The sequence below is a fragment of the uncultured Stenotrophomonas sp. genome, from assembly GCF_945952405.1.
GTDB lineage: Bacteria > Pseudomonadota > Gammaproteobacteria > Xanthomonadales > Xanthomonadaceae > Stenotrophomonas.
The window spans coordinates 1-53,540 of the sequence record NZ_CAMFIA010000016.1 but is presented as its reverse complement, the minus strand read 5'-3'; the positions used below and the strand labels follow the sequence as shown (position 1 = coordinate 53,540).

The following is a 53,540-nucleotide window of genomic DNA, read 5'->3' as shown; positions in this document are numbered from 1 at the left end:
CACACGGCTGACATGGCTCACGTTCTTGTTCTGGGTGTCGCCGAAGTACAGCAGGGTCAGCGGTTGGCCTGCGCCGGCCAGCGTCCGCAGCTGGTTCCAGGCACTCCAGCTGCCATTGCCCTGCACGCGGTAGACGTACTGGGTATCCGGCTGCAGGCCGTCGATGTCGGCACGATGATGGTGCGACAGCCCGTTCTCGGTCTGCAGCGCCCGCGTCGTCGCCCGTACCTGGCGCACGCCCTCGATGGCCGGCGAATCAGCGGCCAGGGCGATCTCCAGCAACGGCGCCTGCACGCTGCCATCGGTACGCCAGGCCACGGCGAAGCCGTGGCTGGGGTCGATGGCGGGCGAGGCGACGATGCGATCCGGCACCGTCGTCGCTGCGTAGTGGTGGCTGCCCGCCGGCACCTGGGTATTCGGCTCGGCCGCGGCGATCGACAGCGCCGGCAGTGCCAGCAGCAGGCCCAACGCCAGCGTGCGCATCATGCATCGCCCGCTCATGCGCCGCACTCCAGCGGCAGTGCCAGCTGCCTGGCGATGCTCTCCCAGTCGAACGCCACCACGCCCTGGTCATCATGCACCGCGTACAACGCGCCATGCGGGAAGCGCGCACTCGGCTGCTGCATCATCCAGATGCCATCGGTGTTGGCCACGGTGTTGCCCTGGAAGGCACCGACCGGCTTCAGCGTATGCCGGTCGAACAGGTGGAACACGCTGCGCTGCTTGCCCTGCTCGGTGGTGATCCACCAGCCGTCGTTGCCACAGGTCCGCAGGGTCACGCCCTCGGCCTGCGCCTTGAACACGTCGCGGCCGAAGGTGGTGCCGGTGAAACGGCCGGCCAGGGTGTAGACCTTGAACTCACTGGCGTAGCTCTCGTCCTCTTCGGCGATCAGCAGGTGGTCGTTGTCCGGGTCGCCCCAGATCGACTCGACCACGCGCAGTGCCCCCGCCTCGGTGGTGTCGCCGATGTTGGCCACCCGCGTTGCCTCGACCCTGGCCCCGTCGCGGGTCACGTGGTACTGGCGCACGCGCTTGTCCAGCTCGGCCAGCGGCGGCAGGATGTCACGCCCCTGCGCATCCTCGCCGTTGTCCCAGGAGTCGGTGACGTAGACGCTGTAGCCATCGGCACGGCGGTCGACCCACAGCCCGTACGGTTTGCGCAGGTCGTCCGCAGCGAAGGTCGCCAGCGGCGTGAAGTCCGGCAGTCCCAGCACCTGTACGCGGTGATTGTCGCGCTCCACGATCCAGAGCAGATCGTCGGTCACCGCGATGCCGTTTGGGCGGTCGAACTGCCCCGGCGCGGTGCCACTGCTGCCGACATCGCGCAGGTGCTGGCCGGTGCTGCCGTCATAGACCACCAGCTTGTCGGTGGCCTTGGCGGTTGCGATCAGCCATACGGCGCCGTCCGGCGCACGCCAGGCGGCCGGCGAGTCGATGTTGTCGGCCGGCGTCATCGGCGAAAGGAAGGCCTCGGCAATGGTCGCCACCGCACGCTCGGCGGGGGGCTTCGCTGCCGCCGGTGCCGCGGCCGGATCGTTGCCGGTGGCCGGCGTGCAGCCGGCTGCCAGGGTGGCCGTCAATGCGGCGGCCAGCAGGATGATGCGGCGCCCCATCACAGGGCCACCTTCAGGCCCAGCGCGTAGGTACGCCCATATTCTTCCATCTGCAGGGTGCGTGAACGCGTGCCCTGGTACAGCTCCAGCGGCTTGTCGAGCAGGTTCTGCGCTTCGAAGTACATGCTCACGCGCGGCGTGAACTTGTAGTCCAGCGAGAAGTCGAGCTGGGTGTTGGGCGCAACGAAGATATCGAATGCGCGGCCGGCACCGAGGGTGTCGAGATACTCGCTGCGGTGCACGGCAGCCACGCGCGTGCTCAGGCCGTACTTTTCGTAGCCGATGTGGGCGCTGTACACGTTCTTCGACGCACGCGGCAGGGTGAAATCCTCACCGGCACGCTTGGCCAGGCCAGGGTCGAAATCGGTGTCCAGCCAGGTGCCGCTGGCGCCGACCAGCAGGCCATCCCAGCCCGCCGGCAGGAACGACAGCTGCTGCTGCCAGTTGAACTCGGCGCCGCGCACCTTGGCCTTGTTGCCATTGATCGAGGTCACCACCGGCAGGTTGTCATAGATGCCGGCCGTACCCGCCTGGCGGACCTGCACGATGTAGCCGTCGATCGACTTGTGGAACACGCCCAGCGAAAGGATGCCGCTGTCGCCGATGTACTTCTCCACCGACAGGTCGATGTTGGTGGACTCGTACGGGTCCAGGTCCGGGTTGCCGAGGCGCACTTCATTGTCGTTGCGGGCCAGGCCGATGCGCGGCGAGGCATCGCCGAAGCCCGGGCGCGCCACCGTCTTGTTGGCGGCGAAGCGGAACACCCAGTCGTTGCTGGCGTCGTAGCGCAGGTGCAGGCCCGGCAGCACGTTGTTGTAGCTCTTGCTGGCGCTCACCCGGGTTGCGCTGTACGAGCGGCCGTCCTTGGCCACGTCCACGCGGTTGCCGGTGGCACTGAAGCGGGTGTTCTCCACGCGCACGCCGCCGATCACGCGCAGCGCGCCGATGTCCCAGGTACCCATCGCATAGCTGGAGAAGACGTCCTCGCTCGCGGTGTAGTCGCCTTCCAGCGAGGTCGCGGCGTTGCCACCGGCATCCTGCGGGCGCGCGCTGAACTCGCCGCTGTGCTGCGACCAGTAGCTGCGCATCGCCGACGAATCCATGCCCTGCCCCATCGGGCCGTGGCGATGTTCCGGCGACGCAGTGGTCCAGTCGCTGAGCTTGATCGCCGGGCCCACCCGCAGCGAAGCCTCATCGACATTCACATCGCGGTCGCGCCAACGGCCGAGCAGGCCGAACTTGTAGCTGCTGTTGTCACCGTCGAAACGGATGTTGACCTGTGCACTGCGCTCTTCGTCATCCACCTTCTTCGGCTTGGCCACCACGCGGTCGAACTTGTAGTTGCCGTTGTCCAGCCACTGGTTGTTGTCGAAGGTGTAGGTCGGCAGCCGGCTGCGCTGGTCCAGGGTGCCGTTGAACGCCTTGCCATTGAGCTTGAAGCGCGACTCGATCTCATCGTCCACGCGCTCCTCGGTACGGGTGTAGCCGATCTTGTAATCCAGCACCGCATCGGTCAGCTTGTTCTCGCCGCCGAGGCTGGCGGCAAAGGTGTTCTCTTCCTTGGTGCGGTAGCGCATGCGCTTGTCGATCGAGTCCTTCGGCATGCCGGCCAGGCGGTACTGGTCGGTGCCCGTTGCGATCATGTCGGCGCTGTTGAAGTTGAAGATCACGCGCTGGCGGGTTTCAGCGTCGTCGAACTGGCTGTACAGCGTGCGCAGGTAGTAGCGGCTGTCTTCGTTCGGGCGCCAGTCGAGGTTGAGGTTGGCGCCAATGCGCTTGCGCTCGATCTCGTACTTGCGGTTCTGCAGGTTCAGCGCCGTGATCTCGCCCGGACGGGTGGTGGTCAGGTCCTTGTTGCCACTGACATCGCCGTACTCGACTTCGCTGTTGTCCGATTCGAACGTACGCTTCTGGTAGTTGACGCCGGCGGCGATGCCGAAGGTGTTGTTGAACACCTCGCTGTAGTTGAACGCCGCCTTCGGGCTGGTCTCGCCGGACAGCTGCTGGTGGCTGCCCTCGATCTTGGCGCGCAGGCTGCGGCCGTCACGATCGAATGCCGAAGCGGTCTCGACCAGGATCGCGCCGCCGATGGCGTCGCCCGGCATGTCCGGGGTCGGCGACTTGACCACGCGCAGGCGCTCGGTCGAGTCGGACGGAATCACGTCCATCGGCGCAGCGCGGCTGGAGTTGTCCGGGGTGCCGATGGCGATGCCATCGACGCTGACGCTGTTGAGGTTGGCATCCAGGCCACGCACGACCACGTAGCGGCCTTCGCCCTGGTCGCGGGTCACGCTGATGCCCGGCAGCCGCTGCAGCGACTCGGCCACGTTCTTGTCCGGGTACTGGCCGAGGGCGTCGGAGGACACCGCGTCTTCGATGGCGTTGCTGCTGCGCTTGAGGTCGACCGCGCGGATCTGCGCTTCGAGCTGGGCACGCACTTCGATGCGGTCCAGGTCGACCGCATCGGCGGCCACGGCGCCGGTGGCGGCGATCGCCTGCTGCCCGGCTGCCTGCAGCGGTGCTGCGGCCCCCATCGCCAGGGTCAGGGTGATGGCAACGGCCAACGGAGTCTTGATATGCACTGGGAATCCCCATTCCTGTTAAGAATGGGTCTGCACGGTATGTCCGCAAGGTTGCATGGCCATGACATGCATCTGCACATTTCGGGTAACGCCGCCGTGGCCCGGTTTGGGGTTCGGCCCGCCGATCCGGCAAAATGGCCGCCTCTCTCCTTTTTCCCCTTCCCGACCATGAAGATCGTCGAAGTGCGCCACCCGCTGGTGCAGCACAAGATCGGCCTGATGCGCAACGCTGCGCTCAGCACCAAGGATTTCCGCGAACTGGCCAACGAGCTGGGCACGCTGCTGGCCTACGAGGCCACCGCCGACCTGGACACCGAGCCGCATACCCTGCCCGGCTGGGCCGGCCCGGTCACCGTGCAGCGCATTGCCGGCGCCAAGATCACCGTGGTGCCGATCCTGCGTGCCGGCCTGGGCATGCTCAGCGGCGTGCTGTCGCTGATCCCGGCCGCCCGCGTCAGCGTGGTCGGCCTGCAGCGTGATGAAGAAACCCTGCAGCCGGTGCCTTACTTCGAGCGCCTGACCGGCCGCCTGGAAGAGCGTGATGCGCTGATCCTGGACCCGATGCTGGCCACCGGCGGCACCCTCATCGCCACCATTGACATGCTCAAGCGCGCTGGCGCCCGCCGCATCAAGGGCATCTTCCTGGTCGCCGCGCCGGAAGGCATCGAAGCGGTCAAGGCGGTGCACCCGGATGTGGAGATCTACACCGCGGCCATCGACGCCCAGCTCAACGACAAGGGCTACATCCTGCCTGGCCTGGGCGATGCCGGTGACCGCATCTTCGGTACCCGCGTCGGCTGATCGCCCTCGGGGTCAGAACCCTTTCCTGCAGAAAGGGATCTGACCCCAGCCGCCTAGAGACCGGCTGCGAAGGCCTCCAGCTGGTTGATGACGGTGTTCCAGCCATCGAAGAAGCCCAGCTGCTCATGCTGGTCTCGAAGGGCCTTGTCCGGGTGCATCACCCGTGCGGTGTAGCGGCAGCCCTGCCCCTCGTCCTCCATCGTGATGATGGCGGTGAAGCCCAGCCACGGTGACTGCGGCCGCCAGCCCGGGCCCAGCATCGAGGTGAACACCAGTCGCTGCTGCGGCACGATCTCCAGGAAACTGCCCGGATTGTCACTGCTGCCGCCGTCGGGGCCCTGCATGACGGTATGGAAGGCCCCGCCCGCGCGCAGCTCAAAGGCGCGCACTTCGGTCGTCCACGGTTTCGGGCACCACCACTGGCGCAGCAGCTCGGGGGCGGTCCAGGCCCGCCACAACGCAGCGCGCGGTGCGTTCAGCACGCGGCTGATGACCAGGTCGGTGTCAGGGATGTTGCCTGCGTCTTCGGCCATGGGCCTGCTCCTGTTGGTGAAGGGTTTCGACGAAATCGACCATGCGGTCGGCGCGTGCTTCCCATGCCGCGCGCTGCCCGGCCAGCCACCGTTCGGCCTGGCCCAGCCGCGCCGGTACCAGTTCACAGGTGCGCACGCGGCCCTGCTTGCGGCTGCGCACCACGCCGCTGCGCTCCAGTACGGCCAGATGCTTCATCAGCGAGGGCAAGGCCATTTCGAAGGGTTCAGCCAGCGTCGATACCGTGCGCGGCCCTTGCCCCAGCGCGGCCACGATCGCGCAGCGGGTGGGGTCGGCCAAGGCCTGGAAGACCGCGTTGATGGACGGATCATACTTACCCATATGGCTAAGTATTTCGCCGATCTGAATGCTGCTGCAAGCGGGCTGGGCCGGGAAGCCGATTCTTCACGTGGCCTTGCTGCCCGCAAGCGAATGCTCCGCGCACCCGCCACCCCTTGGAGCTCCCGATGAAAGCCTCTTTCCTGCTGGTCGCCGCCCTGCTGGTCGGCCTGCCCCTGGCCGCCAACGCCACCACCCCGCAGCAGCAGCGCATGGCCGAGTGCTCGGCCAAGAACAAGGGGCTGAAGGGTGACGCCTACAAGACCGCGCAGAGCTCCTGCCTCAGCGGCCACGCCGCCGACACCAAGGCGGTCAATCCGCAGCAGGAACGCATGCGCAAATGCAATGCCGACGCCGGCGCCAAGAAACTGGCCGGTGATGCGCGCAAGACCTTCATGAGCAGCTGCCTGAAGGCCTCGTAAGGCCTGCCTTCTGCGGTAGCGCCGAGCGTCGGCCCGGCGCTGCCTTCACCCGAGGGCGCGTGCCTTCAGCTCACCCTGCTCGTGCAGGGTCACGAAACGGCCCTTGTCATCGCGCCCCAGCTGCGCCAGCGCGACCTGCGGATCGTGGGTGAAGAACAGGCGCACGTTGCGCGCCAGCTTGTCTTCGAGGAACTGCCGTTTTTCGTCGATCAGCAGTTCGGCGTTGCGGTCGTACCCCATGGTGATCGGCACGTGGACCCAGGAGCGCCCCGGGATCAGGTCGGCGCAGAACACCACGCCACCGTGCGTGCCCTCGCCCGCCTGTGCCTGGCCGACGATCTCGGCCAGCATCAGGCCCGGCGTATGGCCGTCGCTGTAGCTGAAACGCACGCTGCGCCCCAGCGCTTTCGAGTACTCGCCGTCCACCACTTCCAGGCGGCCACTGGCCTGCAGCAGGCCTGGCAGTTCTGGAATGAAGCTGGCCCGATCACGCGGGTGCGGCTGCTGCGCGCGCTGCCAATGCTGCGCACCCACCACATAGGTTGCATTGGGGAACAGCAGCTCGGGCTCACGCCCTTCGCTCCACGCCGCCAGCAATCCACCGGCGTGATCGAAGTGCAGGTGGCTGAGCACCACCACGTCGATGTCCTCGTGCTCGAAGCCGGCTTCGCGCAGTGAATCGATCAGTACGTGCTGGCTCTCCTGCACGCCGTAACGCTCGCGCATGCGCGGTTCGAAGAAGGCGCCGATACCGGTTTCGAACAGCACCGTCTTGCCTTCCAGCGGACTGGCCAGCAGCGCACGGCAGGCCAGTTCGATGCGATTGAGCTCGTCCGGAGCCGCCCATTTTTCCCACAACGCGCGCGGCGCGTTGCCGAACATCGCACCACCATCGAGGCGCTGCGAGTTTCCACGAATAGACCAGAGTTTCATGTGCCGATTATCGGCGCCGGCTCGTTAAATAATCGCTAGAAAGGAAACAGAAAACCCCGCCGTTGGCGGCGGGGTTTCGCTGGGCTTGCGATTTGCGCCGGCCAGCGGCGGGCAGCGCCGGCTCAACGTGCCGGCACGACCTGGGCGCTGCCAACCGGATTGCGCGGGTCACTGCCGCCGAACAGCGTGTTCGTCCTGCGGTCCCATTCCACGGTCTGCAGGTTGCCCCATACGTGGCTGGAGCCCCGGCCACCGACGGCGACCTCGCCCGGCAGGTCGATCTTGTGCCCCATCGCCTGCAGCTGCTTCACGGTGTCAGCGTCGAACGCATCGTCCTCGGCTTCGATCAGGTCCGGCAGCCATTGGTGGTGGTAGCGCGGCAGTGCCGCGACCTGCTGCGCGTCCAGCCCGGCGTCGTAGCCGAGGATGCCCAGCAGCACCATGGTGATGATGCGGCTGCCACCCGGCGTGCCCAGCACCACCACCTTGTCGGCGTTCTCCATGAAGGTCGGGGTCATCGAGCTGAGCATGCGCTTGCCGGCCTTCGGCGCATTGGCCTCGTAGCCCATCACGCCGAACGCATTGGGCGTACCCGGCTTCAACGCGAAGTCATCCATCTCGTTGTTCAGCAGCACGCCGGTGCCCTTCGGAATCAGGCCCGAGCCATACAGCAGGTTGACGGTCTGGGTCGCACCCACGCGATTGCCATCCCGGTCGATGATCGAGAAGTGGGTGGTTTCGTCGTCCTCCAGCGGGGTCGGGTTGCCCGACAGCAGGTCGCTGGGCGTGGCCTTCTCCGGATGGATGGTGGCACGCAGGCCCTGCGCGTAATCCTTGCTGGTCAGCACCTTCTGCGGGATCTGCACGAAGTCCGGATCGCCGAGGAAGAAGGTGCGGTCACGGTAGGCACGGCGCATCGATTCCACCACCAGGTGGGTGCGGTGCGCCGGATCCAGCGTCTTGATGTCCCAGCCTTCCAGGATCTGCAGCATGCTGGCCAGGGCGATGCCACCGGACGACGGCGGCGGCGCGGTGGTGATCTTCCAGCCGTTGTAGTTGAAGACGATCGGCTCGCGCTGCTTCACGCGATAGCCGGCCAGCTCCGCGGCGGTCCACTTGCCGCCGGCCTGCTTGACCCCGGCCAGCAGCAGCGCGCCGGTCTGGCCCTTGTAGAAGCCATCGAAGCCGCCGGCCGCCAGGCGCTCCAGCGTCTGCGCCAGTTCCGGCTGCTTGAACAGGTCGCCGCTGGCGATCGGCCTGCCGTTACGCAGATAGACCTCGCGGGTACCGGGGTAGCGCTCCATCACTTCACGACGCGAGGCATAGCCCTTGGCCATGCGGTCGTACACCGGGAAGCCCTCGCGCGCGATGCGGATCGCCGGCTGCAGCGATGCCGACAACGGCAGCTTGCCGTGCTTTGCGGACAGCTCGACCAGCGCTGCGGGCAGGCCCGGAATGCCGGCCGACCACGCACCATTGACCGAGCGGTCACGGTCCAGGTTGCCCTGCTTGTCGAGGAAGGCCTGCGGGGTGGCAGCGGCCGGAGCGGTCTCGCGTGCGTCCAGCATCACGTCCTTGCCGGTAGCCGCGTCATGCAGCAGGAAGAAGCCGCCACCGCCCAGGCCGGAGCTGATCGGTTCCACCACCGCCAGCGTGGACGACACCGCCACGGCGGCATCGAAGGCATTACCGCCCTGCGCCAGGATATCGATGCCGGCCTGGGTGGCCAGCGCGTGGCCGCTGGCAATGGCCGCCCCATCAGGACGTTGGGCACGGGCCGGGCTGTCGGCCCAGGCGATCGGGCTCAGCAGCAGGCCGAGCAGCAGCAGGGGACGGACGATCAGCGTCTTCATTCGGATGAGGGCTCCGCATAGAGTTCGGGGTGATCGTGCTGCAGCTGGCGCAGCTTGGCCAGCAGCTGGTCTTCCGTTTCCACGATCTCCGGGTCCGGGTCGATGCACTCGACCGGGCAGACGACCACACACTGCGGTTCGTCGAAATGGCCCACGCATTCGGTGCAGCGGGCAGGGTCGATCACGTAGATGGTTTCACCCATCGAAATGGCCTGGTTCGGGCAGGCCGGCTCGCAGACGTCGCAGTTGACGCAGAGCTCGTTGATTTTCAGCGACATGGCGATACTCCTCGCCCGCGCCTTGGGACAAGGACCGGCCCGCGCGGGCGCGCGGGCCGGTCAGGTCATCAGCGGCACCCGTCGCGGGGTGCCGCCCGGGCCATGCCGGAGCATGGCCGCCATGGCTCGGTATTACTTGGCTTCGACGAAAATGTACTCGGCACCGGTCGGCTGCACGGCAGCCTGGACACGGGCGTTGTCAGCCGACTGGCCGATGAAGACGACGCGCACGCCCTTCATCGAATCCGGCGACACGTCCTTGAAGACGGCCTGGATCATGTCAGCCATCTTGCCCGAGGCCGACGAACCGAAGGCCAGCATGTTGCCCGGCTGCACGCCACGGGCCACGGCCTGGGTCGCGCTTTCGGTCTGGCGCTCGTACTTGGACTGGAAGTCCGGGTCCGATTCCGGGGAGAGGTAGTACAGGAACGGGCTGTTGTTGATGTTGCCCATGTTCTGGATCGCCACTTCCTGCAGGTACTTCTTCCAGCCTGCATCGTCATCCTTGGCCGGAGCGACCAGGGCCTGCTTGGCCTCGTCGACCGGAGCGGCCTCTTCCTTCTTGCAGGCGGTGAAGGCCAGGGCCAACGAAGCGATCAGCATCGCGCGCATGGTGGTGTTCATGGGTTTCCTCCCGGAATGGTGCGTGGTGTTGTACGTAATGGGGTGCAGGTACAGCAGGACTTACGACTGTGCCGCCTTCGCTTCGCGGACCTTGCGCAGGGCTTCAAGCACCGCGGCCGGCACGAAGCCGGACACGTCGCCACCCAGGCGTGCGATCTCGCGGACCAGCGAGGACGAAATGAAGCTGTGCTGCTCGGCCGGGGTCAGGAACAGGGTCTCGACCTCCGGGATCAGGTGGCGGTTCATGCTCGCCATCTGGAACTCGTACTCGAAGTCGGACACCGCGCGCAGGCCGCGCAGCAGCACGCCGCCCTGGACCGAGCGGACGAAATGGGCCAGCAGGGTATCGAAGCCGATGACTTCGACATTGCCATGGTGGCCCAGCGCGCCACGCGCCAGCTGCACACGCTGCTCCAGCGGCAGCGCGGGGCCCTTGGACGGGCTCTGCGCCACGCCGACCACGACCTTTTCGAACAGCGGTGCTGCCCGGCTCACCAGGTCGATATGACCATTGGTGATCGGGTCGAACGTGCCGGGGTAGACGGCAATGCGGCGGTTGGCCACGGTCATGGGCGGTTGCAAATGTTCAGACGAGGTCAAAGTGTAGCAGTGGCGCGGCGGTACAGGGCAAAGCGCACCTCGCGGGTGCCGCCCTCGCGGTGCAGCAGCCATTCCGGCGGCAGCACCGGTATGTGGCCGGCCGGAGACTCCAGGTACAGCCAGGCATCGGCGGCCAGGTGCCGCGGCAGCTGGGCCAGCACGTCCTGCCACAGGCCATCGGCGAACGGCGGGTCGATGAAGACCAGGTCGGCCTGCTGTGCCGGCGCCCCCTGCAGCCAGCGCAGCGCATCGGCCTGCACCACCGCGACCTGGCCGGCGGCCTGCAGCTTGGCGACCACGGCGGTCAGGTTGCGCCCCAGCTGCGCATCACGCTCGACCAGGGTGGCGTGCGCGGCGCCGCGCGAGACCGCCTCCAGCCCCAGCGCGCCGCTGCCGGCGAACAGGTCCAGTACCCGGGCACCGCCTACTTTGGGCATCAGCCAGTTGAACAGGGTCTCGCGCACGCGGTCGCTGCTGGGCCGCAGGCCCGGCAGGGTCGGCACCGGCAGGCGGGTGTTGCGCCAGCGGCCACCGATGATGCGGACCTGGCCGTCATTGCCAGCACGGCCGTTCACCAGCGCCCCCGGCGGGGTTCATTCGAGAAATTCAGCATGGGCGGGATTGTAGTTCGGGCGGGCATTGCCCGGCACCCGCAGAAGCCACAGCAACGGCCGAAGCAACGTCAAAAGCGGGTTTCCTGAGGGACGCCGGAACGACTCTTGGGGTCAGATCCGTTTTCCTGCGGAAAAAGGGATCTGACCCCGGTTTCATTTCGATACCTGTCAGAGGCGGGGCGGTGTGGGTTGGCAGGACCGTTGGCGCCATGGATGGCGCCATCGAGCCCCCATGGGTGAGGGCGCTTTGCTTGCGAAGCACTGCTTCGCAAGCGCCCGAACGCACAGCCGCCAGCGGCTGGGCCGGACCCCGGAGGGGGGTTCACGGCGTCCCCGCAAACCCACAGTGCCCCGCCCTCCCACGGAATGCCCGCCGTTGCTGTCGCGGTCGCCTCTGCGGGTGCCGGGCGCAGCCCGGCCGACCAACCCCTTGATTTCGGGACAATCAGCCATACCCCTTGGCAGGGCCGCACGCGCCGGCGCGGCATTGCACACGGAGCCTTATCGATGACCGAGACCCACCAGACCGAAACCCTTGGCTTCCAGACCGAAGTCAAGCAGCTGCTGCAGCTGATGATCCACTCGCTGTACTCCAACAAGGAGATCTTCCTTCGCGAGCTGGTCTCCAATGCCGCCGACGCCGCCGACAAGCTGCGCTTCGAAGCCCTGACCCAGCCAGCCCTGCTGGAAGGCGACAACGAGCTGCGCGTGCGCGTCAGCTTCGACGCCAGCGCACACACCATCACCATCGAAGACAACGGCATCGGCATGAGCCGCGCCGAAGCCATCGCCCACCTCGGCACCATCGCCAAGTCCGGCACCGGCGATTTCCTGCGCCAGCTGTCCGGCGACCAGAAGAAGGACTCGCAGCTGATCGGCCAGTTCGGCGTCGGCTTCTACAGCGCCTTCATCGTCGCCGACGAAGTCGAAGTGACCTCGCGCCGCGCCGGCCTGGCCGCGGGCGAAGGCGTGCGCTGGACCTCGCGCGGCGAAGGCGACTTCGAAGTCGCCACGATCGACAAGGCCGAGCGCGGCACCCGCATCGTGCTTCACCTGAAGGACGGCGAGCATGACTTCGCCGACGGCTGGCGCCTGCGCAGCATCCTCAAGAAGTACTCGGACCATATCGGCCTGCCGATCCAGATGCCCAAGGAAGGCGGCGAAGAAGGCGCTGCGCTCGAATGGGAGACCGTCAACCGCGCCAGCGCGCTGTGGACGCGCCCGCGCACCGAGATCAGCGACGCCGAGTACACCGAGTTCTACAAGCACGTGGCGCACGACCACAGCGACCCGCTGGCGTGGAGCCACAACAAGGTCGAAGGCAAGCTCGAGTACACCTCGCTGCTGTACGTGCCCGGCCGTGCACCGTTCGACCTCTACCACCGCGATGCGCCCAAGGGCCTGAAGCTGTACGTGCAGCGCGTGTTCGTGATGGACCAGGCCGAGCAGTTCCTGCCGCTGTACCTGCGCTTCATCAAGGGCGTGGTCGACTCCAACGACCTGTCGCTGAACGTCTCGCGCGAGATCCTGCAGTCCGGCCCGGTCATCGACTCGATGAAGGCGGCGCTGACCAAGCGTTCGCTGGACATGCTGGAAAAGCTGGCCGCCGACAAGCCGGAGCAGTACGCCACGTTCTGGAAGGAATTCGGCCAGGTATTGAAGGAAGGCCCGGCGGAGGACTACAACAACCGCGAGAAGGTGGCCGGGCTGCTGCGCTTCGCCTCCACCCGCGGCGATGGCGATGCGCAGAACGTGTCGCTGGCCGATTACCTCGGCCGCATGACCGAAGGCCAGGACAAGATCTATTACCTGACCGGCGAGAGCTACAGCCAGGTCCGCAACAGTCCGCACCTGGAAGTGTTCCGCAAGAAGGGCGTGGAAGTGCTGCTGCTGACCGACCGCATCGATGAGTGGCTGATGGGCTACCTGACCGATTTCGACGGCAAGGGCTTTGTCGACATCGCGCGTGGCGACCTCGACCTGGGCGCGCTGGAAACCGAAGCGGACAAGCAGGAACAGGAAGCCGCGGCCAAGGACAAGCAGGGCCTGGTCGAGCGCCTGAAGACGGTACTGGGTGACGACGTGGCCGAGGTGCGGGTCTCGCACCGCCTGACCGATTCGCCGGCGGTACTGGCCATCGGCGAACAGGACCTGGGGCTGCAGATGCGCCAGATCCTCGAGGCCAGCGGACAGAAGGTGCCGGACAGCAAGCCGGTGCTGGAGATCAACCCGGGCCACCCGCTGATCGCCAAGCTCGATGCCGAAGCGGACGGCACGCGTTTCGACGACCTCGGCCGGGTGCTGTTCGACCAGGCCGCGCTGGCCGCCGGCGACAGCCTGAAGGACCCGGGCGCGTACGTGGCACGCCTGAACAAGCTGCTGCTGGAGCTGTCGGCCTGATCGGCAGAGTGGTCGCCGGGCATGGCCCGGCGATGCTCGGGTAGAGGCCAACCCTGGTTGGCGCCCAGGACGCGTGCCAACCAAGGTGGGCACCGACCCGGGCGGGTCGAGCGGCCCAACCACGGTTGGCACCTGCCGAGGGGGCTCAGGCTTCCCGGTCCAACAGCGAACCCAGCATCTGGTCCTGGCGGCGGATCACCGTGGCATTGGCAGCGAAGGCCAGCACCTCGGCTTTCGCCGCCAGCAGGTCACCCAGCGGCGCGCCGGGATCGGCCGCCGTCGTGGTCACTTCGGCCTGCACCCCGCCCGGCTCTACGCTGCTGCGCTGCAGCTGCAGGCGCTGGGCATCGGGCGTCGCCAGGTTGGCCACGTTGTGCGCGGCCACCTGCACACCCTGCTGGGCCGCGCGCATCCCGCCGAGAGCGATTCCCATCACGTTGTTCATCGCGGTCTCCGGGCCGCCCTGCGCAGCCCTCCGAACCGGTTAACGGCCGATCGGCCGCGACCTTGAGTCCACATCGGCCAGACAGGCCCGAGTGGTAGCATATCCCCCTGATTTCAGCGCCTTTTGCCAATGCTCAGTTTTTTCCGCCGCAAGAAGCCCCAGGATGCCCCCGCAACGGAGGCCGCCAAGACCCAGCACTACTCGGCTGAAGAGCTGGCGGCGGCGTTCCCGTCGGCCGCGCCCGTCGAGGACAAGCAGCCCGCGCCGGTAACTGCGCCCACTACGCCTGCGCCGGCCACGCCGGCAGCAATCGAGCCGCCCCCGGCGGTGCCCGCGCCGGTCGCCGCCGAACCTGCTGCGGTCGAGCCCGCTCCGGTCGCCGCGGTGGCCAGCGCGGCGGTTGCGGCGGCACAGATCGACGTCGCCGCCCCAGCCATCGAAGCCGCACCCGCGCTGCCGCCCTCGCCGGCTCCGGTAGCGGTAGCGGCCAGCGACGATCTGCCGGCAACCGCGTCGGTCGACGCCGTGCCGGCGCCCGCCGGCAAGCCCGGCTGGCGCGAGCGCCTGCGCAACAGCGTCATCGCGCGCAGCTTCGGCGGCCTGTTCTCGCGCAACCCCAAGCTCGACGATGACCTGCTGGACGAGCTGGAAACCGCACTGATCACCGCCGACGTCGGCGTGGGTGCCACCACCGACCTGGTTGAAGGCCTGCGCAAGCGCATGAAGTCGCGCGAGTTCGCCGACGCCAACGCGCTGCTGGCCGCGCTGCGCGCCGAACTGATCGCGATCCTGCAGCCGGTGGCCAAGCCGCTGGTGATCGATCGCACTGCCAAGCCCTTCGTGGTGCTGACCGTCGGCGTCAACGGCGTCGGCAAGACCACCACCATCGGCAAGCTGGCCAAGCGCTTCAAGGACGATGGCCACAGCCTGATGCTGGCCGCCGGCGATACCTTCCGTGCCGCCGCTGTGGCCCAGCTGCAGGCCTGGGGCGAGCGCAACGGCGTGGCCGTGGTCGCGCAGGGGCAGAACGCGGATGCGGCGTCGGTGGCATTCGACGCACTGCAGGCCGGCAAGGCACGTGGCACCTCGGTGCTGATCGCCGACACCGCCGGCCGCCTGCACACCCAGTCCGGGCTGATGAACGAGCTGGGCAAGATCCGCCGCGTACTCGGCAAGATCGACCCCAGCGCGCCGCATGAAGTGCTGATGGTGATCGACGGCACCACCGGCCAGAATGCGTTGTCGCAGCTGCGCCAGTTCAACGCTGCAGTGAACGTGACCGGCCTGGTGGTGACCAAGCTGGACGGCACCGCCAAGGGCGGCGTGGTGTTCGCGCTGGCCCGCGAGTTCGGCATTCCGATCCGCTTCGCCGGCATCGGCGAGCGCCCGGAAGACCTGCGCGTGTTCGATCCGGAAGCCTTCGTCGACGCCCTGCTGCCCGAAGCGCTGGGCGCCTGATACGCCGTGCAGCCACGCCTGGCGTGGCTCTACTGCGCTCCGGGCCGCGCGGGATTCATCGCGGCGGCACCCACCACAGTAGAGCCACCCCATGGGTGGCTGCCCACCTCCGGAACAGCGATGCCCCGCCAGCCGCACGCCAGCGCCGCGCCAGCCCACGCAGACAGCTTCGTCACCCGACTGCTGCACTGGTTCGACGACCACGGCCGCCACGACCTGCCCTGGCAGCACCCGCGCAGTCCCTACCGGGTCTGGCTGTCGGAGATCATGCTGCAGCAGACCCAGGTGGCCACGGTGATCCCGTACTTCCAGCGCTTCCTGCAGCACTTTCCGACCCTGCCCGAGCTTGCCGCCGCCAGCAACGACGCGGTGATGGCGCAGTGGGCCGGGCTCGGCTACTACGCCCGTGCGCGCAACCTGCACGCGGCCGCCAAGCAGTGCGTGCAGCTGCACGATGGCGACCTGCCGCGTGATTTCGATGCCCTGCACGCCCTGCCCGGCATCGGCCGCAGTACCGCCGGCGCGATCCTCAGCCAGGCCTGGAACGATCCCTTCGCGATCCTCGACGGCAACGTCAAGCGCGTGCTCAGCCGCTATCACGGCATCGAAGGTTTCCCGGGGCTGCCGGCCATCGAGAAGCAGCTGTGGGTGATCGCCGAGACCCACGTGGCGCAGGTGCCGACCGGACGCCTGGCCGACTACACCCAGGCACAGATGGACCTGGGCGCGACGGTCTGCAGCCGCGCCAGGCCGGCCTGCGTGATCTGCCCGCTGCAGCACGACTGCGTGGCACGCCGCGAAGGCCGCACTGCCGAGCTGCCCACCCCGAAACCGGGCAAGACCCTGCCCGAACGCGAAGCGGTTGCCCTGCTGCTGCGCGACGCCCAGCAGCGCGTGCTGCTGCAGAAGCGGCCCGACACCGGCATCTGGGCCCAGCTGTGGACATTGCCGCAGGCCGAGGCCGGCAGCATGCTGCAGGACTGGTTCGACGCGCACGTCGACGGCTCGCTGGAAGATGCCGAGGAACTGCCGGTACTGCAGCACACCTTCAGCCACTACAAGCTGCACCTGCAGGTGCTGTCGCGGCAGGTACACGGCCTGCGCGTGGAAGAACCCACGCTGCGCTGGGTCGCCCGCGACGAGCTGCCCACGCTCGGCCTGCCGGCCCCGATCCGCAAGCTGCTTGAGGGCGCCACGACCAAGGCGCCGAAGCGAACCTCCAAGAAACCCCGCAACCACGAGTGAGTGCCATGTCCCGAACCGTCTTCTGCCAGTACCAGCAACGCGATGCCGAGGGCCTGGACTTCGTGCCCTATCCCGGCGAGCTGGGCCAGCGCATCTTCAACCACATCGGCAAGCAGGCCTGGGCCGCGTGGCTGGCGCACCAGACCATGCTGATCAACGAGAACCGCCTGTCGCCGCGCGACCCCAAGCACCGCGCGTTCCTGGAAGGCGAACTGGTCAAGTTCCTGTTCGAGAAGGACGCCGAAAAGCCGGCCGGTTTCGTACCGGAAGCCTGACAACAAAAAAGGGGACGGAGGGGATTAAGTCGTTTGTGCCACAAACGACTTAATCCCCTCCGTCCCCTTTTTGATCATTTGGCCGGGGCGGTTTCCGCCTCGCGCTCCTGTACCTGCGCCTGGCGCAGTTCCTGCTCGGAAGCGCGCAGCGCCTTCACGTCCAGCTTGCGGATGCTGTTGATGAAGCACGGCATGCGCGGGCCACCGGTAGGGTCGCGTACCAGCACCTTGTCGAACCGCGCCGAAACCCGGTTCATCTGGCTGGTCAGGCCGATCGCGGTGGCATACGGCAGGTCCTGGCAGGCACCGTTCAATTCCAGCAGATAGGCCTCGCTGGGACGGGTCCACACCGCCAGCGCGCTGTCTCCCAGTTCGGTCCAGCCATTGAGGCTGCCGAAGAACTGCATGTCGTTCTGCGGCGGCCCGGCATGGGCGCGGTACAGCTCCAGCTTGTCGGCACTGCTGAGCCGGCCGGTGGTGGCGCAGGCGGCCAGGGCCAGGCAGAGGCTGGCCATCAGGATCGGGGTCTTCATGGCGATCTCCTCGGGGAACCGACTGCGATCATGCGCCCGCCCGCGTGCCGCCGGCGCAACGGCCGGCATGCCCGTTCAGGTACCGGGAGGCGGCCGTTGCCGGCCGCTCAGACGTCGGCGTGGGCCAACGCGTGCAGGCGCCCTTCGCGCAGTTCCAGCACGCGGTCGAGGCGGCGCGCCAGGCTGCGGTCATGGGTCACCAGCACCAGGCTGGTGTGACGCGCGCGGTTGAGTTCCAGCATCAGCTCGAACACGGTACCGGCGGTACGGTCGTCCAGGTTGCCGGTCGGCTCGTCGCCGAGCACGCAGGCCGGATGGTTGACCAGGGCACGCGCCACGGCGGCGCGCTGGCGCTCGCCGCCGGACAGTTCGCCCGGCTTGTGGTCGAGCCGATGGCCGAGCCCGACCGCTTCCAGCAGCGCCGTGGCACGGCTGGAGGCCTCGGCCACGGCAGTGCCGGCCAGCAGCACCGGCATCATCACGTTTTCCAGCGCGGTGAATTCCGGCAGCAGGTGGTGGAACTGGTAGACGAAGCCCAGCGCCTGGTTGCGCAGCAGGCCGCGCGCGGTGTCCGACAGTGCCGACATCCGCTGGCCGGTGACGTAGACCTCGCCGGCGGTGGGGATGTCCAGCCCCCCCAGCAAGTGCAGCAGGGTGCTCTTGCCGGCGCCGGAGGCACCGATGATCGCCACCGTTTCGCCGGCGGTCACGGTCAGGTCCAGGCCGTCGAACACCGGGGTCTGCATGCGCCCTTCGGCGTAGGTCTTGCCCAGTGCTTCGGCACGGATCACTTCATCGCCGCGGTTGAAGACCTTATTCATAGCGCAGGGCCTCCGCCGGCTGGGTGCGTGCTGCCCGCCAGGCGGGATACAGGGTGGCCAGGAAGCTCATCAGCAGCGCCACCACGGTGATCGCGATCACGTCGCCGGTCTGCATGTCGGTCGGCAGCCCAGTGATGTAATAGACGTCCTCCGGCAGCAGCTTGACGTTGAACACGCTCTCGATGGCACCGAGGATGCGCTCCAGGTTGAGGGTCAGGGTGATGCCGCCGATCAGGCCGGCCAGCGTGCCGAAGATGCCGATCAGCGAGCCCTGCACCATGAACACCTGCATCACCCCGCCCGGGGTCAGGCCCAGCGTGCGCAGGATGGCGATGTCGGCCTGCTTGTCGGTGACCAGCATCACCTGCGACGAGACCAGGTTGAACGCGCCCATGGCGATGATCAGCGACAGCAGGATGCCCATCACCACCTTTTCCATGCGCAGTGAGTGGTACAGGTTGGCGTTCTGCTGGGTCCAGTCACTCACCCGATAGGCACCGCCCAGGCTCTGCGCCAGGTCCACGCCCACTTCCAGCGAGCGATCCATGTCGTGCAGTTTCAGGCGTACGCCGGTGGCGCCATCACTGCGCAGCACGCGCTCCAGGTCCTGCATGTTGGCAAAGCCGACGCCGCGGTCGACCTCGTTGTAACCCGCCTCGAAGATGCCACTGACGGTGAAGCGTTTCATCCGTGGCACCGCGCCGGCAGGCGTGCCCTGCACTTCGGCGAAGGTCACCAGCACCTGGTCGCCGACGTCCACGCCCAGCCAGATCGCCAGCTCCTTGCCCAGCAGCAGATTGAAGCTGCCCGGCTTGAGGCTGTCATAGCTGCCCTTGGTGACCTTCCTGTCGATCACTGACACCTTCGGCTCCAGCGCCGGATCGATGCCCTGGATGATCGCGCCCTGCACGCGCGGGCCGCTGATCATCGACTGGATCTCGATGTACGGCGCGGCACCGGCCACGCGCGGATCCTTGCGGGCCACGTCGACCACGCGCATCCAGTCCGGCATCGGCTCGCCGTCGCGGCTGATGGTGGTGTGCGCGGTCATCTGCAGCAGGCGGCTGCGGATCTCCTTCTGGAAACCGCTCATCACGGCCAGCGTGGTGATCAGCACCGTGACGCCGAGCGCGATGCCCAGGATCGATGCCATCGAGATGAAGGAGATGAAGCCGTTGCGGCGCTTGGCGCGCAGATAGCGCAGGCCAATGGCCACGGGAATGGGTTTGAACATGCAGGCACGCCGGTCAATTCAGCTTATGGTGCCATCGACCGGGGCCGACGGGAAACGCTACGTGCGGCCACAGCCAGTCGCAGTTCACGTCGCTGCCCGGAATCCAGCACATCGGGCCAGAACAACAGGCGCCGCTGGCGCCGGCCCTGACGCCAGCACAACAGCAGCCAGCGGCCGCGCACCACCAGTTGCGGCCGCTCGATGTCCTGCCCGGCCACCTGCAGCGGCTCGGGAAGCGGGGGCAGAAGCACCTGCACGCGCGGCCGGCGCTGGCGCCAGGCCAGTTCGGCCAGCCCGATGCCCCAGGCCAGCACCACCGCAGGCATCAGCAGCCGTGGCGGCAGATCCGATGCGCGCAGCAGCCAGGGGGCGGCCGCAAGCACCGCCAACTGGGCGCCAGCCTGCAGCCGCGAGGGGCACCACTCAAGGCTTGAGGGCGAGGATCTTCTGCATGAGGGGGATCGCGTGCGCATGCGGGCAGGCCTCGTAGCCCATGAACCAGCGCCACAACTTATCGTCCTCGCAATCGAGCAGGAACAGGAAAACCTCGCGCTCTTCGGTCGGCGCGGTGCTCCACTCGTGGTCCAGGTAACGGCCGAACAGCTGGTCCAGCTCACGCATGCCGCGGCGGCAGCGCCAGCGCAGCTTCTTCAGCAGAACGTCTTCTTCCATCGTGTTTCTCCAGATACAGCAAAGCCACGCATGGCGTGGCTTTGCTGGGGTGGCACAGCCACGCAGGGCGTGGCTCTACCCGGTACGGCCAGGCCCGATCAGGCGCGGCGTTCCATCATCAGCTTCTTGATCTCGGCGATCGCCAGCGCCGGATTCAGGCCCTTCGGGCAGGTCCGGGCGCAGTTCATGATGGTGTGGCAGCGGTACAGCTTGAACGGATCTTCCAGATCGTCCAGGCGCGCACCGGTGTCCTCATCGCGCGAGTCGATGATCCAGCGGTAGGCCTGCAGCAGGATTGCCGGGCCCAGGTAACGCTCGCCGTTCCACCAGTAGCTCGGGCAGCTGGTCGAGCAGCAGGCGCACAGGATGCACTCGTACAGGCCGTCCAGCTTCTTGCGGTCTTCCGGCGACTGCAGGCGCTCACGGTCCGGCGGTGCCGGCGTCTGGGTGCGGATCCACGGCTTGATCGAGGCGTACTGCGCGTAGAAGTGGGTCAGGTCCGGAACCAGATCCTTGACCACGTTCATGTGCGGCAGCGGGTAGATCGGCACTTCCTTCTTGCCGCAGTCCGAGATGGCTCGGGTGCAGGCCAGGGTGTTGGTGCCGTCGATGTTCATCGCGCACGAACCACAGATACCCTCGCGGCAGGAGCGACGGAAGGTCAGGGTCGGGTCGATCTCGTTCTTGATCTTGATCAGGGCGTCCAGGACCATCGGGCCGCAGGCGTCCAGATCGACTTCATAGGTGTCGGTACGCGGGTTGCTGTCGTCGTCCGGACTCCAGCGGTAGATCTTGAAGGTGCGCACGTTCTTGCCACCGTTCTTGACGGGGAAGTGCTTGCCCTTCGTGATCTTGGAATTCTTGGGGAGTGAAAACTCGGCCATGGCTGCTCTCGTTGGCTCAGGCGGCCCGCGCCCTTGGGCGCGGATTGCATGGTAGGCGGGGTCGGATCAGTACACGCGCGGCTTCGGCGGCACCACGGACACGTCGTCGGTCAACGTGTACATGTGCACCGGACGGTAGTCGAAGCTGCACTTGCCCTTCTCGTCGACGCTGACCAGGGTGTGCTTCTGCCAGTTGTCGTCGTCGCGGTTCGGATAGTCCTCGTGCGCATGCGCGCCGCGGCTTTCCTTGCGCTGTTCGGCCGAGTTGATCGTCGCCACCGCATTGAGCAGCAGGTTGTTCAGCTCGTAGGTCTCGATCAGGTCCGAGTTCCACACCAGCGAACGGTCGGAGACCTTCACGTCCTGGAACGAGTCGAAGATCTTGTCCATCTTCTCGCAGCCTTCCTTCAGCGTCTGGCTGGTGCGGAAGACCGCCGCGTCGGCCTGCATGGTGCGCTGCATGCGATCGCGGATGACCGAGGTCGGGGTATCGCCGTTGGCGTGGCGCAGCTTGTCCAGCAGGCCCAGCGCCTTGTCGCAGGCATCGGCGGCCAGCGACTTGTGCGATGCGCCCGGCTTGATGGTCTCGGCGCAGCGGTTGGCCACGGCACGACCAAACACCACCAGGTCCAGCAGCGAGTTCGAGCCCAGGCGGTTGGCGCCGTGCACGGACACGCAGGCCGCTTCGCCGATGGCGTACAGGCCCGGCACCACGGCATCCGGATTGTCACCGACCTTGCGCACGACTTCGCCGTGGTAGTTGGTCGGGATGCCGCCCATGTTGTAGTGCACGGTCGGGATGACCGGGATCGGCTGCTTGTGCACGTCGACGCCGGCGAAGATGCGGGCGCTCTCGGCGATGCCCGGCAGCTTCTCGTCGATCACGCCCGGGCCCAGGTGGGTCAGGTCGAGCAGGATGTGATCCTTGTGCTCGCCGACGCCGCGGCCTTCGCGGATCTCGATGGTCATCGAACGGCTGACCACGTCGCGCGAGGCCAGGTCCTTGTAGTGCGGTGCATAGCGCTCCATGAAGCGCTCGCCGCTGCTGTTGCGCAGGATGCCACCTTCACCGCGGACGCCCTCGGTGATCAGGCAGCCAGCACCATAGATGCCGGTCGGGTGGAACTGCACGAACTCCATGTCCTGCATGGCGATGCCGGCGCGCATGGCCAGGCCGCCACCGTCGCCGGTGCAGGTATGCGCCGAGGTGGCGCTGAAATAGGCACGGCCGTAGCCACCGGTGGCCAGCACCACGCCCTGGGCGCGGAACAGGTGCAGGGTGCCGTCGGACATGTCCAGGGCCAGCACACCGCGGCAGGCGCCTTCCTCATCGAAGATCAGGTCGAGCGCGAAGTACTCGATCATGAAGCGCGCATCGTGCTTCAGCGACTGCTGGTACAGGGTATGCAGCATCGCGTGGCCGGTACGGTCGGCCGCCGCGCAGGTACGCTGCGCTGCCGGGCCTTCGCCGTACTTGGTGGTCATGCCACCGAACGGACGCTGGTAGATCTTGCCTTCGGCGGTGCGCGAGAACGGCACGCCGTAGTGCTCGAGCTCGATGATGGCCGGAATGGCCTCACGGCACATGTATTCGATGGCGTCCTGGTCGCCCAGCCAGTCCGAACCCTTGATGGTGTCGAAGAAGTGGTAGCGCCAGTCGTCCTCGCCCATGTTGGCGAGCGCGGCCGAGATACCGCCCTGGGCGGCAACGGTGTGCGAACGGGTCGGGAAGACCTTGGTCAGGCACACGGTCTGCAGGCCCTTGGCGGCCAGGCCGAACGTGGCGCGCAGGCCGGCGCCGCCGGCGCCCACCACGACCATGTCGTACTTGTGTTCGGTGATCTTGTAAGCGGACATCTAATCTGGATTCCTGTGTTGGTGCCTGGGCTCAGGCAACGCCGAGGGCGATGCGGCCCACCGCAAACACACTGACGATCATGCCGAGCACGGCGACGAACTTCACCGCGGTCTGCAGCACCAGGGCCAGCAGCGATTCGTGGATGTAGTCTTCCAGCACGACCTGCATGCCGAGCTGTGCGTGCCAGAACATGGCGATCAGCAGGCCGATCAGCGGCACCGCATTCCACGGCTTGGCCACGGCGGCGGCAGCGGTCGCGTAGTCCGAGCCGAGCAGGCTCAGCACGAAGACCAGGAACCAGATGCCCAGCACCACCAGGGCGGCGGCGGTCAGGCGCTGGTGCACGAAGTGCTCGGTGCCGGTCTTGGCCGAGCCAAGGCCGCGCACGCTCTTCAACGGGGTACGGAACTTGCTCACGCGGCACCTCCGAACATCACGTAGGCCCACACCAGCAGGGTGATCACCAGGCTGCCGGTGACCGACAGCCAGCTGCTGCGGATGAAGGCGGGGATGCTGAAGCCGATGGCGAAGTCCTGCACCACATGGCGGATGCCATTGCACAGGTGATAGGCGAACGACCATGTCCACGCGAACAGGAACACGCGGCCATACCAGGCCCCGGCATGGCCGGTGAAGCAGTTCCAGGACTCGGGCCCCATCATCAGGGCCAGCAGGCCGGCGGCGATGATGAGGGCACCAACAGACAGAAAGACGCCAGTGGCTCGATGCAGGATCGAGGTGGCCATCTGAATCTGCCAGCGATACACCTGAAGGTGCGGGGAAAGTGGGCGTTGTCTGGTCGCCATTCGCTGGGCTCGTTGTCTCGGCTGGGCGGCACACGGCCGCGTTGGCTCAATGCTGATCAGAAATCGATGCAGCGTCCGTTTTTCTCCCAATCGCCATACCGCACCGGATCAAGTCCGCCGCGGCCGCCGAATTCCTCCACCTTTTCCTGTTCCACGGGCACGGGTGCCGCGGGGACCAGCGGGGCTTCAGTTTCGTCGTCGGGAGTGGGGGTTGTTTGGCCTATCATGTTCGGTCTCGCAACGCACAAATTTTAGACCTCGTTCACGTGCCTGACAACCTGCCCCCTGCTTTCGTCGGATATCCGCGCCTGCCCGGCCACCAGCTGCTGAGCCTGCAGGGTGCCGACGCGGCCGTTTTCGCCCATGCCCAGTTCAGCAGCGACGTCACTGCCCTGCCCCTGCTGCACTGGCAGTGGAGCGCCTGGCTGAGCGCCAAGGGCCGCACCCTGGCGGTGTTCCAGCTGCTGCGGCTGGCGGAAGACCATGTATTGCTGGTGCTGGCCGACGGCGATGCCGATGCGATTGCGTCGCAACTGCAGCGCTTCGTGTTCCGGCGCAAGGTGAAGGTGCTGCTGCGCAGCGACCTGGCGGTGGCCGGCGCCTTCACTGCCCCCGAGGCCGCCAGCGGTGGCGCCATCGCGCGCAGCGCGGGCGACGGCTGGGAGCTGGACCTGGGCAGCGATGCACTGCCGCGTACCCTGCGTATCGGTGCCGCCGATGCGTTCGCGCCGGCCAGCGAGGCCGATGAGGCCGCCTTCGCCCTGGCCTGGCGCCAGGCCGACCTGCGCTTTGGGCTGCCGCGGCTGGAACAGAGCCAGCGCGAAGTGTGGACGCCGCAGCAGCTGGGCCTGGACCGCCTGAACGGCTACAGCGTGAAGAAGGGCTGCTATCCCGGCCAGGAGATCGTTGCCCGCACCCACTTCCTCGGCAAGGCCAAGCGCGCGGTGCAGCTGCTGCATACCGCGGCACCGGCCCAGGCCGGCGATGGCGTGCAGCAGGACGGCGCGGCGCTCGGCACCATCGCCAGCGTGGCCGGCGACCTGGCACTGGCGGTCCTGCCGCTCGAAGCCAGCGATGCCGACCTGCAGGTGGGCGCTGCCATCGCACAGCGCCTGCCGCTGCTGGACGGATTGGCGCGCTGAATCGGAAGGGCTCTCATCCACGCAGGGCGTGGATCTACTGCTCATCCACGCATGGCGTGGATCTACTGCTCATCCGCGCATGGCGTGGATCTACTGCTCATCCACGCAGGGCGTGGATCTACTGACCGGCCCGGTGGGTGCGGCCCCTTGCCGGTGGGTGCGGACCGTTGGTCCGCACGCCCCCAGGTAGTGCCGGCCGCTTACAGGCGCTCGCCGCTCTCTGCATTGAAGAAGTGCAGGCCCTGCGGATGGATCGCCACCCGGATCTCTTCGCCCACCGCCGGCAGCGACTGCGGCGCCACGCGCATGGTCAGCGCGTGCTGACCACTGCTCAGGTTGACGAAAATCTCGTTGCCAACCGGTTCGATGCCTTCGATGCGCGCACTGAACGCATGCGCGTCATCGGCGCCGGCCGGCTGCAGGTGCTCCGGGCGCACGCCGACCGCGATCGGCTTCTGCAGCCACGCCGGATCGATCGTGGCCTGGCCCAGCGGCGCACGCCATTGGCCATCCACCACGGTCACGCCACTGGCATCGCCCTGCAGCGTGCCGCGCAGCACGTTCATCGCCGGGCTGCCGAGGAAACCGGCCACGAACAGGTTGGCCGGGCGGTCGTACAGCGCCATCGGTGTGTCGATCTGCTGGATGATGCCGTCCTTCAGCACCACGATGCGCTGGCCCAGGGTCATTGCTTCGACCTGGTCGTGGGTCACGTAGATCATGGTGGTGCCGAGCTTGCGGTGCAGCTGCGCAATCTCGGTGCGCACGCTGTGGCGCAGCTTCGCATCCAGGTTGGACAGCGGCTCGTCAAGCAGGAACACCGCCGGCTCGCGCACCAGCGCACGGCCCAGCGCCACGCGCTGGCGCTGGCCGCCGGACATCGCCTTGGGCAGCTTGTCCATCATCTCGGTCAGGCCCAGCGTCTGTGCCGCCTCGGCGATGCGCTTGTCGATGGTCGCCTTGTCGTGGCCGCGCAGCTTCAGGCCGAAGGCCAGGTTCTCGGCCACGGTCATATGCGGGTACAGCGCGTAGCTCTGGAACACCATCGCGATGTCGCGATCCTTCGGCGCCACGTCGTTGACCACGCGATCGCCAATGGTCAGCGTGCCACCACTGATCTCTTCCAGGCCGGCCACCATCCGCAGCAGGGTCGACTTGCCACAGCCGGACGGGCCGACCAGCACCATCAGCTCGCCGTCGGCGACCTCGAAGCTGGCGTCCTTCACCGCGACCTGGCCGTTGTCATAGACCTTGCGCACACCCTGCAACTGCACTTTTGCCATATCACCTATCCGGTCCGCCCGAAGCCGGGCTGTCTTTTGGGACTGCCTCGGCCCTCCCGATGGCAGTGATGATTGCGCGCCTGCCGCATGACGGCGAGCACTGCAATCGAATACAGTTGCCCATTCTGCCATGTAAACGTTTTCACGTGGCACTATCCGATGATCGGTGCGCACCGATCTGCAGCGGCGGTTGAACGAAGCTTCCGCCGAGGCAGTGGTTTCGAATGGAACGGTCTTCCGCTACTCCGGAGACCGCCCCCGACGAACCTCGGACAGGCAGTTGCGCGGATGTCCCCCGAACCCAGCCATGAAGCGATTGACAACGATGTCACCCGGATCTGAAACTCGAGCGATGCACGACACCCTCTTCCTGTTCGGTGCCACAGGTGATCTGGCCCAGCGCTACCTGTTCCCTTCGCTGCTTCGCCTGCTTGGCGACGGCCTGCTGCCGGAGGACTTCCGCATCCGCGCACTGGCCCTGTCCGGGCATGACACCGAAGCCTTCCATGACATCCTGCGGCCGCGCCTGCAGCAGGCCATGCCGCTGGCCACGCAGGAAGACATCGGCGCCCTGCTGCGCCGCATCGACTACCGTTCGGTGGACCTGCGCGATGTCGACTCGGTCGCCGCCGCGGTCGCCGACCTGGTGCACCGCAAGTGCGTCAGCTACCTGGCCATCCCGCCGGGCCTGTACATCTCCACCTGCGAAGGCCTGGCCAAGGGCGGCGCCCTCGCCGCGCCGGCACGCCTGATGCTGGAGAAGCCGATCGGCAGCGACAGCGAAAGCGCCGAGGAGATCATCAGCACCATCGGCCAGTGGATCGACGAGGACCGCGTGTTCCGCCTCGACCACTACCTGGGCAAGGCCGCGGTGCAGAACCTGATCGCGCTGCGCTTCGGCAACACGCTGCTGGAAGCGGTGTGGAACCGCAACTACATCGAATCGGTGCACATCCTGGTCGCCGAAAGCGAAGGCGTGGATGGCCGCGACGCCTACTACGCCCGCTCCGGTGCGCTGCGCGACATGGTGCAGAGCCATATCCTGCAGCTGCTGTGCATGGTGGCGATGGAGCCGCCGGCCTCGCTGGAAGCCGACCGCATCCGCGACGAGAAGGTCAAGGTGCTGCGCGCCCTGCGCCCGCTCGACGCCAGGCATGCCGCGCGCGACAGCGTCCGTGGCCGCTACACCGCCGGCACCATCAATGGCCAGCCAGCGCAGGCGTACCAGCCGCCGGAAGGCAGCGATGTGGAGACCTTCGCCGGTGTCACCGCGCATATCGACAACTGGCGCTGGAGCGGCGTGCCGTTCCACCTGGTCACCGGCAAGCGCCTGCCCGAGCGCACCACCCGCGTGGTGGTCACGCTGAAGCCGGTCACCCATTGGCTGTTCGAGCGCCCGCAGCGCGCGCAGGCCGCACCGAACCGCCTGGTGTTCCAGCTGCAGCCGCAGGAGAACATCGAGCTGGGCCTGATGAGCAGCCTGGCCGGCCCGGAATGGGGCGCGCTGGAACTGCATCCGCTGGAACTGGAACTGTCGGTGCCGACCGGCCTGCATCGCCGCATCGCCTACGAACGCCTGTTCCTGGATGCCTTCAACGGCAACCACACGCTGTTCGTGCGCGACGACGAAGTCCGCGCGGCCTGGGCCTGGATCGACAGCGTGGCCGATGCATGGAAGGAAGCCAAGCTGCCGCTGGAGCCCTACCCGGCAGGCCAGTGGGGCCCGGACAATGCCAGCGGGTTCCTGCCGCAGGGCGTTGACGCGCCGGACAGCGAGGCGTCGGCATGAGTGCCGGCTCGCAGCCGGTGCTGGTTGCCGACATCGGTGGCACCAACGCCCGCTTCGCCCTGGCCGACACCTCGCGCGACGCACCGCTGCTGAAGGACAGCATCCGCGAGTACGCGGTGGCCGAGTTCCCGTCGCTGGGCGATGCCGCGCGCCACCATCTCGAGCAGATCGGTGCCAGCGCAGGCCGCGGTGTGTTCGCGGTCGCCGGTCGCGTCGACGGTGACGAGGCGCGCATCACCAACCATCCGTGGGTGATCTCGCGCAGCCGCACGGCGGCCATGCTCGGTTTCGACGAGCTGCACCTGATCAACGACTTCGCCGCGCAGGCAATGGCGATTTCCCTGCTGCAACCCGAGGACGTAGTCCAGGTCGGCGGCGCCGCCTGGGTCCCGGGCAAGCCGGGCCAGCCGCGCAACTACGCGGTGATCGGCCCCGGCACCGGGCTTGGCGTGGGCGGCCTGATCCTGCGCCACGGCCGCTGCTACCCGCTGGAAACCGAAGGCGGCCACGTCAGCTTCCCGCCGGGAACGCCGGAGGAGATCCGCATCCTGGAAATCCTCTCCGAGCAGTTCGGCCGGGTCTCCAACGAACGGCTGATCTGTGGCCCCGGCCTGGTCAACATCCATCGCGCGGTGTGCGAAATGGCCGGCATCGACCCGGGCCAGCTGCAGCCGGTGGACGTGACCGCGCGCGCCCTGCACGGCGATCCGCAGGCGATGCGCACCGTCGATGTGTTCTGCGCGGTGTTCGGCGCCATTGCCGGCGACCTGGTGCTGACCCAGGGCGCCTGGGACGGCGTGTTCCTCACCGGCGGCCTGACCCCGAAGATGCTCGACTCGCTGCAGCACTCCGGGTTCCGCCAGCGCTTCGAGCACAAGGGCCGGTTCTCTTCGATCATGGCGCGGGTTCCCTCGCTGGCCGTGATGCACCCCCATGCCGGACTGCTGGGCGCCGCCGCCTATGCCGCCGACGCCGAACGTGACGCCCCAGGAGTTGCCGCATGAGCCCCACCCTCCACGACGACCGCATCGAGTTCATCAACCACGGCGATGCCGATGGCTGGATCGAGGCGGTAGCCGCCGAGATGGCGCAGACCCTCAACCACGACATCAATGAAGTGGGCCGTGCCCGCATCCTGCTGTCCGGCGGCACCACCCCGGCGGCGGTCTACCAGGCACTGGCCGAGCTGGATGTGCACTGGGACCGGGTTGAGGTGAGCCTGGCCGACGAGCGCTGGCTGTCGCCGCAGGATCGCGACAGCAATGCCTGGCTGGTACGCGAGCACCTGCTCAAGCGCGCCGAAGGCGCCCACTTCGATCCGCTGGTGCGGGTCGGCAAGCCGCTGCCGGAATGCGTCTACACCGCCAACCTGCAGGCCCAGCACAGCCAGCCGCCGAGCCTGGTGGCACTGGGCATGGGCAACGATGGCCACACCGCGTCGCTGTTCCCGGGCTCCAAGGACCTGGCCCGCGCACTGGAAAGCACCCTGCCCTACGCGGCACTGGATGCCACCGGCTGCCCGGGCGCGAACCAGTGGCCGCTGCGCATCACCCTGACCCCGCACGGCCTGCGCCAGTGCCGCCAGCGCCTGCTGCTGCTGCGTGGCAAGCAGAAGCTGCAGGTGCTGCGCCAGGCGCTGGACAGCAATGACGCCCAGCAGTACCCGATCCTCAACGCGATCAACCTGGACGGCGCGCGCCTGCGCGTCCACTGGGCTGATTGATGTCGGCGGCGGCGCCCCGCCGCCGCCTGCCTCTCGCCACCACGAACGCCGGTAGCCAATGAGCCTCCATCCGCAACTGCAAGCCATCACCGAGCGCGTCATCCGCCGCAGCGCCGCTTCGCGCGCCGCCTACCTGGCGGCGATCGACGCCGCCCTGCGCGATGGCCCGTTCCGCAGCCGCCTGAGCTGCGGCAACCTTGCCCACGGTTTCGCCGCCTGTGGCGGCACCGACAAGAGCCGCCTGCGCGGCGGGGTGACGCCGAATCTGGGCATCATCACCGCCTACAACGACATGCTGTCGGCGCACCAGCCGTTCGAGACCTATCCCGAGCAGATCCGTGAGATCGCCCGCGAGCTGGGCGCCACCGCGCAGGTGGCCGGCGCCGTGCCGGCCATGTGCGATGGTGTCACCCAGGGCCGCGGCGGCATGGAACTGTCGCTGTTCTCGCGCGATGTGATCGCCCAGGCCACCGCCATCGGGCTCAGCCACGACATGTTCGACACCACCGTCCATCTCGGCGTGTGCGACAAGATCGTGCCCGGCCTGTTGATCGGCGCGCTGGCCTTCGGCCACCTGCCGGCGGTGTTCGTGCCGGCCGGGCCGATGACCCCGGGCATTCCGAACAAGCAGAAGGCCGAAGTGCGCGAGCGCTATGCGGCCGGCGAGGCCACCCGCGAAGAGCTGCTGGAAGCCGAGTCCGCGTCGTACCACGGCGCCGGCACCTGCACCTTCTACGGCACCGCCAATTCCAACCAGGTGCTGCTGGAAGCGATGGGCGTGCAGCTGCCGGGCGCGTCGTTCGTCAATCCGGGCACGCCGCTGCGCGATGCACTGACCCGCGAAGCCACCGAACGTGCGCTGGACATCACCGCACTCGGCGACGATTTCCGTCCGCTGGGCCGGATCATCGATGAGCGCGCGATCATCAACGCGGTCATCGCGCTGATGGCCACCGGTGGCTCGACCAACCACACCATCCACTGGATCGCGGTGGCCCGCGCCGCCGGCATCGTGCTGACCTGGGACGACTTCGACGAGCTGTCGCAGCTGATCCCGCTGCTGGCCCGCGTCTATCCGAACGGCGAGGCCGATGTGAACCGCTTCGCTGCAGCCGGCGGCCCGGCGTTCGTGTTTGGCGAACTGATCAAGGCCGGCCTGATGCATGGCGACCTGGTCAGCGTCGCGCGCGGCGGCATGGCCGACTACGCACGAGAGCCGCAGCTGCGCGACGGCCAGCTGGTTTACCTGCCGGGCCTGGAACGCAGCGCCGATGAGGACGTGGTGCGCGGGGTCGACAACCCGTTCGAGCACCAGGGCGGCCTGCGCCTGCTGCGCGGCAACCTCGGCAAGTCGCTGATCAAGCTGTCCGCGGTGAAGCCGCAGTACCGCACCATCGAAGCGCCGGCCGTGGTGGTCGATGCACCGCAGGTGCTCAACAAGCTGCATGCCGGCGGGCTGCTGCCGCATGACTTCGTTGCGGTGGTGCGTTACCAGGGCCCGCGTGCCAACGGCATGCCGGAACTGCATTCGCTGGCGCCACTGCTGGGCCTGCTGCAGAACCAGGGCCGGCGCGTGGCGCTGGTGACCGACGGCCGCCTGTCCGGCGCCTCCGGCAAGATTCCGGCGGCGATCCACGTGACGCCGGAAGCGGCGCGCGGTGGTCCGCTGGCCAAGGTCCGCGAAGGCGACATGATCCGCCTCGACGGCGAGGCCGGCACGCTGGAAGTGCTGGTGGATGCCGCCGAATGGGCCGCCCGCACGCTGGCGCCGAACACCGCACCGGCTGCGCATGACCTGGGCCGCAACCTGTTCGCGATCAACCGGCGTGTGGTCGGCCCCGCCGACCAGGGCGCGATTTCGATTTCGTGCGGGCCGGCGGCCGCCGATGGCGGGCCGTGGAATTACGACGCGGAGTACGAGCTCGGGCACGATGCCGCAGCGGCGGCGGCGCCGCATGAGGCGAAGGACGCCTGAAGCGAAACGCCGCGACAGGCTTCCCGTCCTGGGCAGTAGAGCGCTCTGGACAACTCCGGGCGCGTCATGTGCGCTGCGGCCACTGAATCAAGAAGAGCAAAGGCAAAGGCAAAAGCATGGGTATCGAACAACATCAGGTGCGTGCGGCGGAGCTGTTGCATGCGGCCGGCATCCTGCCGGTGGTGACGATTCATACGCTGGACCAGGCGCGTGCGGTCAGCGCCGCGCTGCTGGAGGGTGGTTTGCCGGCGATCGAGCTGACCCTGCGCACGCCGGTGGCGATGGAAGCGCTGGCGATGCTCAAGCGCGAGCTGCCGGACGTGGTGGTAGGTGCCGGCACGGTGCTGACCGTGCAGCAGATGCAGCAGTCGATCGATGCAGGTGCGGATTTCCTGGTGACCCCGGGTACGCCGCCGGCACTGGCCGACGCGCTGGCCGCGGCACCGCTGCCGGTGGTGCCGGGTGCGGCGACGCCAACTGAACTGCTGTCGCTGTATGCGCGCGGCTTCCGCGTGTGCAAGCTGTTCCCGGCCACGGCCGTGGGCGGGCTGGCGATGATCAAGGGCGTGGCCGGCCCGATCGCCGACCTCAAGCTGTGCCCGACCGGTGGCATCACCGAGAACACCGCTGCCGAATACCTCGAGCAGAAGAACGTGGTCTGCATCGGCGGTTCATGGATGGTGCCGGGCAACTGGATCGCCGACGGCCAGTGGGACAAGGTGCGCGCCAGCGCCGCCGACGCGGCGAAGATCATCAAGCGCGTGCGCGGTCATTGATGTGTTTCGGGGTCAGATCCCTTTCCCGCCGGGAAAGGGATCTGACCCCAGCTGCGACCCGGCCGTTACAGCGGCCGTGCCGGATCCACCAGTCCGTACTGACTGGCCATGCGGGCCAGCGCGATGTTGTCGTGGATTCCCATCTTCTCGAACAGACGCGCCTTGTGCGTGTTCACGGTCTTCGCGCTCAGGCTCAGGCGCCGTGCGATGTCTTCCTGACGCAGGCCCTGGGTCAGCAGCAACGCCACTTCCAGTTCGCGCGGCGACAGGCTGTCGAACGGCGAACCGTTGCCTTCCACCGTCGACAGCGCCAGGTTCTGCGCGATGCTGGTACCCAGGTAGCGACGACCGGCCGCCACATCACGCACCGCCCGCAGCAGTTCCTGCGCATCGCAGCCCTTGCCGATGTAGCCGGCCGCGCCCGCTTCGAGCAGGCGCTTCGGCAGCGGCCCATCTTCCAGCACCGACACGATCACCACGCGCGTGTTGCGGTGGCTGCGGACGATGCGCTCGGTCACTTCCATGCCACTGACACCCGGCAGGTGCAGGTCGCACAGCACCACGTCCGGCAGCAGCTGGCGGACGTCGCGCAGCGCGTCTTCGCCGGTCTCGGCTTCGCCCACCACCTCGATGTCGGTTTCCCCCGACAGAATCATCTTCATCCCGGTGCGGACCAGCCCGTGGTCATCCACCAGGTAGACTCGAATCGTCATTCACGTACCTCTTCGAATGCGGCCAATGCAGGTCAAGCTAGGCAGGGTGCCGATACCCTGCAAGCGCGTCCGGAATGCGGCGCCGGCAAAATGCCTTGCGCATCACATAACCGCGCGTTGTGCTTGCCCCCTGTCTTGCAGAACCTGCTGCAACGAAACAACTGATCTATCACGTAGACGTCCCGGGAGGGCCATCCACGTCATTCCCCCTGTGTTGATGCTTCGCTGGCCTTCGCTGGCGGCGAGCCGTGACGTCGCCATGGATGCCGGCGACTGAACATGACCAGATAGCACCCTACCACCCAAACCAGCGCGGCACACCATCCGGCCAGGATGTCGGAGGGGTAATGCACCCCCAGGTAGACCCGGGACACGCTGACCAGCAGGCTGAACGCCGGCGCCAGCAGCAGCACCGGCCAGCGCCAGCGGGTGTTCCAGGCCAGCAGCACCAGGGTCACCGCCAGGGTCATCGAGCCCATCGCATGGCCACTGGGGAAGCTGAACGTCGATTCCGGCGCGATCGATTCCCACAGGCTGGGGCGCTGGCGCTGGAAGAAATGCTTGCTGCCCATGTTCAGCAGCGCCGAGCCGACGAAGCTGACCGCCACGAAGGTGGCCTCACGCCAGCGCCGGTAGCCCAGCAGCACGCCGATGATCAGCACGTCGGCCGGAATCAGGAACCACTCGTAGCCCAGCCGGGAGATGAGCACGAAGAAGCGATCCAGCAGCGGCGAATGCAGGCCATGCATCTGCCAGAGCAGGGGCGCGTCGAAATGGAACGATTCAAACTCGTGCACTTCGTCGGCCAGGGCGACGAAGCCGGCCAACGGCAACAGCACGCCGCCGAACAGCAGCAGCAGGCGCCAGGCATTGCGCGCCATCCAGTGGCGGAACCCGGAGGCGGACTCCGGCGCAGCGAGAATCGCAGGCTTATCCGGCGCTTCGGACATAGGTGCGTTCGACGTAGTCGTCGATCAGGGCGACGAACTCCTGGGCGATGTTGTCGCCGCGCAGGGTCACCTTCTTCTCGCCGTCCACGAACACCGGTGCGGCAGGCGTCTCGCCGGTGCCCGGCAGGGAGATGCCGATGTTGGCATGGCGCGACTCACCCGGTCCGTTGACGATGCAGCCCATCACCGCCAGGGTCATGTTCTCGGCCCCCGGATGCTGGATCTTCCACAACGGCATCTTCTCGCGCACGTGGTTCTGCACCACCTTGGCCAGCTCCTGGAAGAACTCGGAGGTGGTGCGGCCGCAGCCCGGGCAGGCCGTGACCAGCGGCGTGAAGGCGCGCTGGCCGGTGGTCTGCAGCAGTTCCTGGGCGACGATCACTTCCTGCGTACGCGACTGGCCCGGTTCCGGGGTCAGCGAAATGCGGATGGTGTCACCGATGCCTTCCTGCAGCAGCACGCTCAGCGCCGCCGACGAAGCCACGATGCCCTTGCTTCCGATGCCGGCCTCGGTCAGGCCCAGATGCAGGGCGAAATCGGAGCGCTGGGCCAGGTCGCGGTACACCGCGATCAGTTCCTGCACGCCACTGACCTTGGCCGACAGCACGATGCGGTCGCGCGGCAGGCCCAGCTCCACTGCCTGCTCGGCCGAATCCAGCGCCGAGCGGATCAGCGCCTCGCGCAGCACCCGGCCAGCGTCCCAGGGTTGTTCGCGCAGGTTGTTCTCGTCCATCAGCTTCGCCGCCAGTGCCTGGTCCAGCGAGCCCCAGTTGGCGCCGATGCGCACCGGCTTGTTGTAGCGGATCGCGAACTCGATCAACTGGGCGAACTGCAGGTCCTTCTTCTTGCCGAAGCCGACATTGCCCGGGTTGATGCGGTACTTGGCCAGCGCTTCGGCACAGGCCGGCTCGGCAGTCAGCAGCTGGTGGCCGTTGTAGTGGAAATCACCGATCAGCGGCACATCGATGCCCATCATCGCCAGCTTGTCGACGATGCGCGGGATCGCCGCGGCGGCTTCAACGGTGTTGACGGTCAAGCGCACCATTTCCGAGCCGGCACGCCACAGTTCGGCCACCTGCTTCACGCTGGAGGCGACGTCGGAGGTGTCGGTGTTGGTCATCGACTGCACCACGACCGGCTTGCCTCCGCCTACGGTGACCCCGCCGATCTGGACGGCATGGGTCTGGCGGCGGGGCCAGGCAGTGGCATCGGAAGGAGGAGTCGGGCGGGTGACGGCGTCGTGCATGGGCGCATTCTACCGCCCGGCCCCGCATTCCGGGTGACTCGCATTCAGCCGGCGGCACGGCTGCGGCCTATTGTCGCAGGCACGCCCGCCCGCGAACGCATACGATGGGCACGAATGACCGGTCCCGACGCCCCGTTTCTCCGCACCCTGTGCAGCCTGCGCTGGCTTGCCGTAGGCGGCCAGGCCGCCACCATCCTGGTGGCCACCTGGGTGCTGGGCCTGCCCCTGCCGCAGCTGCCGTTGTGGGCCGGCGTGGCCGTACTGGCCCTGTTCAACGTCTATACCCAGCTGCGCCCGGAGGCCGCCGACACCGCGCCGCTGACCGCGTTCGGGCACATCCTGGTGGACGTGATCATCCTGACCTGGATGGTCGGCTGGAGCGGTGGCATGGCCAATCCGTTCAGTTCACTGTTCCTGATCCTGATCGCACTGGCCGCATTTGCCCTGCCGCTGCGCTGGGCGCTGGCAGTGGCGCTGGCCTGCCTGCTCGGCTACGCCGCCAGTGGCCTGTTCGGCCAGCCGCTGCCGGACGGCTATTTCCGCGCGCAGGACCTCAACCGCTGGGGCGTGGTCGCCAACTTCCTGATTTCCGCTGCGGTGGTGCTGGCCTTCTCCACGCGCCTGGCGCTGGCCCTGCGCCAGCGCGAACTGGAACTGTCGGCCCTGCGCGAACGCTTCGCACGCAACGAGGGCATCGTCGCCCTGGCCACCCATGCCGCATCGGTGGCACATGAACTGAACACGCCACTGGCAACCATGACCCTGCTGGCCGACGACGTCGCCGAGCGCAGCGAAGAGCCGGAAGTACGCGAGGACATGGAAACCCTGCGCGAACTGCTGGTGCAGTGCCGCGAGCGCGTACTGGCGCTGGCCGCACCGGCCTCGGCCGATGCCCCCGGCCGCGGCCATTCCAGCGCCCAGCAGGTGCTGGAGCAATGGCGCCTGGTGCGGCCGACCATCGACCTGCACCGCAACGACGATGCGCCGCTGCGCTTGCCGCTGGACCCGGGCGTGGGCCATCTGCTGATGGTCCTGCTCAACAATGCCGCCGATGCCGGCGAGCAGGCCGGCCGCCCGCGCGTGGACCTGAGCCTGCGCATCGAAGGCGACGACCTGATCGGCGAAGTACGCGATTACGGCCACGGCTTCGACGCCCGTGCCGCCGTGCTGCCAGGCAAGCTGTTCGGCAGCAGCAAGAGCGAGGGCATGGGCGTTGGCCTGGCCCTGTCCCATGCCACCATCGAACGCCTCGACGGCGAGATGTGGATGCGCCCGGCCCAGGGGGCCGGCAGCCGCGTCGGCTTCCGCCTGCCGCTGGCTCCACGCGAGGACACCCCATGAGCCTTCACCACTCCACCCTGGGCCTGCTGGTCGACGACGACGAGCTGTACCTGCGCACCCTGCAGCGCAGCCTGGCCCGCAAGGGACTTGAAGCGCAGACCGCACAGGATGCCGCCAGCGCGCTGGCGCTGGCCCGCCAGCACCCGCCGGCATTCGCGCTGATCGACCTGAAGCTGGGCAGCGATTCCGGCCTGGCCCTGATCCAGCCGCTGCGCGCCCTGCGTGCGGACATGCGGATCCTGCTGGTGACCGGCTACGCCAGCATCGCCACCGCAGTGGAAGCGATCAAGCTGGGTGCCGACGACTACCTGCCGAAGCCGGCCACGGTGCCGATGATCCTGCGCGCCCTGGGCGAGGAGGACGACGGTCCGGCCGACGATGGCGAAATGGAAGTGCCCGACGCGATGACGCCGATCAGCCGCCTGCAGTGGGAGCACATCCAGCAGGCCATGCACGAGACCGGCGGCAACGTCTCGGCGGCCGCACGCCTGCTCGGCATGCACCGGCGTTCACTGCAGCGCAAACTGGCCAAGCGGCCGAGCCCGGAACGCGATCCGAGCCGCTGAACATGTAGAGCCGAGCCCTGCTCGGCGTCCTGCGCCGCGCAGCCGAGCATGGCTCGGCTCTACAGAAAGCGGGATCGCCAGAATGCCGGCCAGCGGCCGGCACTACCAGAACGGACCATCGGTCGTGCCGGCCGCTGGCCGGCACCAGAACCTCAGCGCTTCAGCTGCGCCAGGATCTCGCGGGTCATCGGATCGGCGATCGCCACCTCCTCACCCTGCAGCGCCGGCAGCAGGCCGCTGGCCAGCTGCTTGCCCAGTTCGACGCCGAACTGGTCGAAGGCGTTGATGTTCCAGATCACCGACTGCACGTATACGGCGTGCTCGTACATCGAGATCAGCGCGCCCAGCGCCTGCGGGGTCAGCGCGTCGAGCAGGATCAGCGTGCTCGGGCGGCCACCCGGGTAATCGCGATGCGGATCCTCGCTGCCCTGGCCATTGGCCAGCGCCTCGGTCTGCGCCAGCAGGTTGGCCAGCAGCGCCTGGTGGTTGATCGTGTAGGGGTCATCGTTGTGCACGCAGCCGATGAAATCGGCCGGAACGATGCTGGTGCCCTGGTGCAGCGCCTGGAAGAAGCTGTGTTGCACATCGGTGCCTGCCCCGCCCCACCACACCGGCACGGTGTCGGTGGTGACCGGCTGGCCATCGCGCTGCACGCGCTTGCCCAGGCTTTCCATCACCAGCTGCTGCAGGTAGGCCGGCAGCAGCGCCAGGCGCTGATCGTAGGTCATCACCGCATGGGTGGCGCAGCCAAGCAGGTTGCGGTTCCAGATATCGGTCAGGCCATGCAGCACCGGCAGGTTGCGCTCCAGCGGCGCATCCAGCGCATGCGCATCCATCTGCGCGGCGCCTTCCAGCAGCTGCTCGAAGCGCTCGAAGCCGATCGCCAGCGCGATCGGGAAACCGACCGCCGACCACAGCGAATAGCGGCCACCGACCCAGTCCCACATCGGCAGCACGCGCTCGGCAGCGATCGCGAAGGCCTTGGCGGCACGTTCCGGATTGGCACTGACCGCGTACAGGCGCTCGCTGCCGCCCAGCCAGTCGTGCAGGATCTGGCCGTTGAGCAGGGTTTCCTGCGTACCGAAGGTCTTGGAGATCAGGACGCCGGCGGTCTTCGCCGGATCCAGCGTGGCCAGCGTGCGCTGCATGGCGGCGCCGTCCACGTTCGACACGAAATGCACGCGCAGGCGCGCACCGCTGACCGGACGCAGCGCATCGGCCACCAGGCGCGGACCGAGGTCGGAACCACCGATGCCGACACTGACCACATCGGTCACGCCGCTGTCTTCCAGCGCGCGCACCAGCACGCCCATGCGCTGGCGGATGCCACGCGCGGTGGCATAGGCCTCGGCCGCCACCGGCGCATCGACCACGTCGCCACGCAGCGCGGTGTGCAGCGCGGCGCGGCCTTCGGTCAGGTTGACCTGCTCGCCACGGAACAGGCGGTTGATGGCAGCGCCGACATCACGCTCGGCGGCCAGCGCCAGCAACGCCTGCAGCGCCGCGGCATCGTACTTCTGCCGGGCGAAGTTGGCATACAACGGACCGACCCGCAGCGCCAGCTGCTGGACGCGGCCGGGTTCGGCGGCGAGCAGGCTGGGAATGCTTGCGCCCTTCAGGCGCTGGGCGTGGGAATGCAGCGAGTCGAATCCGTTGTTCGTTGTCATGCGGCCTGGGTCGGGATCGTGTCGTTGGTGTGGGTGATCTGGTTGTTGCCATCAACGTACACCAGCTTCGGCTTGAAGCTGTCAGCTTCCTGCTCGGTCATGCTGGCGAACGCGGCAATGATGATGATGTCACCGACCTGCACGTGGCGCGCGGCGCCACCGTTGAGCGAAACAACGCCGCTCCCGGCCTCGGCGCGGATGGCGTAGGTCGAGAAGCGCGCACCGTTGGTCACGTCCCAGATGTGGACCTGCTCGAACTCGCGGATGCCGGTGGCAGCCAGCAGGTTGTCATCGATGGCGATCGAGCCTTCGTAGTTCAGCTCGGAATGGGTGACGGTGGCGCGGTGGATCTTGGTCTTGAGCAGGGACAGGTGCATGGGGGCGCTGCAACGGCAAAGGAAAGAGCGGATTCTAGCACCCGCCCGGCCGTCGTCAGGGGGCTGCGGCAGGACGCTGAAGGCCGTTCAGGCGCCCTCGCCCGGCGCCCGCACCCCGGCCGGGCCGGCGCAGCCGTCGATGCACAGGCCGAACACGGTATGGAAGGCCAGGCCGGCCACCGCTCCGAAGCCCCCTGCCGCCAGCACCAGCAGGCCATAGCCAATCACATCGAAGGTGTCGACGTAGCGCAGGCGCTGCAGCAGCGGGCCGTTGTCCGCGCCCGGCCAGGTCCAGAAAGCCATGGCCAGCGTCGCCACGCCGAAGCCGACCCCCACGAAGCTGGTGCGGCGCAGGCGATGCCGGGAGTGCTGGATCAGCGCCATCGGCAGCAGTACGGCCAGCGCACCGCAGGCGGCCAGCGCGAACATCTGTGCGCCGCCGCTGAGCGCCGGCACCGGCGTGCGCCTGAATTCGAGCGCGAACAGCAGGCCGCCAAGCAGCTGGGCGGGCAGCATGCCGGCCGCCAGCACTGCCAGGATCGAGGCCCGCGCATAGCGGCCGGCCTCGGAAGCGAGGGTCTTCATTGCAGATCTCCCGTCCGTGGGAAGGTGGGAGGCGCCCGTTGCAGGCGCCCCGGAGCCGCGAGCGGCTCAGAACTCCAGGTTGTCGATCAGGCGGGTGCTGCCCAGCCGCGCGGCGATCAGTGCCACCCGGCCGCCACCGTCGAAGCTTGGCTCGGCCAGTTCCGGCGTGCGCAGCACCGCATAATCAACCTGGAAACCGGCCGCCTGCAGTGCGGCGGTGGCGTCGGCCTCGATCTGCGCGCGCGACTGCCCCGCCACGTAGCCCTCGCGCATGCCCAGCAGGGTGCGGTGCAGCGTGGTCGCAAGCGGGCGTTGCTCGGCGCTCAGGTACTGGTTGCGCGAGCTCTTGGCCAGGCCATCCTCGTCACGCACGATGTCCGCACCCACGATCTGGATCGGGAATGACAGCTCGGCCACCATCTGCCGGATCACGGCCAGCTGCTGGTAATCCTTGCGGCCGAACACGGCCACGTCCGGCTGCACCTGCAGGAACAGGCGCGCAACCACCGTGCACACGCCATCGAAGTGGCCCGGGCGGCTGGCGCCCTCCAGCACTTCACTGACGCCGGGCGCGTGCATGCGCGTGGTCTTGTCCACGCCCAGCGGGTACATCGCCTCGACGCTGGGCAGCCACACGGCATCGCAGCCGACCTGCTCCAGCCCGGCCACGTCAGCCTCGGGCGTGCGCGGATAGCGACTGAAATCCTCGTTCGGGCCGAACTGGGTCGGGTTGACGAAGATGCTCGCCACCACCTTGTCGGCGTACTGGCGGGCCAGGGTCACCAGCGAATGATGCCCACCGTGCAGGTTGCCCATGGTCGGCACCAACGCCACGCGCAGGCCCTCGCGCTTCCACTGGGCGATCTGCTCGCGCAGCGCGCCGAGCTCGTTGAAGGTCTGGATCATTGGGCGTAGGCGTGCTGTTCGTCGGGGAAGCTGCCGTCGCGCACGGCGTCGGCAAAGGCGCGGGTGGCACCGGCCACCGAACCGCCCTCGGCCAGGAAGTCCTTGACGAACTTCGGGCGGCGGTGGCCGCTGTCCAGGCCAAGGAAATCGTGCAGCACCAGCACCTGGCCGTCGCACTGCGGGCCGGCACCGATGCCGATGGTCGGCACCGCCACGGCGGCCGTCACCTCGGCGGCAACCGGCGTCGGCACGCATTCGAGCACCATGATGCTGGCGCCGGCAGCGGCCACGGCGCGGGCGTCCTCGACCAGCTGGCGCGCGGCATCGCCACGGCCCTGGATCTTGAAACCACCCAGGCGCAGCACCGACTGCGGGGTCAGGCCCAGGTGCGCGCAGACCGGGATCTCGCGCTCGACCAGGTAGCGGATGATGTCGACCTTGAAGCCGGCACCCTCGATCTTGACCATCTCGGCACCGGCCTGCAGCAGCTGCAGCGAGGCATCCAGCGCGCGCTCCGGGGTGGCATCGGCGCCGAACGGCAGGTCGGCCACCAGCAACGCACGCTGCAGCACGCGGGCCACGGCACGGGTGTGGTAGACCATGTCGGCCACGGTCACCGGCAGGGTCGAATCGTGGCCCTGCACGACCATGCCCAGCGAATCGCCGATCAGGATCAGGTCGACACCATTGGCGTCGAACGTGCGGGCAAAGCCGGCGTCGTAGGCGGTCAACATGACCAGCTTCTGGCCATTGCGCTTGGCCTCGGCCAGGGCGGGAATGGTCCAGGGCTTGCTGTCTGCGTGGGTGCTCATGTGCTGATAACCGGGGGAGATAACCCGGGCATTATCACCCTATCGGCGCGATCCCGCAGGCATCCACCCGCATCACTGCATCCCGCACGCAGCCATGGCCGGGAATGGCCAGATCCGGCGCGATTTCGGCCAGCGGCACCAACACGAACGCACGCTCGTGCATGTACGGGTGCGGCACCTGCAGGCCAGGCTGGTCAAGCACCTGCTCGCCGTACAGCAGCAGATCGAGATCCAGCGCGCGCGGCCCCCAGTGCACCGCGGGGTCGCGCACGCGGCCAAAGCGCTGTTCCAGCGCCAGCATCGCCTGCAGCAGCGCAGCGGCCGGCAGACCGGTTTCGACCGCCACCACGGCATTGACGAATGGCGGCTGGTCCTGGTTGCCCCAGGCCGGCGTTGCGTACAGGCGCGAGGCCTGCTGCAGGCGGGTGCCGGGCAACCCGTCCAGCGCGGCCATCGCCGCGCCGACGGTCGCGGCCGCGTCGCCAAGGTTGGCGCCGAGGCCGATCCAGGCAAGGGTCATCGCTTACTCGCCCGCTGCACCGGCCGGGGCACCCGGACGACGGCGGCGACGGCGGCGCTTGCGCGGCGCCCCGCTCTGGTCATCGGCGTCTTCGCTGTGCATCGCATCCAGCGACGATTCCAGCTCGCGGCCGGACTGCGCCTGCGCCTCGCGCCAGAACACGACGTCAGCCTCATGCTCGGCCGAGGCCACCTGGCGCAGGCTGAGGAAGTCGAACGCGGCGCGGAAGCGCGGATGGGTCAGGGTGCGGAACACGCGCTTGCGCTGGCGCGAACCGAAGCGCGACTGCAGCAGCCAGATCTCCTGCATCGGCAGCGAGAAGCGGCGCGGCAGCGCGATGGTGCTGAGCTGCTGCACGGTGACGCGGTCGGCAGCGCGACGCTGTGCCTCTTCCGGTGCGACGCCCTGCTTGAGCAGGGTCGCCTGCGCGCGGCAGAACGCCGGCCACAGCAGCAGCGCGAACAGGAACGCCGGCGAGACCGGCTCGTCGTTGGCCACGCGTGCATCGGTATTGGCCAGGCCTTCGACCAGCATGCGGCGCAGCGCGCCGGTGCGATTGGCCTTCAGTGCCTTGGCGCTTTCCGGGAACAGCACGTCGAGCAGGCCGTAGCGCTCCAGGCCCTCGAAGCTGGCCACGCCGTGACCGGACAGGAACAGCTTGAGCACTTCCTCGAACAGGCGCGCCGGTGCGGCCTCGTTGAGCAGGCCGGCCAGCTGCGGAATCGGTGCCGCGGTGCCTTCTTCGATCTGGAAACCGAGCTTGGCCGCCAGGCGCACCGCGCGCAGCATGCGCACCGGGTCTTCGCGGTAGCGCTGTTCGGGGTCGCCGATCAGCTTCATCAGCCGCGCCTGCACGTCTTCGAAGCCGCCGGTGTAGTCGCGCACCGAGAAGTCCTCAATGGCGTAGTACAGGGCGTTGCAGGTGAAGTCGCGGCGGACGGCGTCGTCCTCGATGGTGCCGTACACGTTGTCGCGCACGAGCATGCCGTTTTCCATCTCGCGGTCGCCGCTGCCGTCATCGCTGTTGGCACGGAAGGTGGCGACTTCGATGATCTCGCGGCCGAACACAACGTGGGCCAGGCGGAATCGGCGGCCGATCAGGCGGCAGTTGCGGAACAGCTGCTTGACCTGTTCGGGCGTGGCATCGGTGGCCACGTCGAAATCCTTGGGTTGGCCATTGACCAGCAGGTCGCGCACCGCGCCGCCGACAAGGTAGGCGCCGAAGCCGGCATCGCGCAGGCGATAAAGCACGCGCAGGGCGTTCGGGCTGATGTCCTTGCGGGAGATCGTGTGCTGGTCGCGCGGAATGACGCGCAGGCTGAACGGTGATGTAGCAGGGGAAATGATGTTGGCGCTTCCGGTTGAAGTTTCGGGATTGCCCAATGGCATCGAGGTGCATATACTAGCGCTCCTGCCTCGGCAGCGACACAGTTACGCTCCCTTCGTCTAGTGGTTAGGACGTGGCCCTCTCAAGGCTAAAACAGGGGTTCGAGTCCCCTAGGGAGCGCCAGTCGCCGCAGCAGGAACCGAAAAAGCCCGCCTTGTGCGGGCTTTTCTGTTTTCCGGGAGTGTGATGGCTTCGGTCGGCCTGGTCGCTTTGGCACCTCCCTGCAATCGGCTTGAGCCGGTGGGGTCACCCAGGGCAGGACGCGCCGTGAACCCATCCATGGGGGCTCGATGGCGCCATCCCTGGCGCCATCGAGCACCATGGATGGGCTTTTGCGTGTCCTGGAGAGGGCGGCCTGCCCCCTCAAACTCGGGACAACCAGGCGCCAACGGAATGCAACCGAAGCCAGCCCCGTCAGCCTTCCATCTGCTCCAGCTCCTTGCCCTTGGTCTCGCGCACGTAGCGCACCACGAACAGGATCGAGAGGATCGCCGCCACCGTATAGATGCCGTAGGCCCCGGCCAGGCCGATCCCGGCCAGCAGCATCGGGAAGGTCACGGTGATCGCGAAGTTCGAGGTCCACTGTGCCGCGCCGGCCACCGCCAGCGCCGGGCCACGGATCTGGTTCGGGAACATCTCGCCCAGCATCACCCACATCACCGGGCCCCAGGACATGTTGAAGAACACGACGTAGGCATTGGCCGCCACCAGCGCCAGCCGTCCCATACCATCGGACAGCTGCAGGCGGCCGCCGGCCAGGCTGCCGCTGGCGAAGGCCACCACCATCAGCACCAGTGCCACCGACATGCCGACCGAACCGATCCACAGCAGCGGCCGGCGGCCAATGCGATCGATCAGCAGCACCGTCAGCAGGCAGGCGCCGATGCTCAGCGCACCGGACAGCACATTGATCAGCAGTGCGTCGCTCTCCGAGAAGCCCACCGCCTGCCACAGCACCGCGCCGTAGTAGAACACCACGTTGATGCCGACCAGCTGCTGGAACATGGCCAGGCCGATGCCCACCCAGAGGATCGGGCGCAGCCTGCCGGTGGCCTTGTCGAGCAGATCGGCAAAACGCGGCTTGTGCTGGTCCTGGGCCAGGCTGGCCTCGATCTCGGCCTGCTTGGTCGCGGCTGCCTGCGCGCCATACAGGCGCGACAGCACGGCCCCGGCTTGCGCCCGTCGCCCTTTCAGGACCAGGAACCGCGGGCTTTCCGGAATCACCAGCAACAGCAGCAGGAACAACCCGGACGGCAACGCCTGCATCCAGAACATCCAGCGCCAGGCCTCATGCCCCAGCCACAGCGGCTCGGTCGAGGCGCCGGCGGCGCGGGCCAGCAGGTAGTTGCTGAGGAACGCGGCGAACAGCCCGCAGATGATCGCCATCTGCTGCACCGTGGCCAGGCGGCCGCGATAGCGCGCCGAGGCCACCTCAGCGATGTAGGCCGGCGACATCACGCTGGCCGCACCCACTGCGAAGCCACCGAGCACGCGCGCGGCGATGAACAGCCAGGAGGCATGCGCGGCTCCGGCACCCAATGCAGAGACCAGGAACATCAGCGCGGAGACGATGAGTACGCCGCGCCGCCCCAGCCGATCGCCGAGCCATCCCGCCAGGAACGCGCCGATCGCACAGCCCAGCAGCATCGAGGCCACTTCGAAGCCCAACGCCGCCTCGCTCGAGTTGAAGGCCTGGCGCAGGCCTTCGACCGTGCCATTGATGACGCCACTGTCGAAGCCGAACAGGAACCCGCCAAGCGTGGCGACGCAACTGATCAGGACGATGAACGCAGTGTTCTCACCGCCGTGGGAGGCGGCGCCGGGCTGGGCTTGGGACATGGACGATCCTGCTGGGAAGGGAATCCGGCCACCGCGGGCGGCCGGCTGTCGCGCAGCGTCGCACAGGCCCTGCCGTACCGCCAATGGGCGGCGATGGCCGCCCCGGCAGAGCCTGCCAGACGCCCGTTTTGCCGGCCGCGCCGACAGCAGGGGTCAACCTGTTCTAGAATTGGCAGGTTCAGGAATCGATCCACCCCCAGCCCATGCCCTTTGTCGTCACCGAAAACTGCATCAAGTGCAAACACACCGATTGCGTGGAAGTGTGCCCCGTGGATTGCTTCCACGAAGGCCCGAACTTCCTGGTGATCGACCCGGATGAGTGCATTGACTGCACGCTCTGCGAGCCGGAGTGCCCGGTCAACGCGATCTTCCCGGAGGACGACGTTCCCGCCGGCCAGGAAGGCTTCGTCGCCCTCAACGCCGAGCTGGCGAAGGAATGGCCGGTGCTGACCGTGCGCAAGGATCCGCCCGCCGACGCCGGCGAATGGGACGGCAAGCCGGACAAGCTGAAGCTGCTGGAGCGCTGAGGCGCCAGCGGCAGTGAACAGAAAAGGGCGCCCTGGGCGCCCTTTTCCGTTCTGGTCCCAGCCAAAGCGCCGACCAAGGTCAGCGCTACCTCGGCCGGTGCGGACCGGTACTTACTGGGCCAGCTTCGCCTTCAGCGCAGCGATCAGCTTCACCGGCGCGGCAGCGGTGGCCGGCAGGCCACGCGGGTCGACCGCGGAGATGTAGGCGCCGGCATCGACAGCGACCACGCGGACCAGGAAGTTGCTGCCTTCGTAGGCCACGTCGTACGAGCCCAGCAGCTGCGCGCGGCTGGCGATGGTCACGCCCTCCACGCCTTCCAGCGCGGTGCCGACCTTGGCGAAGGCTTCGTCCTTGCCACCGGCAATGGTGAAACCGGTATTGCCGACAGCCGGAGCCGCCGCCGCCGGAGCCGCCGGCTTGGTGGCCGAGACCAGCGCCGGCACCTTGTTGTCACCGGTGGTGGCCGGCAGGTTCAGGTCCGGCGGCACTTCCAGCGGACGCATCTCCGGCGCCAGGGCGTAATCGCCCTTGACGCCACGCTTGAAGCAACCAGTGGTACCGGCAGCGACAGCCACGGCAAGCAGGGCGTAGGACAGCACGCGGACGGTGGAAACGGATTGACGCATGTGAATCTCCTGGGTCAGACCAAGACGGAAGGTCAGTGGCTGGAAAGGGCTTCGAGGGCGGCGATGTCGCCGGCAAGGTGGTCGGCCGCCGGTGCGTGCAATGCCGACAGCGGCAGCAGCGGCAGGCGAAGGTCGTGGCCGACGCCGATGCGGCGCAGCAGCGCCTTGACCGGAATCGGGTTCGGCTCGACACCGCAGAAGTCATGGAACGGCTGCAGGCGCGCATTCCAGGACGCGGTGGCTTCGTGGTCGTGGGCCGCCGCCAGCTCGCACATCCGGCGGTAGGCGCCGGGCAGCACGTTGGAACCGACCGAGATCAGGCCATCGACGCCGGCCTGGATCGAACGTGCCGCGGTGCCGTCGTCGCCGCTGAGCACGGCGAACTGCGGGGTGTGCAGCGTCATCAGCGCCTGCACCCGGCCGATGTCACCCACCGCCTCCTTGATGCCGACGATGTTGGGGTGTCCCGCCAGGGCCGCCACGGTTTCCGGCAGCATGTCGCAGCCGGTGCGGCCAGGTACGTTGTACAGCACGATCGGCAGCCCGCCCAGGTCGGCAACCGCGCGGTAATGCGCGATCAGGCCGGACTGGGTCGGCCGCACGTACGGCGGCGTGACCACCAGCGCATGGCTGGCACCGAGCGCGGCGGCGCGGCGGGTCTGTTCGATGGTTTTGGCCGTTCCCGACAGGCCGGTACCGGCGATGACCGGGATGCGGCCGCCGATGCGCTCGACCGCGCTGGCCAGCAGCAGGTCGTACTCGGCATCGGTGAGGGTGGCTGCCTCGCCGGTCGAGCCGGCTACGACAACGCCATGGACGCCACCTTCCAGTTGCAGATGCAGCAGGCGCTGCCAACCGTCGGGATCGAGGGCGCCGTCGGCCCGGAACGGGGTCGCCAGCGCGGTGATGAGGCCGGAAAGGGACAAGGACGTGCTGCTCTTGGCTGGAAAGGGAAAACGCCCGCCACGAAAGGCCGGGGGCGACCTGAATGTTACTTGCGGCGCGAAAGCACGGGCAAGTATGCTGGACACCGGTGGATCCCCGCCTCTGGCGGGCATTCAGACTAACGCATGCATTACCCGGAATCGCCTTGACCGACACCACCCCGCGCCCCGCGCCGAGCGAAAACCACCTCCTGATCAACGCCTATACGACGCATCCGGAGTCCCCCCTGCTGTCCGTCACCCGCCGCATCGCCGACAGCGGCTGCAATCTGGTGGACGCACGCCTGGCCACGGTCGGCCGCGATGTCTCGGTCACCGCCCTGGCCACCGGCTCCTGGGACTCGGTGGCCAAGCTGGAGGCGATGCTGACCCGGCTGGAGCGCGAGGAAGGCCTGAAGCTGGTCTGGTACCGCACCGCCGCCAAGCAGGCGCAGTCCAACCTGCTGCCGTACATCGTCGAAGTGATCGCCGCCGACAAGCCGGGCATCCTGTTCCAGCTGGCCGATTTCTTCGACCGCCAGGGCATCACCATCGAGAACCTGCAGAGCACGCGCTACCGCGCCATGCAGACCGGTGCGGAAATGTTCAGCGCACAGGTCACCATCGGCGTGCCGGCCAACATGCACATCGCCGCGCTGCGCGACGATTTCCTTGAATTCTGCGACCACCTGAACCTGGACGCGATCATGGACCCGATGAAGTTCTGATTTTTCGCGCGCCTCTCACGGGCGCGTGGCGTTTCATGTAGTTGTAGCATCCGACGTGTTCGATGCTGTCATCGCCCAGCTTGCTCGGCGAACGTTCTACCAGGCTCGACAGAAGGACCTCATGAACAACGGCGATACCCTGGACAGCACCACCCTTTCCCTGCCGCTGGCCCTGTCCGGTGGCGACCAGGCCACCCTCGGCGATTACGCCGGCCACTGGCTGGTGCTGTACTTCTACCCCAAGGACAGTACCCCCGGCTGCACCACCGAAGGCATCGACTTCAATGCGCTGCTGCCGAAGTTCAGGAAAGCCGGCGCGGTCGTGCTCGGCGTCTCGCGCGACTCGGTGAAGTCGCACGACAATTTCTGTGCCAAGCAGGGCTTCGCGTTTCCGCTGGTCAGCGATGGCGACGAAGCGCTGTGCAGCGCCTTCGACGTGATCAAGATGAAGAACATGTACGGCAAGCAGGTACGTGGCATCGAGCGCAGCACCTTCCTGATTTCTCCCGACAGCCGCATCGTGCAGTCCTGGCGCAAGGTCAAGGTCGCCGGCCATGCCGATGCCGTGCTTGCCGAACTGAAGGCCGCCCAATCCAAGTGAGTCCCATCGCCCACTTTGTCCGCCACCACCCTGCCCTGCAGGTCGTGGTGGTTTTTCCCTGTCCGTAACCAGGAACCGACGATGACCCGAGGCAAGCGCATCTACGTGCTGGATACCAACGTGCTGATGCACGATCCCACCGCGCTGTTCAAATTCGAGGAGCACGACGTCTACCTGCCCATGCAGGTGATCGAGGAGCTGGACAACGGCAAGAAGGGCACCTCCGAAGCGAGCCGCAACGCCCGTCAGGTGAGCCGCTTCCTCAATGAGCTGGTGCAGGCCTCCGGCCTGGACAACCTGGCCGACGGCATTCCGCTGCAGCGGCCGCAGGGCCTGCAGCTGCGCGGCAAGCACAGTGCCGGCAAGCTGCGCTTCCAGACCAGCCACTTCGACGCTGGCAAGAGCTTTGGCAAGGTGATCCCGGACAACGCCATCCTCGGCGCGATCCTGGCCCTGAAGGAAGAGACCCCGGACCTGCCGGTGGTGTTCGTTTCCAAGGACATCAACCTGCGGATCAAGGCCGCGATCGCCGGCATCGTGTCCGAGGACTACGAGAACGACCGTGCGCTGGACGATTTCAGCCTGCTCTACACCGGCGCCACCGAGCTGCCGGAAGACTTCTGGAAGCGCCACGGCGAAGACCTGCGCAGCTGGAGCGACAAGGGCCGCACCCATTACGAAATCCAGGCCCAGGACGGCGAGGAGTGGTATCCGAACCAGTACGTCTACCTGCCCGGCGAAGACGAAGTCGAACTGCGCGTCAGCCGTGTGGTCGGCGATGGCAAGGTGGTGCTGTCGCTGGTTGATGACTTCCGCCACGGCAGCCATGCCGTGTGGGGCATCAGCGCACGCAACCGCGAGCAGAACTTCGCGCTCAACGCCCTGATGGATCCGGAGATCGACTTCGTCACCCTGCTCGGCACCGCCGGCACCGGCAAGACCCTGCTGGCGCTGGCCGCCGGCCTGGCGCAGACGATGGACCAGCAGCGCTACCGCGAGATCATCATGACCCGCGCCACGGTCAGCGTCGGCGAGGACATCGGCTTCCTGCCCGGCACCGAGGAGGAGAAGATGACGCCGTGGATGGGCGCGCTGACCGACAACCTGGAAGTGCTCACGCACAACCAGGAAGGCGGCACCTGGGGCCGCCAGGCCACCAACGACCTGCTCGCCAGCCGCATCAAGATCCGCTCGATGAACTTCATGCGCGGCCGCACCTTCCTGTCGCGCTACCTGATCCTGGACGAGGCGCAGAACCTCACCCCGAAGCAGATGAAGACGCTGATCACCCGTGCCGGCCCCGGCACCAAGATCGTCTGCCTGGGCAACGTCGAGCAGATCGACACCCCGTACCTGACCGAGACCACCTCGGGCCTGACCTACGCGGTGGATCGCTTCAAGAACTGGCCGCATAGTGCGCACATCACCCTGCGCCGTGGCGAGCGTTCGCGCCTGGCCGATTACGCTTCGGAGGTGTTGTGAACCGCTGCACCCGCCTGCTGCTGCCCACGGCTGCGATCGCCCTCGCAGCCACCCTGGGCGCCTGCACCACCACGCGCGGCCCGGCCAGCGTGCCGACCGCCGAGCGCACCGGGCAGTCCTGGGTGGTCACCCGCCCGATCATCGCCGCGCAGGTGCTCGACACCTGCTCGCGCGCCAGCCCCGGCCGCGAGGCCGGGCGGGTCAGCGGCTACTGGGCTCCCAGCCGGCAGCAGGTGGACCAGCTGGAAGCGCAGCTGCCCGCGCTGCAGGCGCAGGTGCCCAAGGTGCTGGACTTCGATCGCCAGTACGTCGGCATCGAAAGCGCCGGCAAGCGGCTGATCTACATCAACGCGTTCCAGCTGCCCGACGACAGCGGCATCAATCCGGCCCGCGAGGCGATCCGGGTCTGCGATGGGGGCGAACAGTTCTGGGGCGCCGTGTTCGATCCGGCCAGCAACACGTTCAGCGAGCTGCAGTTCAACGGCGGCCTCGACGGGCCCTGAGCGGCACCGCCGATGGGAATTCGCCTGCCCACCTGGGTGTGGATCGGTGCGGTCGCGCTCTCCTGCGTGGCCGGCATGGTCAACGTGGTCGGCTTCCTGGGGTTCGAACACCAGGCAGTCAGCCACATGACCGGCAGCACCAGCCAGCTGGGCATGGCCCTGGCCCAGGGCGACTGGCGTGCGGTCGGCCACCTGTGGGGCCTGCTGATCGCGTTCTCGCTGGGTGCGATGCTCAGCGGCCTGCTGATCCAGGACAGCGCACTGCAGCTGGGACGCCGCTACGGCGTGGCACTGGCCCTGGAATCGGCGCTGCTGCTGGTGGCCATCCCGCTGTTTGAACGCCACCAGATCTGGGGCGCGCTGGCCGCCGCGATGGCCTGCGGCCTGCAGAACGCGATGACCACCACCTTCAGCGGCGCGGTGGTGCGCACCACCCACCTCAGCGGCATGTTCACCGATCTTGGCATCGGCCTCGGCCACCTGTTGCGCGGCCTGCCGCTGCAGGTCCGCCGGTTGACCCTGAGCGGCCTGATCATCAGCGGCTTCCTTGGCGGCGGCATCATTGGCGCCTGGCTGTTCGTGCACTGGCAGTACGACGCCCTGCTCGCCCCTGCCCTGCTCACCGGCCTGACCGGCCTGGGCTACGTGCTGTACCAGCAGTGGGCGCGCTGGCGGCATTGAACCGCTCGCCCCTGGGGTCAGATCCCTCTCCTGCGGGGAGGGATCTGACCCCGTCTACCACTGTGGCGACCACCCGGTTGGCACTGTTCCCTCACAGGTCACCACGGCACAATCGCTGGATGAGCCCGACCACTCCCGTATCCGCCCTCACCATCGCCGGCTCCGACTCCGGCGGCGGTGCCGGCGTTCCCGCCGACCTGAAGGCCTTCGCCGCACACCGCGTGCATGGGCTCGCCGTGTTCGCCGCGCTGACCGCACAGAACACCCGTGGCGTCACCGCCGTGCACGTACCGCCGATCGCATTCCTGCAGGCCCAGATCGACGCCTGTTTCGATGACTTCGACATCCATGCGGTGAAGCTCGGCATGCTGGCCAACGCCGAGGTGATCCATGCCGTCGCCGATGCGCTGGAGAAGCATCGTCCGCCGCACGTGGTGCTGGACCCGGTGATGGTGGCCACCAGCGGCGCGCGCCTGCTGGAAGAAAGCGCGCTGAAGGCCATGCGCGAGCGCCTGCTGCCGCTGGCAACACTGGTCACCCCGAACACGCCGGAGGCGGAACTGCTGATCGGTCGCCGCATCGGCAATGGCGATGATGCCGAAGAGGCCGCGTCCACCCTGCTCGAGCTGGGCGCCGGTGCCGTGCTGCTCAAGGGCGGCCACCTGCAGGAAGGCAATCGGGTAATCGACCGCTACTTCGACGGCGTCAGCAGCGAAGCGTTCATCCACGCCCGGCTGCCGCTGGATGCACATGGCACCGGCTGCACGCTGGCTTCGGCCATCGCTGCGCAGCTGTGCAATGGCCTGAGCCTGGCCAATGCCTGCGAGGCCGGCATCGACTACGTCGCACGTGGCCTGCAGCGCGGCTATGCGCCCGGCCGCAGCGACGTGCGGGTGCTCGACCACTTCGGCGCAGCGCCGCACGCATGAGCCTGACCACGCACGTCCTCGCCGTGCAGTGCAGCGATGGTCATCGCTACGAGGTGATCGCCTGCGTCCCCGCGCAGCCGATCGCCCGCCTGTTGTGGCTGCCGGCACTGGGCGTGGCCGCACGCCATTACCTGCCGCTGGCACAGGCGCTGGCGGCGAAAGGCGTAGCGGTCTACCTGCATGAGTGGCGCGGCAACGGCAGCAGCTCGCTGCGCCCGTCACGCAGCCAGGACTGGGGCTATCGCGAAGTGCTCGAGCAGGATCTGCCGGCCAGCCAGGCCGTCCTTGCCGCGGCCGCCGCCGACGACGAAGCCGGTGCGCGGCCCTGGATCATCGGCGGCCACAGCCTTGGCGGGCAGCTGGCCTGCGTGCATGCCGGCCGCAACCCGCAGCGCTTCAAACGGCTGTGGCTGGCCGCCAGCGGCTCGCCGTTCTGGCGCGGCTTTCCACCACCACGCGGCTGGCTGCTGCCCCTGGTCTATCGCTTCCTGCCGTGGATCGCGCAACGCCAGGGCGTACTGCATGGCCGTCGCCTCGGCTTCGGTGGAACCGAAGCGCGCGGACTGATCGCCGACTGGGCGCGCGTCGGCCTGAACAACCATTACGCCGCCGCTGGCATGGATGAGGATCTCGATGCACAGATGGCGCGCGTGCAGGGCAGCGCGCAGGCGGTGCTGATGGAACACGACTGGCTGGCACCGATCGGGTCGATGCGCACGCTGCTGGCGAAACTGCCGAATGTGGCCGCACAGCTGCGTGTGCTTTCCGCGCAGGAACTGGGCACGCGCGCTGATCATTTCGCCTGGCTGAAGGCGCCGGATGCCGTGGCTGACAGCTTTTTCATTCAGTTGGATGAAAATTTTCACAAAACTGTTGACGGTGCGCGCCGACATCCGCATAATTCCGCTCCTGTCGCAGGGCGCCCGTAGCTCAGTTGGATAGAGTACCTGGCTACGAACCAGGCGGTCGGGAGTTCGAATCTCTCCGGGCGCACCACTCGACAGGCTTTCAGCATCCGCCGCTGAAAGATGTAATAGAATGTGGCAACAAATTGATTGTGTACCGCGCGCCCGTAGCTCAGTTGGATAGAGTACCTGGCTACGAACCAGGCGGTCGGGAGT

General features: G+C 67.6%; 58 protein-coding genes and 2 tRNA genes (1 of these 60 running past the window's edge). 24 read left to right on the top strand and 36 right to left on the bottom strand.

Annotated elements, in window-relative coordinates; genetic code table 11:
• The 3 genes in view from Q0P60_RS15510 to Q0P60_RS15500 are tightly spaced (at most 11 nt apart) and all read right to left on the bottom strand, a layout consistent with a single transcriptional unit that may run on beyond the window.
• Positions 1–486, bottom strand: the 5' end (the start) of a protein-coding gene (locus Q0P60_RS15510; RefSeq protein ID WP_294995512.1) for a metallophosphoesterase family protein. Its footprint begins 867 nt before the window's first position; 486 of the gene's 1,353 nt are visible here — the first part of the coding sequence; it begins with the start codon at positions 484–486; its stop codon lies beyond the left edge, outside the window.
• Between the two features lie 11 nt (positions 487–497).
• Positions 498–1,613 carry a phytase gene (locus tag Q0P60_RS15505; RefSeq protein WP_294995372.1) on the bottom strand — a complete coding sequence of 372 codons (1,116 nt, stop codon included), beginning with the start codon at positions 1,611–1,613 and terminating at the stop codon, positions 498–500.
• Positions 1,613–4,195, bottom strand: a complete 2,583-nt coding sequence (locus tag Q0P60_RS15500) for a TonB-dependent receptor (RefSeq protein WP_294995370.1) — start codon at positions 4,193–4,195, stop codon at positions 1,613–1,615. Before Q0P60_RS15500 ends, Q0P60_RS15505 begins: the two co-directional genes overlap by 1 nt.
• 168 nt (positions 4,196–4,363) lie before the next feature.
• Here Q0P60_RS15500 and upp point away from each other — a divergent pair, with 168 nt between their 5' ends.
• Positions 4,364–4,996 (top strand): uracil phosphoribosyltransferase, encoded by a 633-nt coding sequence (upp, locus tag Q0P60_RS15495; protein WP_005409099.1) that lies wholly within the window; start codon positions 4,364–4,366, stop codon positions 4,994–4,996.
• 53 nt (positions 4,997–5,049) lie between these two features.
• On the opposite strand, the gene Q0P60_RS15490 is transcribed toward upp, so the two are convergent.
• Both Q0P60_RS15490 and Q0P60_RS15485 read right to left on the bottom strand, forming a co-directional pair.
• Positions 5,050–5,529, bottom strand: coding sequence for an SRPBCC family protein (locus Q0P60_RS15490; protein ID WP_294995367.1), 480 nt, complete (start codon positions 5,527–5,529; stop codon positions 5,050–5,052).
• Positions 5,501–5,869 (bottom strand): metalloregulator ArsR/SmtB family transcription factor, encoded by a 369-nt coding sequence (locus Q0P60_RS15485; RefSeq protein ID WP_294995363.1) that lies wholly within the window; start codon positions 5,867–5,869, stop codon positions 5,501–5,503. The genes Q0P60_RS15490 and Q0P60_RS15485 overlap by 29 nt, the downstream gene beginning before the upstream one ends.
• A 125-nt stretch (positions 5,870–5,994) precedes the next feature.
• Between Q0P60_RS15485 and Q0P60_RS15480 the strand changes: the two genes are divergently transcribed.
• Positions 5,995–6,288 carry a PsiF family protein gene (locus Q0P60_RS15480; RefSeq protein ID WP_294995361.1) on the top strand — a complete coding sequence of 98 codons (294 nt, stop codon included), beginning with the start codon at positions 5,995–5,997 and terminating at the stop codon, positions 6,286–6,288.
• 45 nt (positions 6,289–6,333) lie between these two features.
• Here Q0P60_RS15480 and Q0P60_RS15475 read toward each other — a convergent pair whose 3' ends face one another.
• The 6 genes from Q0P60_RS15475 to rsmD form a co-directional block, all read right to left on the bottom strand.
• On the bottom strand, positions 6,334–7,221 hold the full coding sequence (locus tag Q0P60_RS15475; RefSeq protein WP_294995358.1) for an MBL fold metallo-hydrolase: 888 nt from the start codon (positions 7,219–7,221) through the stop codon (positions 6,334–6,336).
• Positions 7,222–7,343: 122 nt separating this feature from the next.
• The gene (gene ggt / locus Q0P60_RS15470) at positions 7,344–9,074 is read right to left on the bottom strand and encodes a gamma-glutamyltransferase (RefSeq protein WP_294995356.1); all 1,731 of its coding nucleotides are present in this window, start codon (positions 9,072–9,074) and stop codon (positions 7,344–7,346) included.
• On the bottom strand, positions 9,071–9,352 hold the full coding sequence (locus Q0P60_RS15465; RefSeq protein WP_294995354.1) for a YfhL family 4Fe-4S dicluster ferredoxin: 282 nt from the start codon (positions 9,350–9,352) through the stop codon (positions 9,071–9,073). The genes ggt and Q0P60_RS15465 overlap by 4 nt, the downstream gene beginning before the upstream one ends.
• A gap of 132 nt (positions 9,353–9,484) precedes the next feature.
• Positions 9,485–9,976, bottom strand: a complete 492-nt coding sequence (locus Q0P60_RS15460) for a hypothetical protein (RefSeq protein WP_294995351.1) — start codon at positions 9,974–9,976, stop codon at positions 9,485–9,487.
• Positions 9,977–10,036: 60 nt separating this feature from the next.
• Positions 10,037–10,546 carry a pantetheine-phosphate adenylyltransferase gene (gene coaD, locus Q0P60_RS15455; protein WP_005409091.1) on the bottom strand — a complete coding sequence of 170 codons (510 nt, stop codon included), beginning with the start codon at positions 10,544–10,546 and terminating at the stop codon, positions 10,037–10,039.
• 26 nt (positions 10,547–10,572) lie between these two features.
• Positions 10,573–11,151, bottom strand: a complete 579-nt coding sequence (gene rsmD / locus Q0P60_RS15450; protein ID WP_294995347.1) for a 16S rRNA (guanine(966)-N(2))-methyltransferase RsmD — start codon at positions 11,149–11,151, stop codon at positions 10,573–10,575.
• Positions 11,152–11,697: 546 nt separating this feature from the next.
• Here rsmD and htpG point away from each other — a divergent pair.
• Positions 11,698–13,590, top strand: coding sequence for a molecular chaperone HtpG (htpG, locus tag Q0P60_RS15445; RefSeq protein WP_294995344.1), 1,893 nt, complete (start codon positions 11,698–11,700; stop codon positions 13,588–13,590).
• 145 nt (positions 13,591–13,735) lie between these two features.
• Here htpG and Q0P60_RS15440 read toward each other — a convergent pair whose 3' ends face one another.
• Complete coding sequence (locus tag Q0P60_RS15440; RefSeq protein WP_294995342.1) at positions 13,736–14,035, bottom strand: hypothetical protein; 300 nt, start codon at positions 14,033–14,035, stop codon at positions 13,736–13,738.
• A gap of 129 nt (positions 14,036–14,164) precedes the next feature.
• On the opposite strand from Q0P60_RS15440, the gene ftsY reads away from it, so the two are divergent.
• The 3 genes from ftsY to Q0P60_RS15425 all read left to right on the top strand — a co-directional run bounded on the left by ftsY (position 14,165) and on the right by Q0P60_RS15425 (position 17,013).
• Positions 14,165–15,493 (top strand): signal recognition particle-docking protein FtsY, encoded by a 1,329-nt coding sequence (ftsY, locus tag Q0P60_RS15435; RefSeq protein WP_294995339.1) that lies wholly within the window; start codon positions 14,165–14,167, stop codon positions 15,491–15,493.
• Positions 15,494–15,613: 120 nt separating this feature from the next.
• On the top strand, positions 15,614–16,738 hold the full coding sequence (gene mutY, locus Q0P60_RS15430; RefSeq protein WP_294995336.1) for an A/G-specific adenine glycosylase: 1,125 nt from the start codon (positions 15,614–15,616) through the stop codon (positions 16,736–16,738).
• A 5-nt stretch (positions 16,739–16,743) separates the two neighbouring features.
• Complete coding sequence (locus tag Q0P60_RS15425; RefSeq protein WP_294995333.1) at positions 16,744–17,013, top strand: oxidative damage protection protein; 270 nt, start codon at positions 16,744–16,746, stop codon at positions 17,011–17,013.
• 74 nt (positions 17,014–17,087) lie between these two features.
• On the opposite strand, the gene Q0P60_RS15420 is transcribed toward Q0P60_RS15425, so the two are convergent.
• From Q0P60_RS15420 to Q0P60_RS15375, 10 genes are all read right to left on the bottom strand, one after another.
• Positions 17,088–17,546: a DUF6491 family protein gene (locus Q0P60_RS15420; RefSeq protein ID WP_294995330.1), complete on the bottom strand. Its 459-nt coding sequence runs from the start codon at positions 17,544–17,546 to the stop codon at positions 17,088–17,090.
• A 107-nt stretch (positions 17,547–17,653) separates the two neighbouring features.
• Complete coding sequence (gene lolD / locus Q0P60_RS15415) at positions 17,654–18,367, bottom strand: lipoprotein-releasing ABC transporter ATP-binding protein LolD (RefSeq protein WP_188489001.1); 714 nt, start codon at positions 18,365–18,367, stop codon at positions 17,654–17,656.
• Complete coding sequence (locus Q0P60_RS15410) at positions 18,360–19,601, bottom strand: lipoprotein-releasing ABC transporter permease subunit (protein ID WP_294995324.1); 1,242 nt, start codon at positions 19,599–19,601, stop codon at positions 18,360–18,362. Before Q0P60_RS15410 ends, lolD begins: the two co-directional genes overlap by 8 nt.
• Before the next feature lie 23 nt (positions 19,602–19,624).
• Positions 19,625–20,074 (bottom strand): hypothetical protein, encoded by a 450-nt coding sequence (locus Q0P60_RS15405; protein ID WP_345780337.1) that lies wholly within the window; start codon positions 20,072–20,074, stop codon positions 19,625–19,627.
• On the bottom strand, positions 20,025–20,273 hold the full coding sequence (locus Q0P60_RS15400) for a succinate dehydrogenase assembly factor 2 (protein WP_005409080.1): 249 nt from the start codon (positions 20,271–20,273) through the stop codon (positions 20,025–20,027). Before Q0P60_RS15400 ends, Q0P60_RS15405 begins: the two co-directional genes overlap by 50 nt.
• 98 nt (positions 20,274–20,371) lie before the next feature.
• A complete protein-coding gene (locus Q0P60_RS15395; protein ID WP_005409079.1) occupies positions 20,372–21,157 on the bottom strand; it encodes a succinate dehydrogenase iron-sulfur subunit in 786 nt (261 codons plus the stop codon).
• 66 nt (positions 21,158–21,223) lie between these two features.
• The gene (sdhA, locus tag Q0P60_RS15390) at positions 21,224–23,014 is read right to left on the bottom strand and encodes a succinate dehydrogenase flavoprotein subunit (protein ID WP_294995320.1); all 1,791 of its coding nucleotides are present in this window, start codon (positions 23,012–23,014) and stop codon (positions 21,224–21,226) included.
• A 31-nt stretch (positions 23,015–23,045) separates the two neighbouring features.
• Complete coding sequence (sdhD, locus tag Q0P60_RS15385) at positions 23,046–23,432, bottom strand: succinate dehydrogenase, hydrophobic membrane anchor protein (protein WP_294995317.1); 387 nt, start codon at positions 23,430–23,432, stop codon at positions 23,046–23,048.
• Positions 23,429–23,821 carry a succinate dehydrogenase, cytochrome b556 subunit gene (gene sdhC, locus Q0P60_RS15380; protein WP_005409076.1) on the bottom strand — a complete coding sequence of 131 codons (393 nt, stop codon included), beginning with the start codon at positions 23,819–23,821 and terminating at the stop codon, positions 23,429–23,431. Before sdhC ends, sdhD begins: the two co-directional genes overlap by 4 nt.
• A gap of 56 nt (positions 23,822–23,877) precedes the next feature.
• A complete protein-coding gene (locus Q0P60_RS15375; RefSeq protein ID WP_081284019.1) occupies positions 23,878–24,048 on the bottom strand; it encodes a DUF1674 domain-containing protein in 171 nt (56 codons plus the stop codon).
• 39 nt (positions 24,049–24,087) lie between these two features.
• Between Q0P60_RS15375 and Q0P60_RS15370 the strand changes: the two genes are divergently transcribed.
• A complete protein-coding gene (locus tag Q0P60_RS15370) occupies positions 24,088–24,963 on the top strand; it encodes a folate-binding protein (protein WP_294995312.1) in 876 nt (291 codons plus the stop codon).
• Between the two features lie 200 nt (positions 24,964–25,163).
• On the opposite strand, the gene ugpC is transcribed toward Q0P60_RS15370, so the two are convergent.
• The gene (gene ugpC / locus Q0P60_RS15365; protein ID WP_294995309.1) at positions 25,164–26,246 is read right to left on the bottom strand and encodes a sn-glycerol-3-phosphate ABC transporter ATP-binding protein UgpC; all 1,083 of its coding nucleotides are present in this window, start codon (positions 26,244–26,246) and stop codon (positions 25,164–25,166) included.
• Between the two features lie 352 nt (positions 26,247–26,598).
• On the opposite strand from ugpC, the gene zwf reads away from it, so the two are divergent.
• The 5 genes from zwf (at position 26,599) to eda (ending at position 32,509) form a co-directional block, all read left to right on the top strand.
• Positions 26,599–28,035 carry a glucose-6-phosphate dehydrogenase gene (zwf, locus tag Q0P60_RS15360; RefSeq protein ID WP_345780336.1) on the top strand — a complete coding sequence of 479 codons (1,437 nt, stop codon included), beginning with the start codon at positions 26,599–26,601 and terminating at the stop codon, positions 28,033–28,035.
• Positions 28,032–29,039: a glucokinase gene (gene glk / locus Q0P60_RS15355; protein WP_294995303.1), complete on the top strand. Its 1,008-nt coding sequence runs from the start codon at positions 28,032–28,034 to the stop codon at positions 29,037–29,039. Before zwf ends, glk begins: the two co-directional genes overlap by 4 nt.
• Positions 29,036–29,758: a 6-phosphogluconolactonase gene (pgl, locus tag Q0P60_RS15350; protein WP_294995300.1), complete on the top strand. Its 723-nt coding sequence runs from the start codon at positions 29,036–29,038 to the stop codon at positions 29,756–29,758. The genes glk and pgl overlap by 4 nt, the downstream gene beginning before the upstream one ends.
• 58 nt (positions 29,759–29,816) lie before the next feature.
• Positions 29,817–31,733 carry a phosphogluconate dehydratase gene (gene edd / locus Q0P60_RS15345; protein WP_294995297.1) on the top strand — a complete coding sequence of 639 codons (1,917 nt, stop codon included), beginning with the start codon at positions 29,817–29,819 and terminating at the stop codon, positions 31,731–31,733.
• Between the two features lie 116 nt (positions 31,734–31,849).
• Complete coding sequence (gene eda, locus Q0P60_RS15340) at positions 31,850–32,509, top strand: bifunctional 4-hydroxy-2-oxoglutarate aldolase/2-dehydro-3-deoxy-phosphogluconate aldolase (RefSeq protein ID WP_294995294.1); 660 nt, start codon at positions 31,850–31,852, stop codon at positions 32,507–32,509.
• A gap of 65 nt (positions 32,510–32,574) precedes the next feature.
• Here the strand turns inward: eda and Q0P60_RS15335 are convergent, their stop codons facing one another.
• From Q0P60_RS15335 to ispG, 3 genes are all read right to left on the bottom strand, one after another.
• The gene (locus tag Q0P60_RS15335; RefSeq protein ID WP_294995291.1) at positions 32,575–33,222 is read right to left on the bottom strand and encodes a response regulator; all 648 of its coding nucleotides are present in this window, start codon (positions 33,220–33,222) and stop codon (positions 32,575–32,577) included.
• Positions 33,223–33,422: 200 nt separating this feature from the next.
• On the bottom strand, positions 33,423–34,172 hold the full coding sequence (locus Q0P60_RS15330; protein ID WP_294995288.1) for a phosphatase PAP2 family protein: 750 nt from the start codon (positions 34,170–34,172) through the stop codon (positions 33,423–33,425).
• Positions 34,153–35,418 carry a flavodoxin-dependent (E)-4-hydroxy-3-methylbut-2-enyl-diphosphate synthase gene (gene ispG / locus Q0P60_RS15325; RefSeq protein ID WP_294995285.1) on the bottom strand — a complete coding sequence of 422 codons (1,266 nt, stop codon included), beginning with the start codon at positions 35,416–35,418 and terminating at the stop codon, positions 34,153–34,155. The genes Q0P60_RS15330 and ispG overlap by 20 nt, the downstream gene beginning before the upstream one ends.
• Before the next feature lie 114 nt (positions 35,419–35,532).
• Between ispG and Q0P60_RS15320 the strand changes: the two genes are divergently transcribed.
• Positions 35,533–36,759 carry an ATP-binding protein gene (locus Q0P60_RS15320; protein ID WP_294995281.1) on the top strand — a complete coding sequence of 409 codons (1,227 nt, stop codon included), beginning with the start codon at positions 35,533–35,535 and terminating at the stop codon, positions 36,757–36,759.
• Positions 36,756–37,325: a response regulator transcription factor gene (locus Q0P60_RS15315; protein ID WP_049407628.1), complete on the top strand. Its 570-nt coding sequence runs from the start codon at positions 36,756–36,758 to the stop codon at positions 37,323–37,325. Before Q0P60_RS15320 ends, Q0P60_RS15315 begins: the two co-directional genes overlap by 4 nt.
• A gap of 152 nt (positions 37,326–37,477) precedes the next feature.
• On the opposite strand, the gene pgi is transcribed toward Q0P60_RS15315, so the two are convergent.
• The 7 genes from pgi to pcnB all read right to left on the bottom strand — a co-directional run bounded on the left by pgi (position 37,478) and on the right by pcnB (position 43,581).
• Positions 37,478–38,992 carry a glucose-6-phosphate isomerase gene (pgi, locus tag Q0P60_RS15310; protein ID WP_294995275.1) on the bottom strand — a complete coding sequence of 505 codons (1,515 nt, stop codon included), beginning with the start codon at positions 38,990–38,992 and terminating at the stop codon, positions 37,478–37,480.
• Positions 38,989–39,369, bottom strand: coding sequence for an aspartate 1-decarboxylase (gene panD / locus Q0P60_RS15305; protein ID WP_006432456.1), 381 nt, complete (start codon positions 39,367–39,369; stop codon positions 38,989–38,991). The genes pgi and panD overlap by 4 nt, the downstream gene beginning before the upstream one ends.
• An 87-nt stretch (positions 39,370–39,456) precedes the next feature.
• Positions 39,457–39,954 carry a hypothetical protein gene (locus tag Q0P60_RS15300; RefSeq protein ID WP_294995271.1) on the bottom strand — a complete coding sequence of 166 codons (498 nt, stop codon included), beginning with the start codon at positions 39,952–39,954 and terminating at the stop codon, positions 39,457–39,459.
• Positions 39,955–40,020: 66 nt separating this feature from the next.
• Entirely contained in the window at positions 40,021–40,860 is an 840-nt protein-coding gene (gene panC, locus Q0P60_RS15295; RefSeq protein WP_294995268.1) for a pantoate--beta-alanine ligase, read from the bottom strand.
• Positions 40,857–41,672: a 3-methyl-2-oxobutanoate hydroxymethyltransferase gene (gene panB, locus Q0P60_RS15290; protein WP_294995265.1), complete on the bottom strand. Its 816-nt coding sequence runs from the start codon at positions 41,670–41,672 to the stop codon at positions 40,857–40,859. Before panB ends, panC begins: the two co-directional genes overlap by 4 nt.
• A gap of 34 nt (positions 41,673–41,706) precedes the next feature.
• Positions 41,707–42,192 (bottom strand): 2-amino-4-hydroxy-6-hydroxymethyldihydropteridine diphosphokinase, encoded by a 486-nt coding sequence (gene folK, locus Q0P60_RS15285; protein WP_294995262.1) that lies wholly within the window; start codon positions 42,190–42,192, stop codon positions 41,707–41,709.
• Between the two features lie 3 nt (positions 42,193–42,195).
• A complete protein-coding gene (gene pcnB, locus Q0P60_RS15280) occupies positions 42,196–43,581 on the bottom strand; it encodes a polynucleotide adenylyltransferase PcnB (RefSeq protein WP_294995259.1) in 1,386 nt (461 codons plus the stop codon).
• 46 nt (positions 43,582–43,627) lie between these two features.
• Here pcnB and Q0P60_RS15275 point away from each other — a divergent pair.
• Positions 43,628–43,702, top strand: a tRNA-Glu gene (locus Q0P60_RS15275).
• Between the two features lie 291 nt (positions 43,703–43,993).
• Here the strand turns inward: Q0P60_RS15275 and Q0P60_RS15270 are convergent.
• Positions 43,994–45,418: a sugar porter family MFS transporter gene (locus Q0P60_RS15270; RefSeq protein ID WP_294995255.1), complete on the bottom strand. Its 1,425-nt coding sequence runs from the start codon at positions 45,416–45,418 to the stop codon at positions 43,994–43,996.
• A 203-nt stretch (positions 45,419–45,621) separates the two neighbouring features.
• On the opposite strand from Q0P60_RS15270, the gene fdxA reads away from it, so the two are divergent.
• Entirely contained in the window at positions 45,622–45,945 is a 324-nt protein-coding gene (gene fdxA, locus Q0P60_RS15265) for a ferredoxin FdxA (RefSeq protein ID WP_005409054.1), read from the top strand.
• A 111-nt stretch (positions 45,946–46,056) separates the two neighbouring features.
• Here the strand turns inward: fdxA and Q0P60_RS15260 are convergent, their stop codons facing one another.
• Entirely contained in the window at positions 46,057–46,572 is a 516-nt protein-coding gene (locus Q0P60_RS15260; protein WP_294995250.1) for a hypothetical protein, read from the bottom strand.
• A 32-nt stretch (positions 46,573–46,604) separates the two neighbouring features.
• Positions 46,605–47,498 carry a 4-hydroxy-tetrahydrodipicolinate synthase gene (gene dapA / locus Q0P60_RS15255; protein ID WP_294995247.1) on the bottom strand — a complete coding sequence of 298 codons (894 nt, stop codon included), beginning with the start codon at positions 47,496–47,498 and terminating at the stop codon, positions 46,605–46,607.
• 164 nt (positions 47,499–47,662) lie between these two features.
• On the opposite strand from dapA, the gene Q0P60_RS15250 reads away from it, so the two are divergent.
• The 8 genes from Q0P60_RS15250 to Q0P60_RS15215 all read left to right on the top strand — a co-directional run bounded on the left by Q0P60_RS15250 (position 47,663) and on the right by Q0P60_RS15215 (position 53,415).
• Positions 47,663–48,223, top strand: a complete 561-nt coding sequence (locus tag Q0P60_RS15250) for a glycine cleavage system protein R (RefSeq protein ID WP_005409051.1) — start codon at positions 47,663–47,665, stop codon at positions 48,221–48,223.
• Between the two features lie 121 nt (positions 48,224–48,344).
• On the top strand, positions 48,345–48,824 hold the full coding sequence (locus tag Q0P60_RS15245; RefSeq protein ID WP_294995242.1) for a peroxiredoxin: 480 nt from the start codon (positions 48,345–48,347) through the stop codon (positions 48,822–48,824).
• A gap of 81 nt (positions 48,825–48,905) precedes the next feature.
• The gene (locus Q0P60_RS15240; RefSeq protein WP_294995239.1) at positions 48,906–50,306 is read left to right on the top strand and encodes a PhoH family protein; all 1,401 of its coding nucleotides are present in this window, start codon (positions 48,906–48,908) and stop codon (positions 50,304–50,306) included.
• Positions 50,303–50,809 (top strand): hypothetical protein, encoded by a 507-nt coding sequence (locus Q0P60_RS15235; protein ID WP_294995236.1) that lies wholly within the window; start codon positions 50,303–50,305, stop codon positions 50,807–50,809. The genes Q0P60_RS15240 and Q0P60_RS15235 overlap by 4 nt, the downstream gene beginning before the upstream one ends.
• Before the next feature lie 12 nt (positions 50,810–50,821).
• Positions 50,822–51,490 carry a YoaK family protein gene (locus Q0P60_RS15230; protein WP_294995233.1) on the top strand — a complete coding sequence of 223 codons (669 nt, stop codon included), beginning with the start codon at positions 50,822–50,824 and terminating at the stop codon, positions 51,488–51,490.
• A 119-nt stretch (positions 51,491–51,609) separates the two neighbouring features.
• Positions 51,610–52,419: a bifunctional hydroxymethylpyrimidine kinase/phosphomethylpyrimidine kinase gene (gene thiD, locus Q0P60_RS15225; protein ID WP_294995230.1), complete on the top strand. Its 810-nt coding sequence runs from the start codon at positions 51,610–51,612 to the stop codon at positions 52,417–52,419.
• Complete coding sequence (locus tag Q0P60_RS15220) at positions 52,416–53,348, top strand: alpha/beta fold hydrolase (protein ID WP_294995227.1); 933 nt, start codon at positions 52,416–52,418, stop codon at positions 53,346–53,348. The genes thiD and Q0P60_RS15220 overlap by 4 nt, the downstream gene beginning before the upstream one ends.
• Positions 53,339–53,415: transfer RNA gene (locus tag Q0P60_RS15215), tRNA-Arg, on the top strand. The genes Q0P60_RS15220 and Q0P60_RS15215 overlap by 10 nt, the downstream gene beginning before the upstream one ends.
• Positions 53,416–53,540 lie beyond the last annotated feature (125 nt).

What these genes read in the sequence shown, in the direction of transcription:
- Q0P60_RS15505 (WP_294995372.1), bottom strand. Translation starts at nt 1,613, where the DNA reads ATGGGGCGCCGCATCATCCTGCTGGCCGCCGCATTGACGGCCACCCTG.
- upp (WP_005409099.1), top strand. Translation starts at nt 4,364, where the DNA reads ATGAAGATCGTCGAAGTGCGCCACCCGCTGGTGCAGCACAAGATCGGC.
- Q0P60_RS15490 (WP_294995367.1), bottom strand. Translation starts at nt 5,529, where the DNA reads ATGGCCGAAGACGCAGGCAACATCCCTGACACCGACCTGGTCATCAGC.
- Q0P60_RS15485 (WP_294995363.1), bottom strand. Translation starts at nt 5,869, where the DNA reads ATGGGTAAGTATGATCCGTCCATCAACGCGGTCTTCCAGGCCTTGGCC.
- Q0P60_RS15480 (WP_294995361.1), top strand. Translation starts at nt 5,995, where the DNA reads ATGAAAGCCTCTTTCCTGCTGGTCGCCGCCCTGCTGGTCGGCCTGCCC.
- Q0P60_RS15475 (WP_294995358.1), bottom strand. Translation starts at nt 7,221, where the DNA reads ATGAAACTCTGGTCTATTCGTGGAAACTCGCAGCGCCTCGATGGTGGT.
- ggt (WP_294995356.1), bottom strand. Translation starts at nt 9,074, where the DNA reads ATGAAGACGCTGATCGTCCGTCCCCTGCTGCTGCTCGGCCTGCTGCTG.
- Q0P60_RS15465 (WP_294995354.1), bottom strand. Translation starts at nt 9,352, where the DNA reads ATGTCGCTGAAAATCAACGAGCTCTGCGTCAACTGCGACGTCTGCGAG.
- Q0P60_RS15460 (WP_294995351.1), bottom strand. Translation starts at nt 9,976, where the DNA reads ATGAACACCACCATGCGCGCGATGCTGATCGCTTCGTTGGCCCTGGCC.
- coaD (WP_005409091.1), bottom strand. Translation starts at nt 10,546, where the DNA reads ATGACCGTGGCCAACCGCCGCATTGCCGTCTACCCCGGCACGTTCGAC.
- htpG (WP_294995344.1), top strand. Translation starts at nt 11,698, where the DNA reads ATGACCGAGACCCACCAGACCGAAACCCTTGGCTTCCAGACCGAAGTC.
- Q0P60_RS15440 (WP_294995342.1), bottom strand. Translation starts at nt 14,035, where the DNA reads ATGAACAACGTGATGGGAATCGCTCTCGGCGGGATGCGCGCGGCCCAG.
- ftsY (WP_294995339.1), top strand. Translation starts at nt 14,165, where the DNA reads ATGCTCAGTTTTTTCCGCCGCAAGAAGCCCCAGGATGCCCCCGCAACG.
- mutY (WP_294995336.1), top strand. Translation starts at nt 15,614, where the DNA reads ATGCCCCGCCAGCCGCACGCCAGCGCCGCGCCAGCCCACGCAGACAGC.
- Q0P60_RS15425 (WP_294995333.1), top strand. Translation starts at nt 16,744, where the DNA reads ATGTCCCGAACCGTCTTCTGCCAGTACCAGCAACGCGATGCCGAGGGC.
- Q0P60_RS15420 (WP_294995330.1), bottom strand. Translation starts at nt 17,546, where the DNA reads ATGAAGACCCCGATCCTGATGGCCAGCCTCTGCCTGGCCCTGGCCGCC.
- lolD (WP_188489001.1), bottom strand. Translation starts at nt 18,367, where the DNA reads ATGAATAAGGTCTTCAACCGCGGCGATGAAGTGATCCGTGCCGAAGCA.
- Q0P60_RS15410 (WP_294995324.1), bottom strand. Translation starts at nt 19,601, where the DNA reads ATGTTCAAACCCATTCCCGTGGCCATTGGCCTGCGCTATCTGCGCGCC.
- Q0P60_RS15405 (WP_345780337.1), bottom strand. Translation starts at nt 20,074, where the DNA reads ATGCGCACGCGATCCCCCTCATGCAGAAGATCCTCGCCCTCAAGCCTT.
- Q0P60_RS15400 (WP_005409080.1), bottom strand. Translation starts at nt 20,273, where the DNA reads ATGGAAGAAGACGTTCTGCTGAAGAAGCTGCGCTGGCGCTGCCGCCGC.
- Q0P60_RS15395 (WP_005409079.1), bottom strand. Translation starts at nt 21,157, where the DNA reads ATGGCCGAGTTTTCACTCCCCAAGAATTCCAAGATCACGAAGGGCAAG.
- sdhA (WP_294995320.1), bottom strand. Translation starts at nt 23,014, where the DNA reads ATGTCCGCTTACAAGATCACCGAACACAAGTACGACATGGTCGTGGTG.
- sdhC (WP_005409076.1), bottom strand. Translation starts at nt 23,821, where the DNA reads ATGGCGACCAGACAACGCCCACTTTCCCCGCACCTTCAGGTGTATCGC.
- Q0P60_RS15375 (WP_081284019.1), bottom strand. Translation starts at nt 24,048, where the DNA reads ATGATAGGCCAAACAACCCCCACTCCCGACGACGAAACTGAAGCCCCG.
- ugpC (WP_294995309.1), bottom strand. Translation starts at nt 26,246, where the DNA reads ATGGCAAAAGTGCAGTTGCAGGGTGTGCGCAAGGTCTATGACAACGGC.
- zwf (WP_345780336.1), top strand. Translation starts at nt 26,599, where the DNA reads ATGCACGACACCCTCTTCCTGTTCGGTGCCACAGGTGATCTGGCCCAG.
- glk (WP_294995303.1), top strand. Translation starts at nt 28,032, where the DNA reads ATGAGTGCCGGCTCGCAGCCGGTGCTGGTTGCCGACATCGGTGGCACC.
- pgl (WP_294995300.1), top strand. Translation starts at nt 29,036, where the DNA reads ATGAGCCCCACCCTCCACGACGACCGCATCGAGTTCATCAACCACGGC.
- edd (WP_294995297.1), top strand. Translation starts at nt 29,817, where the DNA reads ATGAGCCTCCATCCGCAACTGCAAGCCATCACCGAGCGCGTCATCCGC.
- eda (WP_294995294.1), top strand. Translation starts at nt 31,850, where the DNA reads ATGGGTATCGAACAACATCAGGTGCGTGCGGCGGAGCTGTTGCATGCG.
- Q0P60_RS15335 (WP_294995291.1), bottom strand. Translation starts at nt 33,222, where the DNA reads ATGACGATTCGAGTCTACCTGGTGGATGACCACGGGCTGGTCCGCACC.
- Q0P60_RS15330 (WP_294995288.1), bottom strand. Translation starts at nt 34,172, where the DNA reads ATGTCCGAAGCGCCGGATAAGCCTGCGATTCTCGCTGCGCCGGAGTCC.
- ispG (WP_294995285.1), bottom strand. Translation starts at nt 35,418, where the DNA reads ATGCACGACGCCGTCACCCGCCCGACTCCTCCTTCCGATGCCACTGCC.
- Q0P60_RS15320 (WP_294995281.1), top strand. Translation starts at nt 35,533, where the DNA reads ATGACCGGTCCCGACGCCCCGTTTCTCCGCACCCTGTGCAGCCTGCGC.
- Q0P60_RS15315 (WP_049407628.1), top strand. Translation starts at nt 36,756, where the DNA reads ATGAGCCTTCACCACTCCACCCTGGGCCTGCTGGTCGACGACGACGAG.
- pgi (WP_294995275.1), bottom strand. Translation starts at nt 38,992, where the DNA reads ATGACAACGAACAACGGATTCGACTCGCTGCATTCCCACGCCCAGCGC.
- panD (WP_006432456.1), bottom strand. Translation starts at nt 39,369, where the DNA reads ATGCACCTGTCCCTGCTCAAGACCAAGATCCACCGCGCCACCGTCACC.
- Q0P60_RS15300 (WP_294995271.1), bottom strand. Translation starts at nt 39,954, where the DNA reads ATGAAGACCCTCGCTTCCGAGGCCGGCCGCTATGCGCGGGCCTCGATC.
- panC (WP_294995268.1), bottom strand. Translation starts at nt 40,860, where the DNA reads ATGATCCAGACCTTCAACGAGCTCGGCGCGCTGCGCGAGCAGATCGCC.
- panB (WP_294995265.1), bottom strand. Translation starts at nt 41,672, where the DNA reads ATGAGCACCCACGCAGACAGCAAGCCCTGGACCATTCCCGCCCTGGCC.
- folK (WP_294995262.1), bottom strand. Translation starts at nt 42,192, where the DNA reads ATGACCCTTGCCTGGATCGGCCTCGGCGCCAACCTTGGCGACGCGGCC.
- pcnB (WP_294995259.1), bottom strand. Translation starts at nt 43,581, where the DNA reads ATGCCATTGGGCAATCCCGAAACTTCAACCGGAAGCGCCAACATCATT.
- Q0P60_RS15270 (WP_294995255.1), bottom strand. Translation starts at nt 45,418, where the DNA reads ATGTCCCAAGCCCAGCCCGGCGCCGCCTCCCACGGCGGTGAGAACACT.
- fdxA (WP_005409054.1), top strand. Translation starts at nt 45,622, where the DNA reads ATGCCCTTTGTCGTCACCGAAAACTGCATCAAGTGCAAACACACCGAT.
- Q0P60_RS15260 (WP_294995250.1), bottom strand. Translation starts at nt 46,572, where the DNA reads ATGCGTCAATCCGTTTCCACCGTCCGCGTGCTGTCCTACGCCCTGCTT.
- Q0P60_RS15245 (WP_294995242.1), top strand. Translation starts at nt 48,345, where the DNA reads ATGAACAACGGCGATACCCTGGACAGCACCACCCTTTCCCTGCCGCTG.
- Q0P60_RS15240 (WP_294995239.1), top strand. Translation starts at nt 48,906, where the DNA reads ATGACCCGAGGCAAGCGCATCTACGTGCTGGATACCAACGTGCTGATG.
- Q0P60_RS15230 (WP_294995233.1), top strand. Translation starts at nt 50,822, where the DNA reads ATGGGAATTCGCCTGCCCACCTGGGTGTGGATCGGTGCGGTCGCGCTC.
- thiD (WP_294995230.1), top strand. Translation starts at nt 51,610, where the DNA reads ATGAGCCCGACCACTCCCGTATCCGCCCTCACCATCGCCGGCTCCGAC.
- Q0P60_RS15220 (WP_294995227.1), top strand. Translation starts at nt 52,416, where the DNA reads ATGAGCCTGACCACGCACGTCCTCGCCGTGCAGTGCAGCGATGGTCAT.